Annotated in this window: 48 protein-coding genes (2 of these 48 cut by a window edge); 21 read left to right on the top strand and 27 right to left on the bottom strand. The window is 72.9% G+C overall.

All coding sequences use genetic code 11. The features are described 5' to 3' along the window. Nucleotides 1–369, top strand: the 3' portion of a protein-coding gene (locus ACI1MP_RS27875) for an MBL fold metallo-hydrolase (protein ID WP_100586950.1). Its footprint begins 276 nt before the window's first position; only the last 369 of its 645 coding nucleotides appear in the window; its start codon lies off the left edge, out of view; its stop codon occupies nt 367–369. A 7-nt stretch (nt 370–376) separates the two neighbouring features. Here ACI1MP_RS27875 and ACI1MP_RS27880 read toward each other — a convergent pair whose 3' ends face one another. Continuing rightward, complete coding sequence (locus tag ACI1MP_RS27880; protein ID WP_404869720.1) at nt 377–1,255, bottom strand: alkaline phosphatase family protein; 879 nt, start codon at nt 1,253–1,255, stop codon at nt 377–379. 206 nt (nt 1,256–1,461) lie between these two features. Between ACI1MP_RS27880 and coaE the strand changes: the two genes are divergently transcribed. Both coaE and ACI1MP_RS27890 read left to right on the top strand, forming a co-directional pair. Beyond that, a complete protein-coding gene (gene coaE / locus ACI1MP_RS27885) occupies nt 1,462–2,058 on the top strand; it encodes a dephospho-CoA kinase (protein WP_380339944.1) in 597 nt (198 codons plus the stop codon). A gap of 113 nt (nt 2,059–2,171) precedes the next feature. Further along, nucleotides 2,172–4,250, top strand: coding sequence for an MMPL family transporter (locus ACI1MP_RS27890; RefSeq protein WP_404869721.1), 2,079 nt, complete (start codon nt 2,172–2,174; stop codon nt 4,248–4,250). A 54-nt stretch (nt 4,251–4,304) separates the two neighbouring features. On the opposite strand, the gene ACI1MP_RS27895 is transcribed toward ACI1MP_RS27890, so the two are convergent. The 3 genes from ACI1MP_RS27895 to soxR form a co-directional block, all read right to left on the bottom strand. After that, nucleotides 4,305–5,135, bottom strand: coding sequence for a sulfurtransferase (locus ACI1MP_RS27895; protein WP_404869722.1), 831 nt, complete (start codon nt 5,133–5,135; stop codon nt 4,305–4,307). A gap of 68 nt (nt 5,136–5,203) precedes the next feature. Next, nucleotides 5,204–6,055, bottom strand: a complete 852-nt coding sequence (locus ACI1MP_RS27900) for an SAM-dependent methyltransferase (RefSeq protein WP_380339926.1) — start codon at nt 6,053–6,055, stop codon at nt 5,204–5,206. Between the two features lie 99 nt (nt 6,056–6,154). After that, entirely contained in the window at nt 6,155–6,646 is a 492-nt protein-coding gene (gene soxR / locus ACI1MP_RS27905) for a redox-sensitive transcriptional activator SoxR (RefSeq protein ID WP_100586940.1), read from the bottom strand. A 65-nt stretch (nt 6,647–6,711) separates the two neighbouring features. Between soxR and ACI1MP_RS27910 the strand changes: the two genes are divergently transcribed. Together ACI1MP_RS27910 and ACI1MP_RS27915 are read left to right on the top strand one after the other, a co-directional pair. Further along, a complete protein-coding gene (locus tag ACI1MP_RS27910) occupies nt 6,712–7,416 on the top strand; it encodes a hypothetical protein (RefSeq protein WP_100586939.1) in 705 nt (234 codons plus the stop codon). A gap of 51 nt (nt 7,417–7,467) precedes the next feature. Next, on the top strand, nt 7,468–8,373 hold the full coding sequence (locus tag ACI1MP_RS27915) for a transketolase family protein (protein ID WP_380339923.1): 906 nt from the start codon (nt 7,468–7,470) through the stop codon (nt 8,371–8,373). Between the two features lie 16 nt (nt 8,374–8,389). On the opposite strand, the gene treZ is transcribed toward ACI1MP_RS27915, so the two are convergent. The 3 genes from treZ to glgX form a co-directional block, all read right to left on the bottom strand. Further along, on the bottom strand, nt 8,390–10,123 hold the full coding sequence (gene treZ / locus ACI1MP_RS27920) for a malto-oligosyltrehalose trehalohydrolase (protein WP_404869723.1): 1,734 nt from the start codon (nt 10,121–10,123) through the stop codon (nt 8,390–8,392). Next, nucleotides 10,123–12,513 carry a malto-oligosyltrehalose synthase gene (gene treY / locus ACI1MP_RS27925; protein ID WP_404869724.1) on the bottom strand — a complete coding sequence of 797 codons (2,391 nt, stop codon included), beginning with the start codon at nt 12,511–12,513 and terminating at the stop codon, nt 10,123–10,125. Before treY ends, treZ begins: the two co-directional genes overlap by 1 nt. Nucleotides 12,514–12,733: 220 nt before the next feature. Then, complete coding sequence (gene glgX, locus ACI1MP_RS27930) at nt 12,734–14,857, bottom strand: glycogen debranching protein GlgX (protein ID WP_100586935.1); 2,124 nt, start codon at nt 14,855–14,857, stop codon at nt 12,734–12,736. 437 nt (nt 14,858–15,294) lie between these two features. Here glgX and ACI1MP_RS27935 point away from each other — a divergent pair, with 437 nt between their 5' ends. After that, on the top strand, nt 15,295–16,545 hold the full coding sequence (locus ACI1MP_RS27935) for an SAV2148 family HEPN domain-containing protein (protein ID WP_404869725.1): 1,251 nt from the start codon (nt 15,295–15,297) through the stop codon (nt 16,543–16,545). Nucleotides 16,546–16,648: 103 nt separating this feature from the next. After that, nucleotides 16,649–17,353: an exonuclease domain-containing protein gene (locus ACI1MP_RS27940; protein WP_380343336.1), complete on the top strand. Its 705-nt coding sequence runs from the start codon at nt 16,649–16,651 to the stop codon at nt 17,351–17,353. 21 nt (nt 17,354–17,374) lie between these two features. On the opposite strand, the gene ACI1MP_RS27945 is transcribed toward ACI1MP_RS27940, so the two are convergent. The 4 genes from ACI1MP_RS27945 to ACI1MP_RS27960 all read right to left on the bottom strand — a co-directional run bounded on the left by ACI1MP_RS27945 (nt 17,375) and on the right by ACI1MP_RS27960 (nt 23,163). Continuing rightward, nucleotides 17,375–18,823: a S1 RNA-binding domain-containing protein gene (locus tag ACI1MP_RS27945; protein ID WP_404869726.1), complete on the bottom strand. Its 1,449-nt coding sequence runs from the start codon at nt 18,821–18,823 to the stop codon at nt 17,375–17,377. A gap of 89 nt (nt 18,824–18,912) precedes the next feature. After that, entirely contained in the window at nt 18,913–19,887 is a 975-nt protein-coding gene (locus ACI1MP_RS27950) for a polysaccharide deacetylase family protein (protein WP_404869727.1), read from the bottom strand. Nucleotides 19,888–20,018: 131 nt separating this feature from the next. Further along, nucleotides 20,019–20,906, bottom strand: a complete 888-nt coding sequence (locus ACI1MP_RS27955) for an aminoglycoside phosphotransferase family protein (protein ID WP_363473482.1) — start codon at nt 20,904–20,906, stop codon at nt 20,019–20,021. Between the two features lie 49 nt (nt 20,907–20,955). Next, a complete protein-coding gene (locus tag ACI1MP_RS27960; RefSeq protein ID WP_404870839.1) occupies nt 20,956–23,163 on the bottom strand; it encodes an MMPL family transporter in 2,208 nt (735 codons plus the stop codon). A gap of 511 nt (nt 23,164–23,674) precedes the next feature. Between ACI1MP_RS27960 and ACI1MP_RS27965 the strand changes: the two genes are divergently transcribed. The 3 genes from ACI1MP_RS27965 to ACI1MP_RS27975 all read left to right on the top strand — a co-directional run bounded on the left by ACI1MP_RS27965 (nt 23,675) and on the right by ACI1MP_RS27975 (nt 28,279). After that, complete coding sequence (locus ACI1MP_RS27965; RefSeq protein WP_404869728.1) at nt 23,675–25,843, top strand: MMPL family transporter; 2,169 nt, start codon at nt 23,675–23,677, stop codon at nt 25,841–25,843. A 311-nt stretch (nt 25,844–26,154) separates the two neighbouring features. Further along, nucleotides 26,155–26,358, top strand: coding sequence for a cold-shock protein (locus ACI1MP_RS27970; RefSeq protein ID WP_043913331.1), 204 nt, complete (start codon nt 26,155–26,157; stop codon nt 26,356–26,358). Nucleotides 26,359–26,533: 175 nt separating this feature from the next. Next, entirely contained in the window at nt 26,534–28,279 is a 1,746-nt protein-coding gene (locus ACI1MP_RS27975; RefSeq protein WP_404869729.1) for a DEAD/DEAH box helicase, read from the top strand. 78 nt (nt 28,280–28,357) lie between these two features. On the opposite strand, the gene ACI1MP_RS27980 is transcribed toward ACI1MP_RS27975, so the two are convergent. Beyond that, nucleotides 28,358–28,807, bottom strand: a complete 450-nt coding sequence (locus tag ACI1MP_RS27980) for a MarR family winged helix-turn-helix transcriptional regulator (RefSeq protein ID WP_100586928.1) — start codon at nt 28,805–28,807, stop codon at nt 28,358–28,360. A 125-nt stretch (nt 28,808–28,932) separates the two neighbouring features. On the opposite strand from ACI1MP_RS27980, the gene ACI1MP_RS27985 reads away from it, so the two are divergent. The 5 genes from ACI1MP_RS27985 to ACI1MP_RS28005 all read left to right on the top strand — a co-directional run bounded on the left by ACI1MP_RS27985 (nt 28,933) and on the right by ACI1MP_RS28005 (nt 31,872). Continuing rightward, nucleotides 28,933–29,439: a hypothetical protein gene (locus ACI1MP_RS27985; protein WP_380343320.1), complete on the top strand. Its 507-nt coding sequence runs from the start codon at nt 28,933–28,935 to the stop codon at nt 29,437–29,439. 128 nt (nt 29,440–29,567) lie between these two features. After that, nucleotides 29,568–29,894, top strand: a complete 327-nt coding sequence (locus ACI1MP_RS27990; protein ID WP_043913321.1) for a type VII secretion target — start codon at nt 29,568–29,570, stop codon at nt 29,892–29,894. Further along, nucleotides 29,891–30,826: a WXG100 family type VII secretion target gene (locus tag ACI1MP_RS27995; protein WP_380343317.1), complete on the top strand. Its 936-nt coding sequence runs from the start codon at nt 29,891–29,893 to the stop codon at nt 30,824–30,826. The genes ACI1MP_RS27990 and ACI1MP_RS27995 overlap by 4 nt, the downstream gene beginning before the upstream one ends. A 25-nt stretch (nt 30,827–30,851) precedes the next feature. Continuing rightward, nucleotides 30,852–31,457 (top strand): hypothetical protein, encoded by a 606-nt coding sequence (locus ACI1MP_RS28000; protein WP_380343315.1) that lies wholly within the window; start codon nt 30,852–30,854, stop codon nt 31,455–31,457. A gap of 94 nt (nt 31,458–31,551) precedes the next feature. Beyond that, a complete protein-coding gene (locus ACI1MP_RS28005) occupies nt 31,552–31,872 on the top strand; it encodes a hypothetical protein (RefSeq protein WP_380343312.1) in 321 nt (106 codons plus the stop codon). 30 nt (nt 31,873–31,902) lie between these two features. On the opposite strand, the gene ACI1MP_RS28010 is transcribed toward ACI1MP_RS28005, so the two are convergent. The 11 genes from ACI1MP_RS28010 to ACI1MP_RS28060 all read right to left on the bottom strand — a co-directional run bounded on the left by ACI1MP_RS28010 (nt 31,903) and on the right by ACI1MP_RS28060 (nt 41,815). Next, nucleotides 31,903–32,688, bottom strand: coding sequence for a sirohydrochlorin chelatase (locus ACI1MP_RS28010; protein ID WP_404870840.1), 786 nt, complete (start codon nt 32,686–32,688; stop codon nt 31,903–31,905). A 188-nt stretch (nt 32,689–32,876) separates the two neighbouring features. Further along, nucleotides 32,877–33,767 carry an ABC transporter permease gene (locus ACI1MP_RS28015; protein WP_380343309.1) on the bottom strand — a complete coding sequence of 297 codons (891 nt, stop codon included), beginning with the start codon at nt 33,765–33,767 and terminating at the stop codon, nt 32,877–32,879. Beyond that, nucleotides 33,754–34,557, bottom strand: coding sequence for an ABC transporter ATP-binding protein (locus tag ACI1MP_RS28020; RefSeq protein ID WP_043913313.1), 804 nt, complete (start codon nt 34,555–34,557; stop codon nt 33,754–33,756). The genes ACI1MP_RS28015 and ACI1MP_RS28020 overlap by 14 nt, the downstream gene beginning before the upstream one ends. Nucleotides 34,558–34,696: 139 nt before the next feature. Next, nucleotides 34,697–35,839 carry an aliphatic sulfonate ABC transporter substrate-binding protein gene (locus ACI1MP_RS28025; RefSeq protein WP_380343306.1) on the bottom strand — a complete coding sequence of 381 codons (1,143 nt, stop codon included), beginning with the start codon at nt 35,837–35,839 and terminating at the stop codon, nt 34,697–34,699. 227 nt (nt 35,840–36,066) lie between these two features. After that, the gene (locus ACI1MP_RS28030) at nt 36,067–37,404 is read right to left on the bottom strand and encodes a sulfate adenylyltransferase subunit 1 (RefSeq protein ID WP_100586921.1); all 1,338 of its coding nucleotides are present in this window, start codon (nt 37,402–37,404) and stop codon (nt 36,067–36,069) included. A gap of 2 nt (nt 37,405–37,406) precedes the next feature. Further along, nucleotides 37,407–38,336, bottom strand: coding sequence for a sulfate adenylyltransferase subunit CysD (cysD, locus tag ACI1MP_RS28035; RefSeq protein ID WP_380343344.1), 930 nt, complete (start codon nt 38,334–38,336; stop codon nt 37,407–37,409). Nucleotides 38,337–38,341: 5 nt separating this feature from the next. Next, the gene (gene cysC, locus ACI1MP_RS28040; RefSeq protein WP_100587068.1) at nt 38,342–38,908 is read right to left on the bottom strand and encodes an adenylyl-sulfate kinase; all 567 of its coding nucleotides are present in this window, start codon (nt 38,906–38,908) and stop codon (nt 38,342–38,344) included. A 54-nt stretch (nt 38,909–38,962) separates the two neighbouring features. Beyond that, the gene (locus ACI1MP_RS28045) at nt 38,963–39,661 is read right to left on the bottom strand and encodes a phosphoadenylyl-sulfate reductase (protein WP_404869730.1); all 699 of its coding nucleotides are present in this window, start codon (nt 39,659–39,661) and stop codon (nt 38,963–38,965) included. Then, nucleotides 39,645–39,821: a hypothetical protein gene (locus tag ACI1MP_RS28050; protein ID WP_189271285.1), complete on the bottom strand. Its 177-nt coding sequence runs from the start codon at nt 39,819–39,821 to the stop codon at nt 39,645–39,647. Before ACI1MP_RS28050 ends, ACI1MP_RS28045 begins: the two co-directional genes overlap by 17 nt. Beyond that, the gene (locus ACI1MP_RS28055) at nt 39,818–41,542 is read right to left on the bottom strand and encodes a nitrite/sulfite reductase (protein ID WP_380343301.1); all 1,725 of its coding nucleotides are present in this window, start codon (nt 41,540–41,542) and stop codon (nt 39,818–39,820) included. Before ACI1MP_RS28055 ends, ACI1MP_RS28050 begins: the two co-directional genes overlap by 4 nt. Nucleotides 41,543–41,731: 189 nt before the next feature. Then, entirely contained in the window at nt 41,732–41,815 is an 84-nt protein-coding gene (locus tag ACI1MP_RS28060) for a putative leader peptide (RefSeq protein ID WP_318264789.1), read from the bottom strand. A 172-nt stretch (nt 41,816–41,987) separates the two neighbouring features. Between ACI1MP_RS28060 and ACI1MP_RS28065 the strand changes: the two genes are divergently transcribed. Next, complete coding sequence (locus tag ACI1MP_RS28065; RefSeq protein WP_404869731.1) at nt 41,988–43,193, top strand: YihY/virulence factor BrkB family protein; 1,206 nt, start codon at nt 41,988–41,990, stop codon at nt 43,191–43,193. Between the two features lie 58 nt (nt 43,194–43,251). On the opposite strand, the gene ACI1MP_RS28070 is transcribed toward ACI1MP_RS28065, so the two are convergent. Continuing rightward, nucleotides 43,252–43,605, bottom strand: a complete 354-nt coding sequence (locus tag ACI1MP_RS28070; RefSeq protein WP_380343295.1) for a hypothetical protein — start codon at nt 43,603–43,605, stop codon at nt 43,252–43,254. Continuing rightward, a complete protein-coding gene (locus ACI1MP_RS28075; protein ID WP_404869732.1) occupies nt 43,596–44,852 on the bottom strand; it encodes a hypothetical protein in 1,257 nt (418 codons plus the stop codon). Before ACI1MP_RS28075 ends, ACI1MP_RS28070 begins: the two co-directional genes overlap by 10 nt. Before the next feature lie 467 nt (nt 44,853–45,319). Between ACI1MP_RS28075 and rsgA the strand changes: the two genes are divergently transcribed. From rsgA to ACI1MP_RS28090, 3 genes are all read left to right on the top strand, one after another. Beyond that, nucleotides 45,320–46,402, top strand: a complete 1,083-nt coding sequence (rsgA, locus tag ACI1MP_RS28080) for a ribosome small subunit-dependent GTPase A (RefSeq protein WP_404869733.1) — start codon at nt 45,320–45,322, stop codon at nt 46,400–46,402. An 82-nt stretch (nt 46,403–46,484) separates the two neighbouring features. Next, nucleotides 46,485–48,083 (top strand): DNA-3-methyladenine glycosylase 2 family protein, encoded by a 1,599-nt coding sequence (locus ACI1MP_RS28085; protein ID WP_404869734.1) that lies wholly within the window; start codon nt 46,485–46,487, stop codon nt 48,081–48,083. Then, nucleotides 48,080–48,595, top strand: coding sequence for a methylated-DNA--[protein]-cysteine S-methyltransferase (locus ACI1MP_RS28090; protein WP_404869735.1), 516 nt, complete (start codon nt 48,080–48,082; stop codon nt 48,593–48,595). The genes ACI1MP_RS28085 and ACI1MP_RS28090 overlap by 4 nt, the downstream gene beginning before the upstream one ends. Before the next feature lie 7 nt (nt 48,596–48,602). On the opposite strand, the gene ACI1MP_RS28095 is transcribed toward ACI1MP_RS28090, so the two are convergent. Next, nucleotides 48,603–50,552, bottom strand: coding sequence for an NB-ARC domain-containing protein (locus ACI1MP_RS28095; RefSeq protein WP_404869736.1), 1,950 nt, complete (start codon nt 50,550–50,552; stop codon nt 48,603–48,605). 435 nt (nt 50,553–50,987) lie between these two features. Between ACI1MP_RS28095 and ACI1MP_RS28100 the strand changes: the two genes are divergently transcribed. Continuing rightward, nucleotides 50,988–54,161, top strand: coding sequence for an AfsR/SARP family transcriptional regulator (locus tag ACI1MP_RS28100; protein WP_404869737.1), 3,174 nt, complete (start codon nt 50,988–50,990; stop codon nt 54,159–54,161). A gap of 797 nt (nt 54,162–54,958) precedes the next feature. On the opposite strand, the gene ACI1MP_RS28105 is transcribed toward ACI1MP_RS28100, so the two are convergent. Then, nucleotides 54,959–55,456, bottom strand: a complete 498-nt coding sequence (locus ACI1MP_RS28105; protein ID WP_404869738.1) for a MarR family winged helix-turn-helix transcriptional regulator — start codon at nt 55,454–55,456, stop codon at nt 54,959–54,961. Between the two features lie 144 nt (nt 55,457–55,600). On the opposite strand from ACI1MP_RS28105, the gene ACI1MP_RS28110 reads away from it, so the two are divergent. Further along, nucleotides 55,601–56,893, top strand: the 5' portion of a protein-coding gene (locus ACI1MP_RS28110) for an MFS transporter (RefSeq protein WP_404869739.1). Its footprint extends 156 nt past the window's final position; only the first 1,293 of its 1,449 coding nucleotides appear in the window; it begins with the start codon at nt 55,601–55,603; the stop codon falls past the right edge of the window.

Here is a 56,893-nt window from a genome sequence, read left to right on the forward strand (position 1 = left end):
GAGCTGGACGGGCTGCCGGTGACGGTCCACGGCGAGTGGCACGCGGAGATCCACCCGGACATCGAGCGGATCCCGAACATCGGGTTCCTGCTCGGCGGCCGGGTGTTCCACCCGGGCGACGCGCTGACCGTCCCGCCGGACACCGTCGACACGCTGCTGCTGCCGCTCGGCGCGCCCTGGCTGCGGGTCGGCGAACTGGTCGACTACCTGCGCGACGCCCGGCCCCGGCAGGCGGTGGCGATCCACGACGAGACGCTCAGCCCGGCCGGCCGGGCCGTGCACGGGCGGCTGCTCGGCCCGCAGGGGCCCGGCACCGGCGGGGTGGCGTACCGGACCCTCGACGTCGGCGAGTCGGTCGAGCTGGTCTGACGGTCGGTCAGAGGGCGGGCGCGGCGGCCGTGAACGGGCGGCCGTCGAGCGTCCAGTGCGGGTCGGGGACGATCTCCAGCGCCGCGTACACGTGCGCCGCGACGTCGGTGTGGTGCAGCGGGCCGACCGGCGCGCCCGGGGTGATGCCGGGGCCGAACGCGGCGATCCAGGCGGTGCGTTCGAGGTCGCTGCGGCCGCCGTGGCCGCCCGCGTCGACGTGGCCGTGGTCGGTGACGACGATGACCGTCCACTCCTCGGCGGCGTACGTGGACCGTTCGCGCAGCGCGGCCAGCAGGCGGCCGAGGCGGGCGTCGGCGGTCTCGATGGAGCGGCGGTAGTCCTCGCCGCAGCCGCGGAAGTGCGCCGTCTCGTCGACCGCGCCGAGGTAGACGAAGGACGCCTGCGGGTCGTCGTCGGACCGGGCGAGCACGTACTCGGCCTCGGCGGTGACCCGCTCGTCGCAGACCTCCCACGCCTCCGGGGTGTCCTCCAGCGGGGCGATGTACGAGAGCCGGCCGGGCGCGTTGAACAGCGGGCCGCCGTCGCGGGCCAGGAACAGCGGCTCCCAGCCGCCGACCGCGAAGGTCCGGCGGCGGTGGGCCTTGGCCAGCCGGGTGGTGAAGTCCGGGAACACGTCGAGCCGGTGGCCGCCCAGGTGGTTGCCGAGCACGCCGTGCTTGGCGACGCCGACGCCGGTGGCGATGGTCGCCCAGCACGGGCCGGACATCGTCGGGGTGGCGTCGTCCACCTCGACGGGGCTGAGGAAGCCGGCGGCGGCGACCGCGTCCAGGTGCGGGGTGTGCAGCTCGGGCAGCAGGTCGAGACGGACGCCGTCGATGCCGACGACCAGGACCCGGCGCGGGCCGGCGGGCCAGATGCTGGACACGGATGGTGCTCCGATCGTTCGAGGGTGATGCAGGTGTTCGAGCTGTTCGGCACCTTAGCGGCCCGCGCGGGCCCGTAGAGCTGTACGGACAACTTTTTCCGGACGTCCCTTGGGCGAGGGCCCGGAGAGTTCCTTCGGAGTTCGCCCGGTGTTCGTCCCGCCTGGGCCGCCGCGGGCGCCGCGGTACGGGCCGGTAACCTGGCGGCATGCTGAGGATCGGACTGACGGGCGGCATCGGCGCGGGCAAGAGCGAGGTCTCCCGCCAACTGGCCGCGCTGGGCGCGGTGATCGTCGACTCGGACCTGATCGCCCGTGAGGTGGTCGCCCCCGGGACGCCCGGACTGGCCGCGGTGGTCGCCGAGTTCGGCCCCGAGGTGCTGCTGCCCGACGGCGCGCTCGACCGTCCTGCGCTCGGCCGGATCGTCTTCGGCGACCCGGCCCGCCTCGCCGCGCTCAACGCCATCGTGCACCCGCTGGTGCGGGCCCGGTCCGCCGAACTGGAGGCCGCCGCCGGCCCGGACGCGATCGTCGTGCACGACGTCCCGCTGCTCGCCGAGAACGGTCTCGCCCCGCTGTACGACCTGGTCGTGGTCATCGACGTCCCCGACGCCGAACGCCTGCGCCGCCTGACGGCGCTGCGCGGCATGCCCGAGGACGAGGCCCGCGCCCGGATGGCCGCCCAGGCCACCCGCGAGGACCGCCTCGCCGTCGCCGACCTGGTCCTCGACAACAGCGGTGACCTCGACGCTCTCACCGCCCGCGTCCGGGAACTCTGGCGGCAACTGGAGCAGCGCAGCGCCTGACCTGCGCCGATCGGGTCGCGGCGCGCGCGGACCGGCGGGCCCGGCCCGATGCTGGGACGAGGAGGGCGCGGCGGACGGCCCCGCCCGGGGTCGTCGACTGGGGGCCGGTCGCGATGAGTTCCGGCAGAAGATGGTCCGCGCTGCCGTGCGGGCGGCGCCGCAAGTGGGTGGTGCTGGCGCTGTGGCTGGTGCTGCTGCTGGCCGCCGCGTCGACGGCCGGGAAGCTGATGGGCGCCGAGGACAACCAGGCGTCCAGCTGGCTGCCCGCGAACGCCGAGTCGACCCGGGTGCAGGAGGCGCAGCGCCGGTTCCAGCCGGTGGACACCGCCGAGGCCGTGGCGGTGTACCAGCGGCCGGGCGGCGTCACCGCCGAGGACCGGGCCGCGGCGGCCCGCGACGCCGAGAGCTTCGCCGGCGCGCCGCACGTGGTCGGACCGGTGGTCGGGCCGACCGTCTCGGCGGACGGGCAGGCGATGCAGACCGTGGTGTCCGTCGAGGTCGGCACCAGTGGGTGGAACAACCTCAAGCCCGCCGTCGACAGCATGCGCGCCACCGCCGCGGCCGACGCGCCGCCCGGGCTGGTCACGCACGTCACCGGCCCCGGCGGGATCGCCGCCGACCAGGCGAAGGCGTTCTCGGGCATCGACAGCACGCTGCTGTTCGCGACCGTCGGCGTGGTGGTCGTCCTACTGCTGCTCACCTACCGCAGCCCCGTGCTGTGGCTGCTGCCACTGCTGTCCGCCGGGGCGGCGCTGACGGTGGCCGAGGCCGTCATCTACCTGCTGGCGAAGCACACCGGACTGACCGTCAACGCGCAGAGCGCCGGCATCCTGATCGTGCTGGTGCTCGGCGCGGGCACCGACTACGCGCTGCTGCTGACCGCCCGCTACCGGGAGGAACTGCGACGCCACCAGGACCGGCACGAGGCGATGGCCGCCGCCCTGCACCGGGCCGGGCCGGCCGTCCTGGCCAGTTCGGCGACGGTCGTCGCGTCGATGCTGTGCCTGCTGGTCGCCGAGATGAACTCCACCCGCGGCCTCGGCCCGGTCTGCGCGATCGGCGTGGTCGTCGCCCTGCTCGCGATGCTCACCCTGCTGCCCGCGCTGCTGGTGACCGTCGGACGCTGGGTGTTCTGGCCGGTCCGCCCGGGCTACGGCACGCCCGAGCCGACGAAGACCGGGCGCTGGGCGCGGATCGGCGCCTGGATCGCCGACCGCCCCCGCAAGGTGTGGATCGGTACCGCGCTCGCCCTGGCCGCCTGCACCGCCGGGCTGGTATCGCTCGACGCGACCGGCCTGAGCGCCGCCGGATCGTTCACCGGCACCCCCGACTCCGTCACCGGCCAGCAAGTGCTGGCCGCGCACTTCCCCGGCGGGACGGGCGCGCCGCTGTCGGTGATCAGCAACGCCGGCCCGCCGCTGGACGCCGTCCGGCAGGCCGCCGCGAGCACCCCCGGCATCGCCGGGATCGGCCCCGCCGAGGTGCGCGGCGGCGAGGCCTTCTTCCCGGCGACCCTCGCCGACGCCCCCGACAGCGCCGCCGCCCGCGCCACCGTCGACCGGGTCCGGACGGCCGTGCACGCCGTGCCCGGGGCGAACGCCCAGGTCGGTGGCCCCACCGCGGTCGTCCTCGACGCCGGACGGGCCGCCGCCCGCGACAACCGGGTGATCATCCCGCTGGTCCTGGCCGTGGTGCTGCTGATCCTCGCCGCCCTGCTGCGCGCCGTGGTCGCGCCGCTGGTGCTGATCGCCACCGTGGTCCTCTCGTACGCGGCGGCGCTCGGCATCAGCGCCTTCTTCTTCGCGCACGTCTTCCACTTCGAGGCCCAGGACCCGGCGTTCCCGCTCTTCGTCTTCGTCTTCCTGGTCGCCCTCGGCATCGACTACAACATCTTCCTGATGACCCGTGTCCGCGAGGAGTCCGCCCACCTCGGCACCCGCCGCGGCGCCGTCGCCGGCCTCGCCGCCACCGGCGGCGTCATCACCTCCGCCGGCCTGATCCTCGCCGCCACCTTCGCCGTCCTCGGCACCCTCCCCCTGGTCGCCTTCGCCGAAATCGGCTTCGCCGTCGCCCTCGGCGTCCTCCTCGACACCCTGGTCGTCCGCTCCGTCCTGGTCACCGCCCTCACCGCCGACCTCACCCACCACATCTGGTGGCCGGGACGGCTGTCCAGGGCGGCGGAGGCCGACTGAGGTGTGCCGCAGTGCTGCGGGTGGTCACCGACCGGGGCGAAGTGGCGGTGGACCTCAGGTCCCCGTGGCGACCGGCAGGGCGGTTTCCGGGCGGCCCCAGTCGGACCAGGAGCCGTCGTAGACGGTGGGGGTGGGGTGGGCGGTGAGGTGGGCGGCGAAGGCGAGGATGCAGGCGGTGACGCCGGAGCCGCAGGTGGTGATGAGGTGGGGGCGGTGGGTGGTGGCGGTGGTGAGGCGGGTGCGGAGGGCGGGGAGGGGGAGGTAGCGGCCGTCGGGGGTGAGCAGGTCGGTGAAGGGGAGGCTGGTGGAGCCGGGGAGGTGGCCGCGGCGCAGGTGGGGGCGGGGTTCGGGGGCGTCGCCGGTGAAGCGGTCGTGGGAGCGGGCGTCCAGGACGGCGGTGGCGGGGTCGGTGAGGGCGGCGGCGACGGTGGCGCGGTCGACCAGCAGGCCGGGGCGCGGGCGGGCGGTGAAGTCGCCGGGGGAGTGCGGGAGTTGATGGGCGGTGACGGGGTGGCCGGCGGCCTGCCAGGCGGGGAGTCCGCCGTCCAGGACGGCGGCGCGGTCGAAGCCCATGGCGCGCAGCATCCACCAGGCGCGCGGGCTGGAGTAGATGCCCGCGCCGTCGTAGACGACCACGGTGGAGCGGTCGTGGACGCCGAGGGCGCGCAGTTCGCGCTGGAAGTCGGTGGCTGACGGCATGGTGTGCGGGAGTTCGGACGACGGGTCGGACAGCGGTCCGTCGAGGTCGAACGGGCGGGCGCCGGGGATGCGGTGGGCGGCGTGGCGGTGGGCGCCGACGCTCGCGTCGAGGACGACCAGGTCGGGCCGGTCGAGGCGGGCGGCCAGCCAGGCGGCGTCGACCAGGGGCGGCGGCAGTGCGGTCATGGCGGGGGCTCCGTCGGTGAGGGGAGCCTCATGATCGCACCGCCGCCGCCCGGCGGTTGAGGGCGGCGTCAGGGCTTGCGGGCGACGCCGGCCCAGATGGCAACCTGGCCGTCGGTGTCCTGCGGGGCCTGGTCGGGGCGCCACTGCGGGGCGGTGACCAGGCCGGGTTCGAGCAGTTCCAGGCCGTCGAAGAAGCGCAGCACCTGTTCGCGGCTGCGCATGGTGAGCTGCGCGGTCGCGGAGCGGTAGACCGCGGGGCCCTTCGAGGCCTCGGCCGGGTCGACGAAGTCGGCAGTGCCGTGCGAGAGCGCGAGGTAGCTGCCGGAGGGCAGGGCGTCGACCAGGGTACGGACGATCCCGTACGGGTCGTCGGCGTCGTCGATGAAGTGCAGGATCGCGAACAGCATCACGGCGACCGGCTTGCCGAGGTCGAGCAGTTCGCGGACGGCGGGGTCGGTGAGGATCGCCCCGGGGTCGCGCAGGTCGGCCTGCAGGACGCTGACGCTGCCCAGTTGCGCGCCGGCCAGCAGGGCCCGGCCGTGCACCAGCACGATCGGGTCGTTGTCCAGGTAGGCGACCTTGGCGGTGGGGGCGACGGCCTGGGCGATCTCGTGGGTGTTGCCCGCGGAGGGGATGCCGGTGCCGATGTCGAGGAACTGGCGGATGCCCTGCTCGGCGGCGAGGGTGCGGACCGCGCGCTGGAGGAAGGCGCGGTTGGCGAGGGCGCTGATCCGCACCAGCGGGCTGAGCGCGAGCACCTGTTCGGCGGCGGCCCGGTCGGCGGGGAAGTTGTCCTTGCCGCCGAGGTAGTAGTCGTACATTCGGGCCGGGTGCGGGATCTCCGGGCGCAGCTCGGCGGACGGCGGCGGACTCTGCTCGCCGGACATCCAGTCGAGCGAGATCTCCTGATGATCGGTCATATCCGGCCCCCCGTCGGTGGAACACGCTTTCGGGGGCAGCATAGACGGCCGGGAAACCGGTTCGACGACGGATGGCCGAAACCGGTCCCTCCGGCCAGGTTAGCGGTCCGGTCCGACAGCGGGTTCGGGCCCGTCGTCCGGGTCGCGGGTGAGCAGGTAGCGGGCGCCGGGGCCGGCGGCGGCGGCCCGGTCGTCGGCGTTGTACAGCAGGCAGCGGCTCAAGGAGAGGCAGCCGCAGCCGATGCAGCCCGTCAACTTGGCCTTCATCAGCTGGAGTTCGGCGATCTGCCGGTCGATCCGGTGCTGCCAGGCGCCGGCCACGGTGTGCCAGTCGCGGGGCGTGGGCGCGCGGTCCACGGGCAGTCGGGCGAGCGCGGTGCGGACCTCCTCCAGCGAGAGTCCGACCTGCTGGGCGGCCCGGACGAAGGCGATCCGGCGCAGCGCCGCGCGCGGGTAGCGGCGCTGGTTGCCGGTGGTGCGTTCGGCGTGGATCAGGCCGAGGCTCTCGTAGTAGCGCAGTGCGGAGGTGGCGAGGCCGCTGCGCTCGGCGAGCTGGCCGATGGTGAGGCGGTCGTGCCGGGTGGGCGTCATGGCCCGGAACACTACCGGCGCACGGCCTTGACCTGAAGCGCACTTGAAGTTGGATCCTCGTTGGCATGACGAGCGAAGCAACGCGCACTCCCGGCGGTTTCGACGAACTGCCCCACCTGATCTCGCTGATGACCGGCGACGAGAAGCACTCGCCGGCCGCGAACTCCACCCTGGACGCGCTGTGGGTGCTGTACGACCGGGTGCTCAAGGTCGGCCCGGCCACCGTGGACGCGCCCGACCGGGACCGTTTCCTGCTGTCCAAGGGCCACGGCCCGATGGCGTACTACGCGGTGCTGGCCGCGAAGGGCTTCTTCCCGGTGGAGCTGCTGCCGAGCTTCGGGTCGTACGACTCGCCGCTCGGCCACCACCCGGACCGGCTGCTGGTGCCCGGCGCGGAGATCGGCTCCGGGTCGCTGGGGCACGGGCTGCCGCTGGCCGTGGGCACCGCGCTGGGCCTGCGGGCGCAGGGCCTGGACGCCCCGGCGGTGTGGGTGCTGATCGGGGACGCCGAGTTCGACGAGGGCAGCAACCACGAGGCGGTGGCGTTCGCCGGGGCGTACGGCCTGGAGCGGCTGCACGCCGTGGTGATCGACAACTCCTCGGCCACCCACGGCTGGAACGGCGGCATCGCGGCCCGGTTCGCGGGCGAGGGCTGGTCGACGGCCACCGTGGACGGCCGCGACCACGACGAGCTGTACCGGGCGTACACCGCCCCGCACCCCGGCCGCCCGCACGTGGTGGTGGCCCGCACCGAGCCCAAGTTCGGCTGAGCACCGCAAGAGCAGCTGCCCGAGAACGACCGAGAGCGGAGACCGCAGACCATGACCACCCAGGAGTTCACCATGCGCGACCAGTTCGCGCTGACCACCGCCGAGCTGCTCGACCAGGACCCGCGCACCGCCCTGGTGCTGGCCGACATCGGCGCCGCCCAGTTCCCCGAGGCGGCCCGCGCCCACCCCGACCGGGTGGTGAACGTCGGCATCCGCGAGCAGCTGCTGATCGGCGTCGCCGGCGGCCTGGCGCTGACCGGGATGCGGCCGATCGCGCACACCTTCGCCAGCTTCCTGATCGAGCGGCCCTTCGAGCAGGTGAAGCTGGACCTGAACCACCAGGGCGTCGGCGCGGTGCTGGTGAGCGCGGCCGGCTCCTACGACTGGCCGGCCGGCGGGCGCACCCACATGGCGCCCGGCGACGTCGCCCTGCTGGACACCCTCCCCGACTGGCACGTGCACGTCCCCGGCCACCCCGCCGAGGCCGACCTGCTGCTGCGCCACGCCGTCGCGGCGGGCGACAGCCTGCAGTACGTGCGGCTGTCCGCCCAGCAGAACCGCGAGGCCCGGCCGATCGTCCCGGGCCGGTTCCTGACGGTCCGTGAGGGCGCCCGGGGCGTGGTGCTGGCGGTCGGCCCGATGCTGGACGCGGTGCTGGAGGCCACCGAGACGCTGGACGTGACGGTGCTGTACGCGGCCACCGTGCGGCCGTTCGACGCGGCGGGCCTGCGGGCGGCGATCGGCGGCCGGGCCGACGTGGTGCTGGTCGAGCCGTACCTGGCCGGCACCTCGGAGCGCGAGGCGCACCGGGCGCTGGAGCAACTGCCGCACCGCGTCCTCGGGTTGGGCGTGCCGGTGGCCGAGCACCGGCACTACGGGTCGCTGCCCGAGCACCTGGCGGCGTACGGCCTGGACGCGGCCCACCTGCACGCCCGGATCGCCGCCTTCCTGTGGTGAGCCCGGCCCGGGTGAGTCAGGCCGTGCGCAGCACCGCCACCGCGTCCGGCCCGAGCAGCACCGCACCGTTCGCCCCGGCCTTCACCTCGCCGAACGAGGCCTCCAGGGCGGCGAGTTCGCCCTCCAGCGGGACGGCGGCGGGCTGCTCGCCGCCGAGCCTGGCCAGCACCCGGTAGCGGCCCCGGTGCACGGCCAGCCAGCCCTCCGCCGCATCGTGCCGCACCCGCACCGCCGCCAGGTCGCCGGCCGCCAGCTCGGGCGCGGCGCGCCGCAGCCGGATCAACTCCCGGTGCCAGGCGAGAAGTTCGGCGTGCGGGGCGCGGCCCGGCTCGGACCAGTCCAGAGTGGAGGCGCGGACGGTGGCCGCGTCCTGCGGATCGGGGACGTCCTCGGCGCGCCAGCCGTGCTCGGCGAACTCCCGACGCCGGCCCTGCCGGACGGCCTCGGCGAGCTGCGGGTCGGTGTGGTCGGTGAAGTACTGCCAGGGGGTGGACGCCCCCCACTCCTCGCCCATGAACAGCATCGGCGTGAAGGGCGAGGTGAGCACGAGGGCCGCCGCGGCGGCCAGCCGGCCGGGCGGCAGCGACGCCGACAACCGGTCGCCGGTGGCCCGGTTCCCGATCTGGTCGTGGGTCTGCGCGTAGCCCAGCAGCCGGTGCCCGTAGGCCGACGGGAACGGGCGGCCGTGCGAGCGGCCCCGGAACGAGGACCGGCTGCCGTCGTGGAAGAAGCCGCGGGTGAGGGTCTTGGCGAGCGCCGCCCACGGGTCGGCCGCGAAGTCCGCGTAGTAGCCCTGGCTCTCGCCGGTCAGCAGCGCGTGCAGCGCGTGGTGGAAGTCGTCGCTCCACTGCGCGGTCAGCCCCAGCCCGCCGGCCTGCCGGGGCGCGGTGGTCCGCGGATCGTTCAGGTCCGACTCGGCGACCAGGAACAGCGGGCGGCCGGTGGCCTCCGCCAACTCCTCGACGGCGGCCGCGAGTTCCTCCAGGAACGGCAGCGCCCGGTCGTCCGCCAGCGCGTGCACCGCGTCCAGCCGCAGCCCGTCGATCCGGTAGTCGCGCAGCCAGGCCAGCGCGCTGCCGATCAGGTACGCCCGGACCTCGTCCGAGCCCGGCGCGTCCAGGTTCACCGCCGCGCCCCACGGTGTCCGGTGCCGGTCGGTGAAGTACGGGCCGAACCGGGGCAGGTAATTGCCGGACGGGCCGAGGTGGTTGTGCACCACGTCGAGGATCACGCCGAGGCCGCGCAGGTGCGCCGCGTCCACGAAGCGCTTCAGCCCGTCCGGGCCGCCGTACGGCTCGTGGACCGCCCACGGCGACACCCCGTCGTATCCCCAGCCGTGCCGGCCCGGGAACGGGCAGACGGGCATCAACTCGACGAAGTCCACGCCGAGTTCGACCAGGTGGTCGAGGCGGGCGGCGGCCCCGTCGAAGGTGCCCTCGGCGGTGAAGGTGCCCACGTGCAGCTCGTACACCACCGCGCCCGGCAGCGGGCGGCCCCGCCAGGCCGTCCCCGACCAGTCGAACGCGGCGTGGTCGACGGGGCGGCTCAGCCCGTCCGGGCCGGACGGCTGGCGGGGCGAGCGCGGATCGGGCAGCGCCGGGCCGCCGTTCAGCCGGAAGCCGTAGTCGCCGTCCGGGCCGTCCCCGTGCCACCAGCCCGGCTGCGCCGGGTCGCGCTCCAGCAGGTACGGGATCGCCCCGACCTCCACCTCGACCACCCTGGCCTCCGGCGCCCACACCCGGTACCGCATCACGCCCCCTTCACCAGCAGCGCCACCGGCACCTGCTGGAACAGATACGCCAGTTCGACCGCCCCGCCGGTGAAGCGACGGCCCGTCAACCGGTCCGTCCAGCGGCCCGGCGGCAGCTCCAGCAGGGTGCCGCGCCAGCCGCCCGACCGGAGCAGCCCGTACGGCAGCCGGGTCGCCGCCCCCACCACCTGCCGGCCGCGGGCGAACGCCACCAGGTGCTCGGCCGCCGGGCCGATCCCCGTCAGCGGGCGGTAGGCGCCCAGCGGGCCCTCGCGGCGCAGGTGCAGGGCGGTGGTGGTCAGGTGCAGCTTCTCCCGGGCCAGGTCGCCGGGGCGCGGCGCGGCCGCGTCGGTCAGCCGCACCGCCAGCGCGTCCAGGTCCACCGGGGCCCGGTTGTCCGGGTCGACCAGCGTGTACAGCGGCTCCTCGCCGCCCTGGAACACGTCCGGCACGCCCGGCGCCAGCAGGTGCAGCAGCGCTGCCGACAGCGAGTTCACCCGGGCGAACGGCTCCAGCATGCCGACGAACCCGGCGATCCGCGGGCACAGCCCCGGATTGGCCAGCGCGTCCCGCACGTACTGGGCGAGCCGCTGCTCGAACACCTCGTCCGGCGCCGTCCACGAGGTGCGGCGCTTCGCCTCCCGCACCGACTTCAGCACCACGCCCAGCAGCCGCTCCTCGGTCAGCGGCCACGCCGCCAGCAGGGTCTGCCACAGCAGCCACGCCGAGGCCCGGTCCGGGCACGGCCCGGCCGCCACCGTCCACGCCGCGCACTCCGCCGCCCACGCCTCCGGCAGCTCCGCCAGCACCGCGAGCCGGGCCCGGGCGTCCGCGCTGCGCTTGGTGTCGTGCGTGGACAGCGCCGTCATCGCGTGCGGCCAGTGCTGCTCCTGCTGCTCGCACCAGCGGTGGAAGTCCGCCGGGGCGACGCCCGGGTGCTCCGGCAGGCCGCCGACCTCGTTCAGCGACAGCAGCGCGTTGAACCGGTAGAACGCGGTGTCCTCCACGCCCTTGGCCGCCACCGCGGAGGCGGTCTGGCCGAAGCGGTGGCAGAACTCGTCCTTCGCGGGGGAGCGGCCCAGCGCGCCGAGCGCGAGGCGGCGCACCAGCAGCTCGGTGTCCGACGCGCCCTCGGGCGGGGCGAGCGCCTCGGCGGCCTCGGCCGGGGCCGGCTCGCCCGGCACCACGTACGGGCGGTACACCGGGTACTCGGTGAGCAGGCCCTCCAGCGCCCGGCGCACCGCCAGCGGCGAGTGGTCGGCCAGCTCCGGGCCGTCCGCGCAGATCCGCTCCACCAGGCGCACCAGCCGGTCGGTCTCCGCGGACAGCGCGCCGTCCGGCGACACCATCTCGGCCCGGCCGATCAGCGCCGACGCCGCCGCGTCCGCCCGGTCGCCGACGTCGCGCCGGTAGGCGATCGTCAGCCGTTCCGCGCCCAGGTGGTCGGTCAGCACGCCGTCGATCCGGCGCAGCGCGTCGTAGCCGGTGGTGCCCGCGCACGGCCAGTCGGCGGGCAGCCGCTCCTCGCCGGTGAGGATCTTCTCCACCACCGTGTACGCGCCGCCGGTGGCCTCCGCGAGGCGCCGCAGGTAGCCGCGGGGGTCGGCCAGCCCGTCGGGGTGGTCGATCCGGAAGCCGTCCAGGACGCCCTCGCGGTGCAGCCGCAGCAGCACCGCGTGCGTCGCCTCGAACACCTCCGGGACTTCCATCCGCACCGCGATCAGCTCGTTCACGGTGAAGAACCGCCGGTAGTTGATCTGCTCGTCGGCCAGCTTCCACCAGGCGAGGCGGTACCACTGGCGGTCCAGCAGCTCCGGCAGCGGCAGGTGCGCGGTGCCGGGGCGCAGCGGGAACTCGTGCTCGTGGTAGCGCAGCACCTCGCCGTCCACCGTCAGCGCGCCGAGCTCCGCGCCGAGGCGGCCGCCGAGCAGCGGCAGCAGCAGGCGGCCGCGCCCGGGGGCGTCGACCGGGCCCGACTGGGCCGTCCAGTCGATGTCGAACCAGGCGGCGAACGGGTCGTCGGGGCCGTTCGCCAGCACCTGCCACAGCGGCCGGTTCAGCTGCTCCGGCACCGGCAGCGCCATGTGGTTGGGCACCACGTCCGCGATCAGGCCGAGGCCGTGCCGCCGCGCCTGCGCCGAGAGCTCGCGCAGCGCCTGCTCGCCGCCCAGCTGCTCCGCGACCCGGCCGTGGTCGACCGTGTCGTAGCCGTGCGTGGAGCCCGGCACCGCCTCCAGCAGCGGCGACAGGTGCAGGTGCGAGACGCCGAGCGCCGCCAGGTACGGCACCGCCCGGCGGGCGTCGTGCAGGGTGAACTCCGGCTGCAACTGGAGCCGGTAGGTGGCCGTCGGGAAGCGGGCCGTCGAAGGGCGCGCGGCGACTGACGTCATAGCCGCATCCCTACCCGGACCGCCCCGTGCCTACCGCCCATTGCCCCGAACGGGGTGCCAGGGCCTGTCTTCGAACCCCCGCCTGCCCCACGCCCCCTGGCACGCACTCTCGCCGCACCGGGCGAAAGACCGAGTACACCCAGTACGAGGCCTTCCACCCGGCACGCCGAGAGCACGCACCGGACGCCGCGGGGCTGCGGCGCGGGTTCGAAGACAGGCCCTAGGCCGGTCGCTGCAGCACCAGCAAGGAGCGGTCCGGCAGGTGCAGGGTGTCGCCGGCCTTGGCGCGCGGGCCGGTGCCGGGCGCGGGGAGGGCGGGCAGCGAGGTGTCGACGACGATCTGCCAGGCCTCGCCGTGGCCGGCCGGGACGGTGAAGGCGATCGGCTCCGAGTGGGCGTTGAACATCAGCAGGAACGAATCGTCGACGATCTTGCCGCCGCGCCGGTCCGGCTCGGAGATGGCGTTGCCGTTCAGGAAGACCGTCAGCGACTTCGCGTACGAGGTCGACCAGTCCGGATCGGTCATCTCCTCGCCGCCCGGGGTGAACCAGGCGATGTCGGTCAGCGCGTCGTGGGTGCCGGAGACCGGGCGGCCGTGGAAGAACCGGCGGCGGCGGAAGACCGGGTGGTCGCGGCGCAGCCAGATCATGCCCTGGGTGAACTCCAGCAGCCGGCTGTCCGCCGGCTCGCCCTCCCGGCTCGGCCAGGCCACCCAGGTCAGCCCGGAGTCCTGGCAGTAGGCGTTGTTGTTGCCGTGCTGGGTGCGGCCCAGCTCGTCGCCGTGGGAGAGCATCGGCACGCCCTGGGAGAGCATCAGGGTGGCGATGAAGTTGCGCTGCTGGCGGGCTCGCAGCTCCAGCACGCCCGGGTCGGTGGTGTCGCCCTCCGCGCCGCAGTTCCACGAGCGGTTGAAGGACTCGCCGTCCCGGTTGTCCTCCCGGTTGGCCTCGTTGTGCTTGTCGTTGTACGACACCAGGTCGCGCAGCGTGAAGCCGTCGTGGCAGGTGACGAAGTTGATCGAGGCGATCGGGCGGCGGCCGTCGTCCTGGTACAGGTCGGAGGAGCCGGTCAGCCGGGAGCCGAACTCGGCCAGGGTCGCGGGCTCGCCGCGCCAGAAGTCGCGGACGGTGTCGCGGTACTTGCCGTTCCACTCGGTCCACAGCGGCGGGAAGTTGCCGACCTGGTAGCCGCCCTCGCCGAGGTCCCACGGCTCGGCGATCAGCTTGGCCTGCGAGACCACCGGGTCCTGCTGGACCAGGTCGAAGAACGAGGACAGCCGGTCCACCTCGTGGAACTGCCGGGCCAGCGTCGCCGCCAGGTCGAAGCGGAACCCGTCCACGTGCATCTCGGTGACCCAGTAGCGCAGCGAATCCATGATCATCTGGAGCACGTGCGGGGAGCGCATCAGCAGCGAGTTGCCGGTGCCGGTAGTGTCCTCGTAGAACCGCTGGTCCTTCGCCAGCCGGTAGTACGAGGCGTTGTCCAGGCCGCGGAAGGACAGCGTCGGCCCGAGGTGGCTGCCCTCCGCGGTGTGGTTGTACACCACGTCGAGGATCACCTCGATGCCCGCCGCGTGCAGCGCCTTCACCATCGACTTGAACTCCTGCACCTGGTGCCCGCGGTCGCCCGTCGAGGAGTACGAGGAGTGCGGGGCGAAGAAGCCGATCGTGTTGTAGCCCCAGTAGTTGGACAGCCCCAGGTCCCGCAGCCGGTGGTCGCGGACGAACTGGTGCACCGGCATCAGCTCGATCGCCGTCACGCCCAGCTTCGCCAGGTGCTCGATCACCGCCGGGTGCGCCAGGCCCGCGTAGGTGCCGCGGATCTCCTCCGGGATGCCCGGGTGCCGCCTGGTCAGGCCCTTGACGTGCGCCTCGTACACCACGGTGCGGTGGTAGTCGGTGCGCGGCGGCCGGTCGGTGCCCCAGTCGAAGTACGGGTTGATCACCACCGAGTGCATGGTGTGCGGCGCCGAATCCAGGTCGTTGCGGCGCTCGGGCGCGCCGAAGTGGTAGCCGTACACCGACTCGTCCCAGTCGATGTGGCCGCTCATCGCCTTCGCGTACGGGTCCAGCAGCAGCTTCGACGCGTTGTGCCGCAGACCCAGCCCGGGCTGGAACGGGCCGTGCACCCGGAACCCGTAGCGCTGGCCCGGCTGGACGCCCGGCAGGTACGCGTGCCGCACGAAGGCGTCGGTCTCGCGCAGTTCGACCGCCGTCTCCGAGCCGTCCTCGGCGATCAGGCAGAGCTCGATCCGGTCCGCGCTCTCGGAGAACACCGCGAAGTTGGTGCCCGCGCCGTCGTAGGTGGCGCCGAGCGGGTAGGGCTGCCCCGGCCAGACCTGCATGTGTCCTCAACTTCCCCGTGCCAGACGCCAATCGGCGCTCCCACGGGTGGTCACCCGGTGGAGCGCCCGAGCATGTGCGGGCGTCAGTGGCGCGACGGGCGTGACGCACCGCACATCCGCATACTCCTCGCCGGACGGCCGAACCCGGCGTCCATCCGCCTCCATTCGCCCGTTGTTCGCCCGGACGGGTGTCCCGGCTTCCGGGCCGGACAGCCCGCCGTGGCCGGGCCGTGACGGACCGTCGGCCGCCGCGGTGCGCGCCGCGGTGCGTGCTGTCAAGAGGGCTGTGTCGCGGCCACCGAGGGCGATACCCTTGATCGTCCGGACCGCGAGAACCCCGGGCCCGTGTGCGGCCGGCGACCAGGGGCCGTCATGGTGGACCGAGTCAGCGGACAGCCCGTCAGTCGGCGGGCGGCGGGCGAGAGGTGAGGTGGCGGATGGCGTTCCCCGCCGACGGCGACGGACCCGACCCGCGGGCCGGCGGCAGCGAGGCCCCGACGCTGGTCGTCCGCACCGGCGGCCGCGGATCGCTGCCCGCGCAGGGCGGCCCCGTCGAGGGCGCGCCGCCCGCCTGGGCCGCCGACCAGTGGGAGGACGCCTACCGCCGGGTCCGGCTGGCCGGCCGCGCCTACGTCTGGCTCAACCTGGTCGAACAGCGGATGCGCGCCCTGGTCCACGAAGTGCTGCGCCCCGTCTACGCGCCCGTGCACGGCGAGGAGTGGGTCACCGCCGCCGCCGGACCGGTCGGCGAGGAGTGGGTGCACCGGGCCGCCGCCGTCCGCGAGGTCTCCCGCCGCAAGGGCTACCTGCTCGACCCCGTCGACGACGACCCGCTGGTCTTCCTCACCCTGCCGCAGCTGCGCGAACTCATGGTCCAGCACTGGCCGTGCTTCGAACCCCACCTGGTGGACCGCCGCGAGGTCGAGCTCGCCCTCGACGAACTCGAGGTCGCCCGGCACGTGGTCTCCCGCAACCGGGCGCTCACCCAGACCGTCCTCGACCAGACCGAACGGGCCGCCGCCCGCCTGCTCGCCGTGCTCGACGGCACGCTCGGCGGGGTGCCCGCCGACGTCGTCGAGGAACTCGTCGCCGGCCGCTACTCCGACGTGGTCGCCGTCCACCCCGACCGGGTCCGCCTGCAGCGCGACCTGCCCGTCGAGGACCTGCTCGACGGCGCCCGGCGGCTCGACGCGGTCGGCATCGGCCTCGGCATGCTCTGCCAGAACTACACCGGCAAGCGACTGGTGCGGCTCGCCACCGACGGCTGCCGGGTGCGGCTACTCTTCCTCAACCCGGCGAGCAGCGCGGTGCGCCGCCGCGAACGCGAACTCGGCATCGGACGTGGCGAGTTGGGCCGATCGGTGGAGATGAACATCATGCACGTGCGCCGGGTGAGGGCCCGGCTGCGCGACCCCGGCAGCTTCGAGATCCGGGTGTTCGACGAACTGCCCCGGTTCACCGCCTACCTGGTCGAGGGCCCGCGGACCACCGGCGTGGGCGGACGCCGGCGCTCCACCGACCTCGGCGTCGTCCAGCCCTACCTGCGCCGGGCCCGCGGCATCGAATCGCCCGCCCTGGTGCTGCGCGGCGGCGCCGGACAGGAGGCCGGCGGCACCGAACCCGGCCTGCTGGAGGTCTACCGGGAGGAGTTCGAGGACCTCTGGGGAGACTCCCGCGCGGTGTCCTGACCAGCAGGATCGCGCCCCGTGGAGCGGACGCGCCGTCGGCGCTGTCACAGCGGCAGGCGATGATGGTCCGCGTCTTGGCAGTGCCGACGGAAGGACACACCCCATGACCTGGTGGAAGGGGCCGCTCACCGGTTTCGACCTGGAGACCACCGGCACCGACCCGGAGGAGTCCCGGATCGTCACCGCCGCCGTGGTCGACACCCTCGGCGGCCGTGTCGAAGGGGCCACCAACTGGCTGATCGACCCCGGCGTCCCGATACCCGCCGAGGCCACCGCCATCCACGGCATCACCGATACCGAGGCCCGCACCCACGGCCGGGCGGCCGCCGAAGCCGTCGAGGAGATCGCCCGCGCCCTGCACCAGCGGCTCGCCGCCGGCCGGCCCGTGGTCGCCTTCAACGCCCCCTACGACCTGTCGCTGCTCGACGCCGAACTGCGCCGCCACGGCCGCCCCACCCTCGCCGACCGCCTCGGCGGGCCGGTCACCCCCGTGGTCGACGCCATGGTGGTCGACCGCGCCCTCGACAAGTACCGCAAGGGCTCCCGCACCCTGCAGCGGGTCTGCGAGGTCTACGGGGTCGAACTCCACGACGCCCACGAGGCCGGCAGCGACGCGCTCGCCGCCGTCCGGGTCGCCGTCGCCCTCGGCCACCGCTACCCCCAGGCCGGCGACCTGCCGCTGGACGAACTCCACCGGCGGCAGATCGACTGGTACCGCACCTGGGCCACCGACCTGCAGGCCTGGCTGCGCCGCAAGGACCCGGCCGCCACGGTCGACCCGCGCTGGCCGCTCAAGGCGGCGTCCTGAGGACGGTTTCGCGGCTGCCGATCAGTCGAGCGCCCGGCGGCGGGACAACACGAACCGCTGCCGGGCCAGGTCGACCTCGGTGATCCGCACGGTCAGCGGGTCGCCGACCTGAACGGCCTCCCCGGCCGACTCGGCCGTGGGGACCAGCCCTTCGAGACCGTCCGGCCGGTCCTCGATCCGGACGAAGACGCCGAACGGCACCACCTTCGTCACCACGCCGTCCACCAACTCTCCGACGCGATCGGCCAGTTGCGTGAGCGGATTGTCCTGAAGGGCCTTCAGTGACAGATACAGTTCCTCGCGCACCAGGTCGGCGCCGAGCACCGCGGCCGTGACCTGCCGGCCCACCGCGACGACGGCCGACGGGTCGCAGATCCACCGCCAGGACAGCTCCGGCTGTCGGATCCGGGCGGTGAAGCCATCGACGTCCACGAAGGTGACGGTGTCGGCGATCCCGGTGACCGTGCCGGTGACGGCCTGCCCCGGGCGCAGCGCGTTCAGGAACGCCCAAGTCCGGTCGCACGGCGACCAGATGGTGCGCCAACGGGCCCGCAGGACGCCGTCCGGGTCGGGCAGCACCGCGGCGGACAGCGGCCGGTGCTCGTCGACCGTGGTCGGCAGCGCGGCGGCGGCCCGTGCGCCCGCCGCCAGGGCCGCCAACTCCTCGCGCTGCTCCCCGTCCACACGGACGCCGGTGATCGTGCCCGCAGCGTCCGCGCGGACGAACTCCACCTGGCCGTCCTCGGGGACCGAGGCCAGCACGGCCGCCACGTCGGTGGACAGCGGCGGCCAGACCGTCAGCATCGCGCGCGGCGCGAGCCCCGCGCGCACCGCGTCGACGGTGTCGGGTGTCAGGCGGTGCCAACGGGAGACGTTCTGGATGGGCGACTCCTCCAGGACACCGGCCTGCCCCGAGGCGACCAACCAGTGCACCCGCGCCCAGAACTCCCCGTCGGCGGGCCGCTGCGGGCCGTCCGGCTCCTCGGGCTCCTCCGAGTAGGGCGACTCCGGAATCGGCTCCGGGAACAGGCCGAGCCGGCGGGCGCGGGCCGCGGCGCGCTCGCACGGCCGGTCGGTGCCGATGTACATGTACTGGTCGTAGCCGATGTGCACGAAGAACTCGTCGCCGGCCTCCAGCAGGCACCAGCCCTCGTCGCCGCGGAGCATCATCCGCACCAGCTCCAGCGCGACCTCCAGCGGGACCTCCGCGCCGTCGTGGAAGTCCCACATGCTCGGGAACAGGTCCTCCAGGCGCATCCCGTCCTCGTCGGGTTCGAGCAGGAACGCCCCCGGGTCGCGGACGGACAGCCGGTCGACGCAGCACTCCTCGGCGAACGCGACCACGGCCTGCAGGTAGGCCGCCTCGATCGGCCCGCGGTCGCTGTCGACGTCGTCGTCGGCCAGGTAGTGGCCGCGCTCGTCGCGGTTGGCGGGGTCGTACTTGGTGACGCGGTGCACGAACTTCGGCACGCTGCTCCCGGGTCGGTCGGCGGGCGGTGGCCCGCGCGACCTCGGCGGCGTCCCGACAGGCCGTCAGGACGCCACGGCCGAACGGCCGGTCAGGACTGCGGGAAGTCGAAAGTGTAGCCCTGCGCCACCATCCACGGCAGCAGCTGCTTCAGCGCCGCCACGGTCTGGCTGCGGTCGCCGCCGCCGTCGTGCATCAGCACCACGCTGCCCGGGCGGAGGTTCTGCTCCACGGTGTTGACGATCGACTGCACGCCCGGGCGGGACCAGTCGCGCGGGTCGACCGACCAGCCGAGGGACTTCATGCCCTGGTCGGCGCCGATCTTCTCGTTCTCGGCCGTGAAGTCGCCGCCCGGGGCGCGCCACCAGGTGATCTGCGCGTTGCCGCCCGCGGCGTTCTCGATCTGCGTCTTGGCGTCGGCGATCTCCGCCACCTGCTGCTGGTGCGACTGGGTGTGCATCGGCTGCGGGTGGTCGACGGTGTGGTCGCACAGGCGGTGGCCCTCGGCGACGATCCGCTTGACCGCCGCCGGGTTCGCCTTCGCGTTGTCGCCGATCTCGCAGAACGTCGCCTTCGCGTCGTACTTCGCCAGCAGGTCCAGCACCTGGCCGGTGGCCGGGCCCGGGCCGTCGTCGAAGGTCAGCGCCACGGTCCTGCCGCTCGAGGCGGTGTGCGCCAGCACGTGCGTCGCCGGGGCGGGGGTGTGCTGCCCGCCGGCCGGCCTCGAGGCGCCGGAGCCCGGTGCGGACGGGGTGGTGGCGCCGGTCGCCGGCGCGGACGGCGTGGTGGTCGCTGCTGTCGACCCGGCGCCGCTCGGAGTCCGGCTCGGCGAGTCGAACGGGGACGAGGAGACCCCGCTCGGGGTCGGCCGGGCCGCGATCGAGGAGCTCCCGCTCCCGCTCGGCGTCGTGCTCGCGCTCGGCGTCGCCGAGGGCTGCGCGGCGTCCCCCGCCGCGAGGGGGGAGCCGTGCGCACCGCACGCCGCCAGCAGGGCCGGGGCGAGCAGTGCGGCGGACACGCCGAGGAGAAGAGGACGACGACGGGCGGATATGCGGGACTTCACCATGGAACGACTCCTGACGTCGTACCGCGGCCGCCGATGCGGCGGGGCGTCTGGTGGGATACGACGCCGGGCACGAACGAGGTGGTTCCGTCCGGGTGTGCGCTGCGCCACAGGGCGGGCACCGAACGGAGCGGTCAGAACGCGAACCAGCGTACTGCCGCCTCGCCGTCACGCAGCGAGTCGACGCGGCGACGGAACTCGGCCCGGGCGGACGGGTTTCCGGCCGTCTGCTGGGCCACCCAGGCGGCGCTCGCGGTCTCCCGCGCGCCGCGCAGCACCGCGAATCCCGGCCACTCCCGGACGTCCCACCCGTAGGCCGTGTTGAACGCCGCGACCTCCTCGGCCGGTACGCCGTACCGGTCCTGACTGAGCGCCAGCACCACCAGGTCGTGCTCGCGCAGGTCCGAGGCCATGTACTCCAGGTCGAGCAGCACCGGGCCGGCGGGGGTGATGTGCACGTTGCGGGGCAGGGCGTCGCCGTGGATCGGGCCGAACGGGAGATAAGGGGTCAATTCGGAAATAGCGGTGACAAAGGTCTCTTTCCGGTCACGGAGGAAGGCGGCGTCCGCCGGATCGATGTGACCCTCCGCGGTCGCCAGCCAGCTGTCCACCGGGGCGAGCAGGTCGCGCCGACCGAGCGGCGCCGGCGGCGCGGGCTCCGCGGGCAGGGCGTGCAGGGCGCGCAGCAGCGGGGCGAGGTCGGCGGGGCGGGCCGGGCGGACGGCGGGCTCCAGCCGGTGCCACAGCGTGACGGGGTGCTCCTGGGCGAGGTGCACGACGGGGTCGGCCGGGCGGACCACCGGCACGCCCGCGCCGTCCAGCCAACCGGCCAGCGCGAGTTCGCGGGCGGCGCGGTCGGCCGAGCCGGGGGTGCGGCCGACCTTGGCGACCAGGCCGAGCTCTGGCAGGTCGAAGACGGCGTTCTGGCCGAGCGAGATGAGCGTGGCCCCGGCCGGGTCGATGCCGGCCGGGGCGCACGCCTGCTGCAGGAGGGCCTGGGCCCCCGATTCGTCGAAGATCACCTGCTCATTGTCGGCGAACCGGGGGCGTTCCAGGAGGGAGGGGGTGGGGTCAGCCGACCAGCTCGTGCTCGTCGCGGCCGCGGTGGGCGCCGGTGCCGGCCGGGGCGGCGGCGGGCGTCTCGCCCTCCAGCCGGGGCAGCCAGTGCAGCCAGCGCGGCAGGTACCAGTTCCGGTCGCCGAGCAGGGACATCACGGCGGGGAGCAGGACGGCGCGGATCACCGTGGCGTCGATCAGGACGGCGACGGCGAGGCCGACGCCCATCTGCTTCATCACCTGCATGGAGAGCGTCCCGAAGACCGCGAACACTCCGACCATGATCACGGCGGCGCTGGTGACCACACCGGCGGTGGTGCGGATGCCGTGGGCGACGGCCGCGCCGGTGGGCAGGCCGCGGTCGTACGCCTCCTTGATCCGGGAGACCACGAAGACGTGGTAGTCCATCGACAGGCCGAACAGGATCACGAACAGGAACAGCGGGATCCAGCTCTCCACCGCGCCGACGCCGTCGGTGCCGATCAGCGAGGCGCCGATGCCGTGCTGGAAGACCAGCGTCAGCACGCCGTAGGCGGCGCCGACCGAGAGCAGGTTGAGCAGCACGGCGGTGACGGCGATGGACAGCGAGCGGAACGAGCAGAGCATCAGCAGGAAGGCGAAGGCGACCACGAACCCGAAGACCGGGAGCATCGAGCCGGACATCTGCTTGTTGAAGTCGACCGAGCCGGCGGTGCTGCCGGTGACCGGGGCCTCGGCGCCGGCGATCCTCCCGACCGTGGCGGGCACGACCTGCTCGCGCAGCACCTTCAGCGCCTCGGCGGAGGCGGTGTCGTTGCCGGTGCCGTAGAGCGGGATGTCGACCGTGGCGACGTTCTGCGCGGCGTGCACCGTCAGGCTGGTGGGGCCGTGCATCCTGCCGGTGGCGAGGGCCTCGGACTGGAGGTCCGCGAGCGCCTGCGTCATCTCGGGCGAGGAGATGTCCTTCGCCCTGACCACCACGGTGGCGGGGGAGGGGCTGCCGGGGAAGGCGTCCTGGATCCGCTGCGAGACGGCCACCAGGGTGTTGTCCTTGGGCAGCTGCTGCTGGAACGTCAGGTTGGCGGTGTGCATGGTGAGCATCGGCGCGGCGATCGCCAGCAGGGCGGCGGTGGCCAGGCCGGCGGCGGCCAGCGGGTGGCGCAGCACCGGGGTGAGCACCGCGTTCCAGAACCGGCTGCCCTCGTTGGCGCCGCGGCGCAGGCGGTGCAGGAACGGGATCCGGCCCTTCTCCACCCGGTCTCCGAGCAGCGACAGCAGGGCGGGCAGCACCGTCAGCGAGCCGAGCACGGCGGTGATCACGACCAGGATGGTGGCGAAGGACATCGCCTTGAAGGTGGCGATGCCGGTGAGGAACATGCCGGCCATCGCGACCACGACCGTGATGCCGGAGACCAGCACGGCGCGGCCGCTGGTGGCGGCGGCGATCCGCAGCGCCGTCTCGGCGTCGTGCCCGGCGGCGCGCTCCTCGCGCTCGCGGCGCAGGTAGAACAGGCAGTAGTCGACGCCGACGGCGAGGCCGACCAGCAGCATCACCGAGGAGGCGTCGTTGCTGGTGTGCAGCAGGCCGGAGGAGAGCGCGACCAGGCCGGAGGCGGCGACGAAGGCGGTGAGCGCCAGCACCACCGGGAGGACCGCGGCCACCAGCGCGCCGAAGGCGACCAGCAGGATGCCGAGGGCGAGCGGCACGGCCGTCCACTCGGCGCGGGCGAAGTCGTCGCTGAACTGCTCGTTGAACCACTTGCCGGCGCTGGCCTCGCCGAACTCCTCGACCAGCAGCTCGGGGTGCTGCTTCTGCACGGCCGTCACCGCGTCCATCACCGCGGGCACGTTGGCCACGGCCGTCTCGCGGTCCTCCCCCTTGACCGTGAACTGGATCAGCGCAGAGTGCTTGTCGCCGGAGACCGCGCCTGTCTCGTACGGGCTGTGCAGCTCGCCGGCCTTGCCGGTGGCCCGGACGGCGGCGCCGACCTGCTCGACGACGGCCTTGAACGACGGGTCGTCGGCCGTCAGCGTGCGGCTCTGCACCAGGACGGTCTCGCCGGCCGGGGACTTGATGCCCGCGTCGTCCAGGATCTTGGCGGCCTGTGCGACCTGGCCCGGCATCTGCTCGGCGTCGGTGACCTTGGTGGCGCCGTGCACGCCGCCGAGGTAGGCGGCGAGGACGACGAAGAGCAGCCACCCGAAGACCGCGGTCTTTCTGTGGCGGGCGCTCCAGGCGCCCATCGTGGCGGCGATTCCATGCTTCACGGTAGGTGTTCCCCCAGGGGTGTCGGGCGGGTGCGGGCCGCCCGGGTCGATGGACCGACGGGCTGCATCCGGCGGCACAACAGACGCTATGAGCTGGGAATCTGACGAACCATCCGGCTAGTCACCGACTTTTCCCTGGTCCTTTCCTCAGGGGTGAATGGGGGGTTAGCCCTACCCCCGGGCTCGGGTTCTCCTCCTTGAGGGCAGCCGGACGTCCACCCTGAGGGGGAGCGATCTCCACCCCGGGCACGAGGTGGGAAGGGCCCCGGCCGGGTGACGATGGATCAGGGCCGGCTCCGTGGCCGCCCTAGGGGGCACAGACGAAACCCACTTGCCGGGCGGCAAGCAAGGTCCCGTAGGATGCTCACTACATACTTACCTGCCGACCGGCTAGGCCCTGCCGAGGGTTTCGCGTGCCGGTCCTGCCGTTGCCCGGTACCCCGTCCCCCGGCTGCGGTGAACCATGCCCAGGGGAGGCATTTCCAGCATGTTCCACCGACTTGGACACTTCGTCGTCAAGCGGGCCTGGTGGGTGATCATCGCGTGGGTCATCGGCTCCATAGCCCTGATCTCCCTCGCTCCGAAGATGAGCGCCTCGACCGACGAGTCAGAGTTCCTGCCGAAGCACTACGAGTCCATCCGGGCCGCCGTGGTCCAGCAGGACAAGTTCCCGGCCGAGTTCACCCCCAGCGCGATCCTGATGTTCGAGCGCACGGACGGCGGCGCGCTCACCGACGCCGACAAGGCCGACATCGCCAAGATCACCAAGGGCCTCACCGACAAGCACATCCCGCTGGTCGAGCAGGTCATCCCCCCGATGGAGGGGCGGACGATCTCGCAGGACGGTCACTACGCGATGGGCATGGTCTCCATCGACAAGACCAAGATGCAGACCGACGAGTACCTGACGGCCGCCAAGGACGTGCGCGACGAGGGCAAGGAACTGGCCAAGGGCACCGCGCTGAAGTACCAGGTCGGCGGCCAGGCCGCGATGGGGCTGGACCAGAAGGAGTCCTCCAGCGCCACCGACGCGATCACCATGGTCGCCACCGTGGTCCTGATCGTGGTCATCGTCGGCGTGATCTTCCGCGGCATCCTGGTCGGCTGGCTGCCGGTGCTGCTGTCGATGTTCCCGATGATCGCGGCCTCCGGCCTGATCGCCTTCGTCACCAAGCTGTTCGACCTGAAGTCCTCGCCGATCGCCTCCGCGATCGACATCGTGGTGATCCTCGGCGTCGGCACCGACTACTTCCTGTTCCTGATGTTCCGCTACCGCGAGCGCCTGCGGGCCGGCGACGACCGCAAGAGCGCCGTGGCCAACGGCGTCGGCCGGGTCGGTGAGGCGATCGCCTCGGCGGCCGGCGCGGTCACCGTCGCCTTCGCGGTGCTGCTGCTCTCCGAGCTCGGCATGTTCACCGCGCTCGGCCCGGCGCTGGCGATCTCCGTCGTCGTCACCGCGCTCGCCTCGCTCACCCTGACCCCGGCGCTGCTCGCCGTCATCCCCGCCAAGGCCACCTTCTGGCCCGGCCGCAAGTGGATGCAGGAGCCGGAGGGCGCCCGCTTCCACAAGCTCGGCCGCGCGGTCGGCCGTCGCCCCGGTCTGATCGCGCTGGTCTCCGGCGGCCTGCTGGTGGTCCTGTCGCTGGCCGGCCTCGGCTACCAGGGCACCTTCGACATGGCGAAGAGCATGATGCCGAAGGACAAGGAGTCCATGGTCGTCATGGACGCCATCGGCAAGGGCTTCTCGGCCGGTGCGGCCGACCCCACGCACGTCTTCCTGACCACCGGCACCAAGGCCGGCGGCAAGCTCGACCCGAACGCCCTGGGCGGCTTCGGCGCCAAGCTGGGCCAGGTCCCCGGCGTCGCCACCGTCCAGCCCGAGCCCAAGCTCAGCGAGGACGGCACCACCGCCGACTTCGTCGTGATGCTCAAGGACTCCGCGGCCAGCAACGCGGCGATCGACACCGTCACCGAGGTGCGCACGGCCGCCCACGCGGCCGCGCCCGCCGGCTCCGAGGCACTGGTCAGCGGCACCTCGTCGGTGTACAAGGACATCAACCTGGCGATGGCGCACGACTACAAGCTGGTCTTCCCGGTGGCGGGTGTGCTGATCCTGCTGATCCTGGGCCTCCAGCTGCGCAGCGTGGTCGCGCCCTGGTACCTGATGGCCTCGGTCGGCCTCGGCTTCGCGGCCACGCTGGGCGCCACCACGGTGGCCTTCCTCAAGCTCGGCTCCGAGTCCGGCCTGATGTTCATGCTGCCGATCTTCATCTACCTGTTCGTGGTGGCGATCGGCACCGACTACAACATCCTGATCATCGCCCGGCTCCGCGAGGAGGCCCGCGAGGGCCGCAGCCCCCGCGAGGCGGCCAAGGAGGCGGTCCGGCACGCCGGTCCGACCGTCGCCGCGGCCGGCTTCATCCTGGCGGCGTCCTTCGCGACCTTCATGCTGGCCGGCAACGTGCTCTTCGCCGAGCTGGGCTTCGCGCTGGCCATCGGCATCGTGCTGGCGGCCTTCGTGATGGCGATGTTCTTCACTCCGGCGATCACCGCGCTGCTCGGCAAGAAGGCCTGGTGGCCCGGTCACGGCGCGATGCCCGAGCCCGGCCACGAGCCGGTCGGCGAGTACGAGCCGCAGCCCGTCGGCAGGGCCTGAACGGCCGCCCGCGGGTAGCCGCGGGCAGCACCGAGTGAGAGGGGCATGCGGTCCGGCCGGACCGCATGCCCCTTCGGCGTCGCGGCGAAACACGGTGTGACCAGCGGAACTTTTCCCGCCGTTGACGAGGGTGGCCGTGCTATTGTCGAAGCAGTTGCAGTATTGGTTCCCATGAACGTGTGTGTGCGCCTGCTGGTTCCAACCGACAGGCGCATTTGTTTTGTCCGGTGTTTAGTCTCCGGATGGGGATCGCGGCTACGTGGGGCGCACGAGGTGTGTGTCCCAATGCCCCAGTGAAAGTGGAGACGGTTATGGCTACCGGCACCGTGAAGTGGTTCAACAGCGAAAAGGGCTACGGCTTCATCGAGCAGGACGGCGGCGGCGCTGACGTCTTCGCTCACTACTCGAACATCCAGTCCCAGGGCTTCCGTGAGCTCGTCGAGGGCCAGAAGGTCGAGTTCGACGTGACCCAGGGCCAGAAGGGCCCGCAGGCGGAGAACATCCGCACCATCTGAGTCCCGGCCTACGCCGACTCAGTTGTCGCAGGCGAGGGCCCGTACCTCCTCAGGTACGGGCCCTCGTCCATGCCGCCCGACGGCCGGGGCGGCCCCTCCTCCTCCTCGTCGGCCGACATCCCGCCGCCGCGCGTCCCGCGCGTCGGCCGACGGCCCTCCAGGAAGAGGAACACGCATGCCCGAGCAGTCCCGTCCGCAGTCCGGCCCGCAGTCCGCTCCGCGTGGTGACAAGCCGCGCACCCGCAGCGGGAAGCCGCGCACCGGCGCCGCCCGCGGCGAGGGCCGCGTCGGCGCGCCGCGCACCGGTGGTTCGCCCCGTGGCGGCGAGCAGGCCCGTACCGAGCGCCCGCGCCGGCCGCGTCGGGGCGCCGCCCCGGTGGCGGCGCCCGCCGAAGACTTCACGCCCGTGCAGGGCACCCCGTCGCGTCCGCCGGCCGCGAGCTTCGCCGAGCTGAACCTCTCCGCCGGACTGCTTAAGGAACTGGGCGCGCAGGGCGTCACCGAGCCGTTCCCGATCCAGGCCGCCACCCTGCCGGACGCGCTGGCCGGACGCGACGTCCTCGGCCGCGGCCGCACCGGCTCCGGCAAGACCCTGGCGTTCGGCCTGCCGCTGCTGGTCCGCACCGCCGGCAAGCGGGCGACCGCCCGCCACCCGCTGGGCCTGGTGCTGGTGCCCACCCGCGAGCTCGCCCAGCAGGTCACCGAGGCGCTCGCCCCCTACGCCGGGGTGCTCGGCCTGCGGATCACCACCGTGGTCGGCGGCATGTCGATCACCCGCCAGTCCAACCAGGTCCGCCGCGGCACCGAGGTGCTGGTGGCCACCCCCGGCCGACTGGACGACCTGATCCAGCGCGGCGACGTGCGACTCGACGACGTGGCGATCACCGTCCTCGACGAGGCCGACCAGATGGCCGACATGGGCTTCCTGCCGCAGGTCGTCAAGCTGCTGGAGCAGGTCGCCGAGGGCGGGCAGCGGATGCTGTTCTCCGCCACCCTGGACCGCAACGTGGACCGCCTGGTCAACCGCTTCCTCAGCGACCCGGTCACCCATTCGGTGGACCCGTCGGCCGGTGCGGTCACCACCATGGACCACCACCTGCTCCAGCTCGACCCCGCCGACAAGGCCGAGACCACCGCCCGGATCGCCGCCCGCGAGGGCCGGGTGATCATGTTCGTGCACACCAAGCACGGCGCGGACCGGCTCGCCAAGCAGCTGCGCGCCCACGGCGTGGTCGCCGCCGCACTGCACGGCGGCAAGTCGCAGCCGCAGCGCAACCGGGTCCTCGACCAGTTCCGCGACGGCCAGGTCACCGCGCTGATCGCCACCAACGTCGCCGCCCGCGGCATCCACATCGACGGCCTCGACCTGGTCGTCAACGTCGACCCGCCGATCGACCACAAGGACTACCTGCACCGCGGCGGCCGCACTGCGCGGGCCGGCGAGTCCGGCACCGTTGTCACCCTGGTGCTGCCCGAGCAGCGCCGCGAGGTCAACCGCCTGATGAGCATCGCCGGCATCCGGCCCACCATCACCAAGGTCCGCCCCGAGGACGGCGAGCTGAAGCGCATCACCGGCGCGCGGACGCCGTCCGGCGTGGCGGTCCTGCTCCCGGTTCCGGCGACGGCGATCGTCGCGGCCGCGCCCGAGCAGGCCGAGAACCGCGGCCGCGGGCGCGGCGGGGCGAAGCCGGCGGACGGCGAGGCGCGACGACGCCCGGCGAAGCGTTCCGGCGGGCTGCCCAAGGACGTCGACATGAGCGGCAACCCGCGCCGCCCCCGGCCCAAGCAGCGCCCGGGCGGCGGGAGTTCGCAGATGGCGGCGGGCTTCATCGGCAAGTCGTCGGGGCGGGCGAAGCCGGGCTCCGGGACGAAGAGCGGCTCCAACTACGGGACGGGGCGGCAGCGGCGCCAGGCCGACTAGTCGGGCGCGAAACCGGGGACGCGTGGGGGTACCTCCCAGCCCGGGAGGTACCCCACGCGTCCCCGTTCTCGCTCTCGGTCAGCGCGTCGGCTGTGTCGCGCGGACGGTGGCGACCAGCGGGGCCAGTTCCGGGCGCTGTTCTGCGGTGGTGAGGGCCTCGGCGAGGGCCTCGTCGTTGGTGGGGCGGGCCTTGGCGAGCAGGTCGAGGCCGGCCGGGGTGACGTTGGTGTAGATGCCGCGCCGGTCGGTGGGGCAGAGGTAGCGGGCGAGCAGGCCGCGGTCCTCCAGCCGGGTGACCAGGCGGGTGGTGGCGCTCTGGCTGAGCACGACCGCGTCCGCGAGCTGGTTCATCCGGAAATGGCCGCCGTCGCCGTCGTGCTGCTCGCTGAGGACGTCGAGGACGGAGAACTCACGGACGCTGAGCTCGTGTTCGGCCTGCAGAGCACGTTCGAGGTGGGCCTCGATCCGACCGTGCAGAGCGGTCAGGGCGCACCAGCCGTGCGCCAGGGCAGGATCCGGGCGGGTCATCGGCCGCGCTCCCTTCCGAGTGGTTTCACTTCGTACAAGCTTAGTCGAGATGTGCAAATTCCCGCGCCTGCAAGTATCGGGTGGTCGTGCGCGGGAGGTCCGGGCGGAACGCGAGGAGACGGTCGATGGAGCAGCACGCGCGCCTGGACGCGCAGGAGGCGGCGCTGGACGCCCTGCTGGAGGCTCTCGACATGTCGGCGGAGGTGCCGCAGGACGACCGGGTGGCGCGCCTCGCCGAGCGGGCCCCGGGCTATGCGCAGTACCACCGGATCGGTCACAAGCGGCAGGCCGCGTACCGGCGGCTGACGGCGGACCGGGCGGCCGCGCACCACGCGTACCCGCTGGTGCTGGCCGCGCTGCTGACCGACGACGACCCGTCCTCGCCGCGCTGGTTCGCGCAGGTGCTGCTGACGGCGGGCGGCCGGCGGAGGCTGCAGGAGGAGCTGGTGGCGGCGGTGGCGGCCGACGACCCGCTGCGGCAGGTGTGCGCGGTGGGTGCGTGGCGGTGGGCGGACGCCGCGGACGGACCGCTCGCCGAGCGCTTTCCGGCGGCCCGTCGGGAGGCGGCGGCGCGCTGCGTCGACCCGTGGGCGCGCGAACGGCTGGCCGAGCGGCCGACCGGGCGTCAATAAACCGCAGCGGGCTACCTCTTGAGGGCGACGCCGTGTTAGCTTCTTTGCCAATTCATGGTCCTCGCATGGGGTGGCCTATGCCGTCGCCCGCGTCGCGGACCCTGACAACGGGGAAGAGGTACGCCGACATGGCGGGGGAGTTCACGGTCGACCCGGACGCGCTGCGCCGGTTCGCCCGCACCAGTGCCGAACGGGCCGAGCGGCTGCGGGCGATCCGCGCCGAACTCGGCGGACACCAGCTGTCGCCGTCCGCCTTCGGGAAGCTCCCGGAGTCCGACGAGACCGGCCGCGACTACGTGGAGCGCTCCGAGGCGGCGATCGACAACGCCGGGGCCGCCGCCGACACCATGGACCGGATCGCCGAGTACGCCGACGGCATGGCCGGCGCGTACGAGCGCACCGACGAGGGCATCGGGCGGACCATGCAGGCGATCGCCGGAGGGCTGGGCGGATGAGCGGCCCCATCGCGGGCGCCGTCGACGCCTACACGAAGATCAACGACTGGATGACCCCGCTGGGCAGCGTGATCGACGAGATCATGCGTCCCCTCGTGGAGCCGCTCGCCGAGCCGCTGGAGTTCGTCACCGGCGACCCGGAGGGCCTGGAGGCCGCCGCCCAGCTGTGGCAGAAGCAGGCCGAGCAGCTGCGCGAAGTGATCGCCGACCAGCGCCGCGACCGGGCCGCCCTCGCGGGCGAGTGGCAGGGCGCGGCGTCCGAGGCGTTCCAGCGTGAACTCGCCGAGTACGAGCAGGCGCTGGAGGACGAGGCGGAGGACATGGCGGGCACCGCCGAACTCCTCACCGAAGCCGCCGCCGAGGCCCGGATGGCGCAGGACCTGGTCGAGACGATCATCCGCGAGCTCATCGAGTGGGCGATCATCACGCTCGCCGCGTCGCTCGCCTTCAGCGTGATCACCGCCGGCATCTCGCTGGCCGCCGAAGCCGCCGCGGCCGCGGCCGAAGGCGCCATCGCCAGTGCCCGGATAGCCAACCTGGTGCGCAAGCTCGCCAGCGCGCTGAAGAAGATCGCCGACGCGATGAAGGCCCTCAAGGCGGTCTCCAAGCGCCCGCACCTCAACCCCAAGAAGCCCTGGACCTGGAACAAGCCGCTGGACGTCGAGGCGTACCTGGCCAAGACCGCCGTCAAGACGGTCGGCAAGGCCGGCCTGCACGGCATCGGCCTGACCGGGAACCCGGCCGGCGAGGCGCTCCAGCAGATCACCCAGAGCGGCGCCGGGATCCTCGCCGACGAGGCCGACGACCGGATCGGCGGCAACCACGGCCCCAGCACCGGCCTGCGCCGGCGCACCGGCATCGCCCAGCCCGCCCAGGCGCCCGAACTCAGCCCCGAGGAACGCCGCCGGCGCTTCGAGGACGCCTTCGGCTGAGCCGACCACCTCAAGGAGAACCCACGTGCTCGACCGGGACCGCCAGTTCGCCGCCCCGTTCCTCGCCGCCGACGAGCGGCTGCTCGGCGCTGCGCCCGTCTCGCTGGCGCCCGGCATCCCGCGCCCGCCGGAGGAGTTGCTGACGCCGCGTCGGCCCGGCGAGCTGGAACAGAAGCTGGCCGGGCCGTTCAGCCTGCTGCGGCGCGCGTACGCGGTGGTCAACCCGGTGTCGGCGGGCGTCGGCGCCGTCGAGGACCGGATGATGGACGCCGTGCCGGACTCCGTCTGGCACGGCAAGGGCATGGCCGGGGACTGGCACACCACCGCCGGCCGCCTCGTCGTCCGCCTCCACGAGGACGGCGCGAACGGCAGCGCCCTGCTCGCCCTCACCGACCGCCGCCTGCTCCTGCTCGCCGACCGCGCCAAACTCTGGCAGCTCACCGAACAGCACGCCCTCCAGTTCGAACTCCCCCGCCACGAGGTCGCCGCCGCCCACCGCAACGCGAAGGGCGTCACCCAGCGCGGCCGCCTCGACCTGCACTTCCGCGACGGCTCGTGGGTCGGCGTCACCACGCCACTGCCGTCGGCGGCCGACGAGCTGGCGGCCGCGTTCCAGGCGTTCGGCTCCTGAGGGCCGGGGCCGGGAGGGTGACGCCGACCGTGTGCGACGTGACATCGACTGTCGGCCGGGAGGGGAGCCGATCCCACTGGTCGGGCGAGAGGCGATGAGCGCTGCCCGTGAGGCGGCCCTGGTGTTGGCGGCGAGAGTCGACTGGGACGGTGACGCCGGCGAGGACCGGGTGAGCCTCCTGGTGCGGGGCGTCCCGGTCCTGATGATTTCCGCGAAGGTTCCGTTGGCCGTTTCGCTGGAGGGATCGTGCTGGGAGCCGGTGGGGATCGAGGTCGTTTCCGTCCCCTCGTTCGAGGCTCCGCTGCTGCGCTGTGAATTCGCGGTCCTGAGCGAGGTGTTGGGCGACGGCCGAGCGGCGCTCGCGCTGGACGCCGATCGATTCTCGGCGAACGACCTCTGGTTCGCCACTGTTTGAGGCTGAATCAGATGCTGGTGATCTGATCCGTCAGGCGGTGCGGGCCGCCGAGGTCGCGATCGCCGCCTCGGCGTGGCGGGCGAGGACGAGCCGGGCGAGTTCGGGCGCGGCGCCGAGGGTGGGCGCGAGGTGGTCGGCGCCGGAGGCGGTGGCTGCCGTGGCGATGCGGTCCGGGAGGAGTCCCGGGGCGAGGAGGTACGGGGCGACGGCGGTGGCGCGGACGGCCGGGTCGGCGCGGAGGGCGGTGAGGGCGTCCGCGACGGTGGGGGCGGTGGCGGAGGCGTAGGCGGCCTTGACGGCGGCCCAGCCGCGGGTGCGCTGCCAAGTGGCCGCCACCGCACGGGTGGTGGCGTTCGCGGCCGGGTCGGAGGAGCCTGCGGCGGCGAGGACGACGCCGGTGCGGGCACGGACGGCCGGGTCGGTGACGTCGAGTCCGGTCTCGGCGAGGCGCCGGTCGAGGGCGTCGAGCAGCAGCGGGGACGGCCCGAGGACGTCGGCGACCGGGATGGCGGAGCCGGCGGCGCGGAGGGCGGCCGGGATGTCGTGCTTGGCGTGGAAGGCGCGGTTGAGGAGGAGCGGGACCGCGATGGCATCGGTGAGGCGGGGGGCGACCTGGGCGATGCGAGGTGCGCAGTGGTCCAAGTAGGCCGTGGTGACGGCGAGTTCGGGGCGCAGCGCGCGGACGGCGTCCGCGAGGGCCTCGACGGTGGCGGCGTGGCGGGGGTCGCGGGAGCCGTGGGCGAGAAGGAGAAGCGGTGCGGCGGCAGCGGGGCGCGAGCGGTGGGTGGGGGTGGGCGCGGTGCCCGGCTGCGGCAGGTCGTCTTCCGCTGCGCGCAGTTCCCCGCGCCCCTGACGGGGCGCGGAGTTGCTGTGCGTCAGGTTGCTTCGCTCCTGGCGGGGCGCCGCGGCCGCAGGTGTCAGGGGGCTGCGCTCCTGACGGGGTGTGGACCGCGTCAGGGCGCTGCGCTCCTGGTGGGTGGGTGCGGTGCGGGGAGGCATCGGTTTCAGCGGGTGGTGACGAGGAGGCCGCGGCTGCGCAGGACGCGGCGCTCCAGCGGGGAGAAGAACAGCAGGTCAATGGCGACGCCGACGGTGAGGATGAGGAGGATGCCGAGGAGGACGCCGGACATGTTGGTGAACTCGCGCTGGTTCTCCAGGTAGCGGCCCAGGCCGAGGCCCAAGTCCGGTGAGGACGCGATGAGTTCGGCGGCCATCAGGGAGCGCCAGGAGAACGCCCAGCCCTGCTTGAGGCCGGCGAGGTAGCCGGGGAGGGCTGCGGGGAGCAGGATGTGGCGCGCCCCGCGGAGCCCGGTGGCGCCGAGCGTCTGGCCGGCCCGGAGGAAGAGCGGGGGGACCTGGTCGACGCCGGCGATGAGGCCGTTGGCGATCGAGGGGACGGCGCCGAGGAGGATCACCGCGTACATCGCCGAGTTGTTGATGCCGAGCCAGATGACGGCGGCGGGGACCCAGGCGACCGAGGGGAGGGACTGGAGGCCGGAGAGGACCGGGCCGAGGGCGGCGCGGACCGGCTTGACCTGGGCGACCAGCAGGCCGATGGGGGTGCCGATCACGACGGACAGCAGGAAGCCGGACAGGCCGCGCCAGACGCTGGTCCAGATGATGGAGAACAGCGTGCCCGCGTACCAGAGTTCGGTGAGCGAGTCCCAGACGTCGGCGGGGCTGGGGAGCTTGTCGGGGGTGGTGAGTTCGAGGGTGTAGGCGAGCTGCCAGACGGCGAGGACGAGGACCACGCCGAGGACGGGCGGGAGGACCGAGCGGCGAAGGACCGTGGTGAGCGGGGTGCGCTGGGCCTGGACGGTTTCGAGTGCGTCGAGGCCGGCTTCGACGCCGGCGGAGTCGTCCGCCGCGGTGGGCAGGGTCTCAGTGCTGGACATGGCGGCGGATCTCCCCACGCAGTTCTTCGGTGATCTCGATGGACAGATTCGCGGCCCCGGCGGATTCGATGCGGCGCGGCCGCGGCAGGTCGACGTGCCACTCGCGGGCGATCCGGCCGGGGCGGGAGGAGAGCAGGACGACGCGCTGGGCGAGGCAGACGGCTTCGCGGACGTTGTGGGTGACGAACAGGACCGTGAGTTGCCGCTCGGCCCAGATGCGGGTGATCTCGTCGTGCAGGACGTCCCGGGTGATGGCGTCGAGGGCGGCGAACGGCTCGTCCATCAACAGGACCTGGGAGCCCTGGGCGAGCGAGCGGGCGAGTGCGACGCGCTGGCGCATGCCGCCGGAGAGTTCGTGGACGCGCTTCTTGTAGGAGCCGGTGAGGCGGACCAGTTCGAGCAGGCGCTCGGCCTCGGTCTGCCGGTCGGCCTTGGCGACGCCGGCCAGGCGGAGGGCGAGTTCGATGTTCTTGCCCGCGGTGAGCCAGGGGAAGAGGGCGTGGTCCTGGAACATCAGGGCGGGGCGGCCGCCGGGGACCTCGATGGTGCCGGAGGTGGGCCGGTCGAGGCCGGCGACCAGGTTGAGCAGGGTGGACTTGCCGCAGCCGGAGGCGCCGAGCAGGGTGACGAACTCGCCGGGGGCGACGTCCAGGCTGATGTCGTCGAGGACCGGGGCGGCGGTGCCGGGTCGGCCGAAGGTCTTGTGCACGTGCGAGAGCCGGACGGCGAAGTCGCCGACCGGGTGGCCCGCGCCGGGGGCGTCGGGCGAGGTGGTCAGTGCCGTGGTCACGGGCACCTCCTGCGGGTCTGGTCTGGTCCGGGCAGGGCGGGAAGCGGCAGGATCGGTGTGGTCCGGGGTCCGCCCCGTGCCCGCCCGCTGAGTGGGCATCGATGGGCGGGAACGAGGCGGAACCCGGGGCCTGGAGGGGCTACTTGGCGCCGAGGCCGGCGTCGGCGACCTCGGGCCGGCCGGCGGCCTTCAGCACCTTGTTGAGCGGGGTCAGGTCGTAGATCCCGGCCAGGTTCGGCTTCTTCAGCAGGCCGGCGGTGACGGCGTGGTCGGCTTCGGCCTGCAGGGTGTTGGCCAGCGGGTCGTCGATGAAGTCGATGTCCTGCCAGGCCGGGTCGAGGACGGCGGCGTCCAGCGCGTTGCCGGCGTCGGCCTTGATCTGCTCGTTCGCGACGGCCTTGGCCTGGTCGGAGTTGGCCTTGATCCAGGCGTTGGTCTTCACCGAGCCGCGCAGGACGGCCTCCACCACGTCGGGGTGCTCGGCGAGGAACTTCTGCGACACGATGATGTTGGTGATGACGAACTTCTTGTCCGGCCAGACGTCCTTCTCGTTGAGCAGGACCTTCGCGCCGAGGGTGACCAGCTTGGAGGCGGTCGGCTCGGGCACCCAGGCGCCGTCGATGGAGCCGGACTTGTAGGCGTCGGGGGTGACCTTGTTGTCGCTGCGGATCACCTTGACGTCGCCGTCGCCGGTGTTCGGGTCGACCTTCAAGCCCTTGCCCGCAAGGTAGTTGAGCAGCGCGACGTCCTGGGTGTTGCCGATCTGCGGGGTGGCGAGCCGCTTGCCCTTGAGCTCGTCGACCGAGCCGATCTTCGCCGGGTTGACCACCAGCTTCACGCCGCCGGAGGCCGAACCGCCCACGATCTTCAGGGACTTGCCGCCGGTCTGGGTGAAGCCGTTGATCGCGGGGGAGGGGCCGATCCAGCCGATGTCGATCGAGCCGGCGTTCAGCGCCTCGATCTCCGCGGGGCCGGCGTTGAACACCTGGGTCTTGATCCGGGTGCCGCCGAGCTCCTGCTGGAGGATGCCCTGCTTGAGGCCGACCAGGGCGGTGCCGTGGGTCAGGTTGGCGAAGTAGCCGATCTTCACGGTGTCGGCGGAGAGCTTCGCGCCGGACGCGGCCGGGGCGGCCGAGGACTTGTCCTCGCTCTTGGAGCCGTAGCCGCAGGCGGAGAGCAGTCCGGCCGCGGTGAGGACGGCGACGGTCGCCACGGCGGCCCGTCTGATCCGTCCGGCGGCGGGGCGGGCGTGGCTATGGGTGGGCAGGGCGCTGGAAGCCATGAAAGGTGTCCCGTTCGTGGAGAAGGATGAGGTCGTGCCTGACCGGGGCCGGGCCGCCCCGCCGTACCCGCTGTGGACAGGTGCGGCGGGCCGGGCCCGGTGACAGGGGCTCAGTCAGCGCCCCTGTCCGCCCCCACATCGCGTCAGGCCGCCCTGGCCGCTGCCGAGGACGCCGCTGCCGATGCGGCCGCCTTCCTTGTCCATGCCCGAGAACGCCTCGCTGGGCATCAGACCCAGTCCTCCTCAATGGAAGCGTCGGTGGTGCTGACGATGGTGTCGAACGCCTCGCCCGCCATGCCGGCGGTGAGCGTGGTCCCGTCGGCCGGGTCGATCAGGATGAACGAGCCGGTCCGGCGGTTGTCGTGGTACGTGTCGAGGGCCAGCGGCTCGGCGGTGCGCAGCACCACGTGGCCGATGTCGTTGACGTTCAACCCCTCGGCGCCGGAGCGCTGTTCGAGGGTATCGATGTCGATCCGGTAGGAGATCTCCTTGACGAGCGCGCGCACGGTGCGGGTGGTGTGCTTGAGCAGCACCCGCGCGCCGACGTTCAGCGGACGCTCGTTCAGGTGGCAGACGGTCGCCTCGATGTCCTTGGTGGGCGTGGCCGCGGGCCCGGCGGCGATCAGGTCGCCGCGCGAGATGTCGATGTCGTCGGTCAGGCGGACCGTCACCGACTGCGGGGCCCACGCGAGTTCGGTCGGGACGCCGAGCGCGTCGATCGCCGCGACGGTGCTGGTGTGGCCCGAGGGCAGCACCGTCACCGGGTCGCCGACCCGCAGCACGCCGGAGGCCAACTGCCCGGCGTAGCCGCGGTAGTCGTGGAACTCCTCGCTCTGCGGCCGGATCACGTACTGCACCGGGAACCGGGCCGGCTCGACGCCCGGGTCGGAGCCGACCGGGACGGTCTCCAGGTGCTCCAGCAGGGTCGGGCCGCCGTACCAGTCCATGTTCCCGGACGGCTCGACCACGTTGTCCCCGGCGAGCGCCGAGATCGGCACCGCCACCACGTCCTTGACGCCCAGCGAGGCGGCGTACGCGGTGAACTCCTCGGCTATCCGCGCGAAGACCGGCTCCGCGTACTCGACCAGGTCCATCTTGTTGACGGCCAGGACGACGTGCGGGACGCGCAGCAGGGCGGCGACCGCGGCGTGCCGGCGGGTCTGCTCGACCACGCCGTTGCGGGCGTCGACCAGCACCACGGCGAGTTCGGCGGTGGAGGCGCCGGTCACCATGTTGCGGGTGTACTGCACGTGGCCGGGGGTGTCGGCGAGGATGAACCGGCGGCGGGCGGTGGCGAAGTAGCGGTAGGCCACGTCGATGGTGATGCCCTGCTCGCGCTCGGCCCGCAGACCGTCGGTGAGCAGCGCCAGGTCGGGCGCGTCCTGACCGCGGCGGCGCGAGGCGTGCTCGACGGCCTCCAGCTGGTCGGCCAGCACCGACTTGGAGTCGTGCAGCAGCCGGCCCACCAGGGTGGACTTGCCGTCGTCGACGCTTCCGGCGGTGGCGAAACGCAACAGCGAGGTGGCGGTGCCGGTCTGGGAGATGTCGGCCTGGGTGGTGCTCATCTCTAGAAGTACCCCTCGCGCTTGCGGTCTTCCATCGCGGCCTCGGACAGCTTGTCGTCGGCCCGCGTGGCGCCTCGTTCGGTGAGGCGGCTGGCGGCGATCTCGGCGATCACGGCCTCGATGGTGTCGGCGTCGGAGTCGACCGCGCCGGTGCAGGACATGTCGCCGACCGTGCGGTACCGCACCAGACGGTTCTCGACGGTCTCGTGCTCCTTCGGGCCGCCCCACTCGCCGGCGGTCAGCCACATGCCGTCGCGGCGGAACACGTCGCGGTGGTGGGCGTAGTAGATCTCGGGGAGGGCGATCTCCTCCCGCTCGATGTACTGCCACACGTCCAGCTCGGTCCAGTTGGACAGCGGGAAGACCCGGACGTGCTCGCCGACGGCGTGCCGGCCGTTGTACAGCGACCACAGCTCGGGGCGCTGGCGGCGCGGGTCCCAGGCGCCGAACTCGTCGCGCAGCGAGAACACCCGCTCCTTCGCGCGGGCCTTCTCCTCGTCCCGGCGGCCGCCGCCGAAGACCGCGTCGAACTTGCCCGACCCGATGGCGTCCAGCAGCGGCACGGTCTGCAGCGGGTTGCGGGTGCCGTCGGGGCGCTCGCGCAGCACGCCGCGGTCGATGAAGTCCTGGACGGAGGCGACGTGCAGCCGCAGGCCGTGCTGCGCCACCGTGCGGTCGCGGTACTCGATGACCTCGGGGAAGTTGTGGCCGGTGTCCACGTGGAGCAGGGCGAACGGCACCGGCGCGGGCGCGAACGCCTTCAGCGCCAGGTGCAGCATGACGATGGAGTCCTTGCCGCCGGAGAACAGGATCACCGGCCGTTCGAACTCGCCCGCCACCTCGCGGAAGATGTGCACCGACTCGGCCTCCAGCGCGTCCAGGTGGGACAGCGCGAAGGGGTTGTCGTCGGTGCGGACCGGGCTGTCGGTCACCGTGGTCACGCGAGGCCCCTCTCGATCAGGAAGGCGTGCAGTTCGGCGGCGGACTCGGCCACCGCCCGCCCCTGCGTCTGCAGCCGCAACTCCGGCTTCTCCGGCGCCTCGTACGGGTCGTCGACGCCGGTCAGACCGGAGATCTCGCCGGCCGCCTGCTTGGCGTACAGGCCCTTCACGTCCCGCTCCGAGCAGAGCTCGACCGGGGTGGCGACGTGGATCTCCAGGAACTCGGTGCCGTTGGCGGCGTGCCGCTCGCGCACCGCGGCGCGGGAGTCCGCGAACGGGGCGATCACCGGCGCGAGCACCTTGACGCCGTTGGCGGCGAGCTTCTCGGCGACGAAGCCGATCCGGGTGACGTTGGTGTGCCGGTCCTCACGGGAGAACCCGAGGCCCTTGGAGAGGAACTCGCGGATCTCGTCACCGTCCAGCACCTCGACCCGGTGGCCCTCGGCGCGCAGCCGCTCGGCCAGCGCGAACGCCAGCGTGGTCTTGCCGGCGCTGGGCAGGCCGGTCAGCCACACGGTGGCGCCGCGCTCGCGGCCCGCTGCCTGCGTGTCGGCGGTGGTCACGGTGGTCACGGTGGTAACTCCTGACGGTCGGTGACGGTAAGTCGGTGGCGTTGCTCAGAGATGGATGCCGCACTCGGTCTTGCCCGAGCCCGCCCAGCGGCCGGCCCGGCCCTGCTCGCCCTCGCCGGGCTTGGCCGTGCAGGACAGCGGCGAGCAGCCGATCGAGGTGTAGCCCTCCCAGAGCAATGGGTTCATCAGTACCCCGTTGGTCTGCGCGTACGCATCGACGTCGTCCTGCGTCCAGCGGGCGATCGGGGAGAGCTTCACCTTGCGGCGCTTGGCGTCCCAGGCCACCACCGGGGTGTTCGCCCGGGACGGCGACTCGTCGCGGCGCAGCCCCGTGGCCCAGGCGTCGTAGCCGGCCAGGCCCCGGTTCAGCGGCTCGACCTTGCGCAGCGCGCAGCACAGGTCCGGGTCGCGGTCGTGCAACTGCGGCCCGTGCTGGGCGTCCTGCTCGGCCACGGTGAGCTTCGGGGTCAGCGTGACCACGTTGACCGGCATGGTCGCGGCGACCGCGTCCCGGGTGCCGATGGTCTCCGCGAAGTGGTAGCCGGTGTCCAGGAACACCACGTCCACGCCGGGCAGCACGGTCGACGCCAGGTGGGCGACCACCGCGTCCTCCATCGAGGAGGTGACGCAGAACCGCTTGCCGAAGGTGTCGGCCGCCCACTGCAGGATCTCCTGCGCGGACGCCTCCTCCAGCTCCCGGCCGGCCTTGAGCGCGACCGCCTCGTAGTCAGTCGTGGTCGCCATGCCCGGTCCCCCCGTCGGAAGTCGCCAGCAGCCCGAGGAACTTCAGCTGGAAGCCCCGACGGCAGGCCCGGCACTCCCAGGAGCCGTGGCCGCTCTCGGACGGGCGCAGGTCCTCGTCCCCGCAGTACGGGCAGTAGAACGGTGCAGCGCGCTCGCTCACGACAGCTGCTCCTCGGTGGCCCGCAGCGCCCACTGCGCGAAGCGCTCGTCGTCCTGCCGGTCCGCCTGGTAGCGGGTCAGCAGGCGCTCGACGTAGTCGGGCAGTTCGGCGCTGGTGACCTTCAGACCGCGGATCTTGCGGCCGAACGCGGCGTTCTCGAAGCCCAGCGAGCCGCCCAGGTGGACCTGGAAGCCCTCGACCTGCTGCCCGTTCTCGTCCGTGACCAGCTGGCCCTTGAGACCGATGTCGGCGGTCTGGATGCGGGCGCAGGCGTTCGGGCAGCCGTTGATGTTGATGCTCAGCGGCTCGTCGAACTCCGGCAGGCGGCGCTCCAGTTCCTCGATCAGGGTGCGGCCGCGGTCCTTGGTGTCGACGATCGCGAGCTTGCAGTACTCGATGCCGGTGCAGGCCAGCGTGCCGCGCCGGAACGTGGACGGGTTGACCCGCAGGTCGAGCGCCTCCAGGCCGGCCACCAGCGAGTCGATCCGGTCCTGCTCGACGTCCAGCACGATCAGCTTCTGCTCGACGGTGGTGGCCACCCGGCCCGAGCCGTGCTCGGCGGCCAGGTCGGCGACCTGCTGGATCAGCTTGCCGTTCAACCGGCCGACCTTCGGCGCGAAGCCGACGTAGAACCGGCCGTCGTTCTGCGGGTGGACGCCCACGTGGTCGCGCCAGCGGCCGGCCGGCTGCTCCGGGCCCGGGCCGTCGGTCAGTTCGCGCTTCAGGTACTCGTCCTGGAGGACCTGCCGGAACTTGGCCGGCCCCCAGTCGGCGACCAGGAACTTCAAACGGGCCCGGTTGCGCAGGCGGCGGTAGCCGTAGTCGCGGAAGATGCCGATCACGCCGGCCCAGACGTCCGGGACGTCGGCCAGCGGCACCCAGGCGCCGAGCCGGACGCCCAGCTTCGGGTTGGTGGACAGGCCGCCGCCGACCCACAGGTCGAAGCCCGGGCCGTGCTCGGGGTGGACCACGCCGACGAACGCGATGTCGTTGATCTCATGGACCACGTCCAGCAGCGGGGAGCCGGAGATCGCGGTCTTGAACTTGCGCGGCAGGTTGGAGTACTCGGGGTTGCCGATGTACTTGCGGTTGATCTCGTCGATCGCCCAGCTGCCGTCGATGATCTCGTCGGCGGCGATGCCCGCCACCGGCGAGCCGATCACCACGCGCGGGCAGTCGCCGCAGGCCTCGGTGGTGGACAGGCCGACGGACTCCAGCTTCTCCCAGATCGCCGGGACGTCCTCGATCCGCACCCAGTGGAACTGGACGTTCTGGCGGTCCGTCACATCGGCGGTGCCGCGGGCGTACTGCTCCGACGCCTCGCCGATGGCGCGCAGTTGAGCGACCGTCAGCTGACCGCCGTCGATGCGGACCCGGAGCATGAAGTACTCGTCCTCGAGCTCGTGCGGCTCCAGGATCGCGGTGCGGCCGCCGTCGATGCCCTGGCGGCGCTGGGTGTACAGACCCCACCACCGCATCCGGCCGCGGAGGTCCGCAGGATCGATCGACTGGAAGCCCGACTTGGAGTAGATCGTCTCAATACGTGTCCGTACATTGAGACCGTCGTCGTCCTTCTTGAACTGCTCGTTCGCGTTCAGCGGGGTGTAGTGCCCCATCGCCCACTGGCCCTCGCCGCGGTGACGGGTCACCTTACGGGCAGCGGGGCGGGCCGCGTCGGCGGCGCCGGCCTGGGGCTCGTCCGGCTCGGGAGTGCGGGCCATGATGTCAGTCCTTTGAGCGGCGTGGCAGGAGCGGGAAGACTGCTGATCCCGGGCGCGCACCGCTCCCACCTGCGGATATCAACAGGCGGTGGGTGGGGTGACGCTGGGCCGGGGAGGGTGGAGCGCGCATCCGCGACGGCGGGGATGGGCGAGCAGGGCGCCGATGCGGAGGCGGCGTGCGAGTGGGGCTCAGGTCACTGGACAGATGGCGCTGGACACGCGAAGGAGGTCGACGTGGAGTCGGCCAACTAGGGTGGTTCCGGCGCTAGACATGGCAAGAGATTCGCACGGCGAGCGACTCGCGGTCCACTATCGTCCGAATCCTGGACTCTTACGTTTCGCATGCTGGGACGACAGGGAGAGTGCTGCCGCTCCGCACCCTGCGGCCCGTCAGTTCCCGGCGGCGGCGCACCGGCCCACGAGTACGGGCCGATACCGTAGGGGCGTGCAAGCAGCAGGCAGTACTCCGCATCCACCCGGGGGGACCGGGGCGACCGGCGACCGGCCCTCCCGCCACCGCGGCGGACGCCGCCGCGCCGCCAAGCGAACCACCTGGTACCGCACCCTGTGGGCACTGGTGAAGGACACCACCAACACCTGCGTCGAGTACCGGGTCACCGGCCTCGCGGCCGAGGCGGCCTTCTTCACCCTGCTCTCCATCCCGCCGCTGCTGCTCTGCCTGGCCGGCACCCTCGGCTACCTCGACGACATCCTCGGCGCCGGCACCATCGTGCGGCTGGAGGCGGACATCGTCTCAGCAGCTGGGACGGTGCTCTCACCGAGCTCCATCGACCAGATCGTCCAACCACTGCTCACCAGCGTCTTCGACAACGCCCGCCCCGACCTGATCTCGATCGGTTTCCTGCTCTCGCTCTGGTCCGGCTCCCGGGCGCTGTACATCTTCATAGACACCATCACCGTGATGTACGGCCTCGACGGCAAACGCGGCCTGGTCAAGACCCGGCTGATGTCGCTCGGCCTCTACCTCGGCGCGCTGGTGATCGGCTCGCTGGTGCTGCCGCTGCTGGTGGTCGGGCCCGGACTGCTGATCAACACCTTCCAGGCCTGGGCCGGAGTGATCAACTCCCTCTACTGGCCCGCCGCGATCCTGCTGCTGGTGGTCTTCCTCACCACCCTCTACCACGTGGCCGTCCCGGTCAGCACGCCCTGGCGCGAGGACATCCCCGGCGCCCTCGTCGCCCTGCTGGTCCTGGTGGTGTGCAGCGTCGCCCTGCGCGTCTACCTGGTCTCCTCCGTCGAGGGCCACTCGGTGTACGGCTCGCTCGCCGCACCTGTCGCCGTGCTGCTGTGGATCTTCGTGGTGGCGCTCGCCGTCCTGATCGGCGCCGCGATGAACGCCGCCATAGACCGCCGCTGGCCCGCCGTCGAGACCGCCGACGCCCGCGCCGAGGTCGAACGCCTCACCGAGGACGCCGCCGTCCAGCGCGGCCGCGAGGCCGCCGCCCGCCGAGCCGCCGAACGCGCCGAACGCACCCGCCAGTTCGGCCTCGCCGAAGGCCACGACGACGACCTCTTAGACGAGGACGACGACGAGCCGGTACCGAGCGAGTACCCCGAACGCTGGGCCGGCTTCCTCCCGCACGACGACGTCCGCCGCCGACTCGGCAAGGTCCGGCGCGGCCGCAAGTAGCCTCGCCGGCCATGGAGCCCCGCCCCGGATCGTGTCCGGAGCGGGGCTCCTGTCCGTCTCACCGGCGAATCGCACCGCCCGTGGCGAGCAGCGCGTGCACCAGCGAACCGGCCAGCGCCGCCGCGTCCGGGGCCCGGTCCTCCCCGTGGACGGCCGGCTCCTCCCATCGGACGGTCAGCGCGCCGCCGCGGAATCGGACGTGCACCGACCCGTCCTCGCCCGGCACCGCGAGCACCGCGCAGCCCGGGTGACGCCGCCACACCTGCTCCGCCGTCTCCGGGGACCCGCCGTGCAGCACGTCCGCCAGGCGTCGGACCCGGGCCGGCTCGTCGACCCCGGCCGCCACGTGCCGGTCGTACCGGGGCCCGGCGCCGGGCGGGCCGGGTACTTGTACCGTCACGGTCACTGCCAACGGGTGCCTCCGGTCAGCGGGGTGGGCAACGGCAACGGCGGCTCGGTGGCCGGGTAGGCCGGCTCGCCCAGGTTCAGCAGCCGGTAAAGCAGGCGGCGGATCCGCGGCAGGAACTCGCCCGGCTCCGAGGAGATCCGGGCGCCGATCTCCGCGTACGCCTCCGGCCGGTACACCCGGTCCGCGTACGCGAGCTGGCCGGCCAACGGGCGGGCCGGGTCCAACGCCGGAGCGGTCAGCGCCAGTTGCATGCCCGGCGAGCGCGGATTGACGTCCTGGTGCGGGAACCGGGCGAGCAGGATCCGGGCCCCGGTGAGGGTCGCGTACAGCGTCACCGAGCCGTGGTCGCCGATCACGTAGTCCGCCGCGACCAGCATCGGACGCCAGTCCACCTCCTGCGTCACCAGCGACACCGACCCGCCGGACACCCCGTCCACCCACCGGCGGACCTGCCAACGGCCGTGCCCCGCCGACACGTTCGGGTGCAGCACCAGCGCGGTGCGGAACTTGCCGGCCGGCAGTTCGCGGACCAGCCGCGGCAGCAGCGCGTCCAGCCGGCCGAACACCGAGTTCGGTCCCCAGGTCGAGCAGAGCAGCACCAACTGCTCCCCCTCCGCCAGCCCGAGCGCCGCCCGGTACTCGGCCCGCCGCGGCAGCGCCGCCGTGATCCGGTCGTGGTCGCCGTCGCCGACCACCTCCGCCACCGGCAGCACCTCCGGACAGGTCCGCTCCAACTCCGTCAGGTCGTCCCGGTGCGCCAGCGCGTACGCCGCCGCGTTCGGCCGGCCCTCCCACAGCAGGTAGTCCCGGCCCAGGCCGGCCACCTGCCGCTCCTGCGGCGCCTGTTGCGTCTGTTGTGCGTGCTGTGCCCGGCCGGGGTCGGCGGCCTGCTCGCGGACGCCGGTGACCGAGCCCACCGGCGGCAGCGAACGGGTCAGCTTCAGGTGCCCCGTTCCGTGCGGCAACCGCACCAGCGGGCCGCGCAATTGCTCGATGCCGCGCGAGCCGGCCGCCAGCACCAGGTCGAACTCGGTCCGCACGGCCTGTTCCCACGGCACCACCGTGCCGCCGAGACCCATCAGGAACGCGGCCACCCCGTCGTTGAACGCGTGCGGTGCGACGGTGAAGACCACCTGCACCCGCAGATCCGATCCCAGCAGCTCGCAGAGTTCGCGCAGCCGCCGGCCGTACACCTCGGTGTGCACCACTGCCAGCACCCGCTTGCAGTCGGGCAGAGTCGCCCACGACACGAGGCATCCCCCCTTAGTCCTTCCCGGCCTCCCACCGGACGGCGGTGCCCCGTGCACCGCCGCAAGGAAGGAATGTCCGCGGGCGGTGGCGGGACGGCTGGAGAACCCTTGCGGATCCTTGCGGAACCCTTGCGTCAACTTCTGGGCGGTCGGGGTGTGTTGGCGTCCGCCGGTGGGGCGTTCCGGCATCCGTCGAAGGGTGGCGGAAATTCGGTGGCGGCCGGGGCGGGTGGGTACTAACGTGGCGTACGCCGATCGAGGGCGCCCCGGAGTGGGGTGCGCGAGGCGCGTCGCAGCAGAGGAGGTGAGGACCGTGAGGCCTGTTCTTGCAGGTGTTGTTCCCCGCGTTCAGAAGACCACCGAGTCCTGTACCCCCAGGTCCGCGGCCGACCTCGAACCGGTGTCACCCATACGCTGACACTGCCGTCGTCCGGCCGGGGCCGCGTGTTCCCCGAAGGGTTCACCCCGTGCTTTCCGCCACTTCCGCTGCCCACCCGCTCTCCGGCCTCGGCTGGGACGAGGATCGGGCCGCCGACTTCCACCCGCTCGCCGAGGCAGGCTTGCTCGCCGGGCGGATCACCCGAATCGACCGGGGCCGCTGCGACGTGCTGCTCGTCGATCCCGAGACCGGCGAGCCGACCACACTGCGCGCCGACACCCGGCCCGTCACCGGCGCCGACACCATCCACAACCCGTGCACGGGCGACTGGGTGGCCGTCGACCCGGCCGCCCGGTTACTGCCCGCCCTCACCGCCGTGCTGTCCCGCACCACCGCGATCATCCGCAAAGGCGCCCACAAGCGCTCCGAAGGTCAGGTGCTGGCCGCCAACATCGACACCGTCCTGATCGCCGTCTCACTCGCCGCGGAACCCGACCTGGGCCGGATCGAGCGCCTGCTCGCCCTCGCCTGGGAATCCGGGGCCGACCCGCTGATCGTCCTCACCAAGTCCGATTTGGTGCACGACGGCGAATTCGTCCGGGCGGACGTGGAGGCGGTCGCCCCCGGGGTCACCGTGTTGACGGTCAGCGCCGAGACCGGAGCGGGCATGGACGCCCTGCGCGCCCTCACCACCGGCTCCTGCGCCCTGATCGGCCAGTCCGGCGCCGGCAAGTCCACCCTCACCAACGCCCTCGCGGGCACCGACACCATGACGGTCCAGCAGGTCCGCAGCGTCGACGAGAAGGGCCGCCACACCACCACCACCCGGGAGCTCGTCCCGCTCCCCGGCGGCGGCGCCATCATCGACACCCCCGGCCTCCGCGGCGTCGGCCTGTTCGGCGGCGAGGGCATCGACCTCGCCTTCGCCGACATCGACGCCCTCGCAGCCGGCTGCCGATACGACGACTGCTCCCACCGCACCGAACCCGCCTGCGCCGTCCGCAAGGCCCTCACCGACGGCACCCTCCCCGAGCGCCGCTGGGAGTCCTACCTCAAGCTCCAGCGCGAGAACGCCTTCATCGCCTCCCGCACCGACGCCCGCCTCCGCGCCGAACGCGCCCGCCACCACAAGTCCCGCACCAAGGCGGCCCGCACCTCGTACCGGCCCTGACACCCGACTGCCGCCCGCCTCGGGTGACTCCGGGGCGGGCGGAGGCAGTGCCGACCGCCCGGCTCAGGACCGTAGTACGGCGATGTCCGATTCCCGCCAGTCGTGGCCCCGGCGATGGCGCAGACTGGATGGTGTGATCGACGACGAGAACAGGTACCGAGCCGTGCACAGCCGGGACGCCCGCTTCGACGGGGTGTTCTTCACGGCCGTCCGCACCACCGGCATCTACTGCCGTCCGAGCTGCCCGGCCACCACCCCCAAGCGCAGCAACTGCTCGTTCTTCCCGACCGCGGCCGCCGCCCAGGGCGCCGGCTACCGGGCCTGCCGGCGCTGCCGGCCCGACTCGGTGCCGGGCTCGCCCGAGTGGAACCACCGTGCCGACCTGGTCGGCCGGGCCGTCCGGCTGATCGGCGACGGCGTGGTGGACCGCGAGGGCGTCGCGGGCCTGGCCGACCGGCTCGGCTACAGCGCCCGCCAGCTCCAGCGCCAGCTGATCGCCGAACTCGGCGCCGGCCCGCTCGCACTGGCCCGCGCGCAGCGCGCCCAGACCGCCCGGCTGCTCCTGCAGACCACCCAACTCCCGGTCACCGAAGTGGCGTTCGCGGCGGGCTTCGCCTCGGTGCGGCAGTTCAACGACACCATCCGCGAGGTCTACGACCGCACCCCCAGCACGCTGCGCACCGAGCACGGCGGCCACCGCCGCTCCCCCGTCGCGGCCGGCTCGCTCGCCCTGCGGCTCGCCTACCGGGGCGCCGTCGACACCGATCACCTGCTGGACTTCCTCGCGCTGCGAGCCGTCCCGGGCGTCGAGGAGGTCGTCCCCGGCCCGTACCCCGGCACCCGCACCTACCGGCGCACCCTGACCCTGCCGTACGGGCACGGCATCGCCGAGGTCGACGGCCTCGCCCCGGACGACCCGCGGACCCGCGGCTGGCTGGACTGCCGGCTCACCCTCAGCGACCTGCGCGACCTCACCACGGCCGTGCACCGGCTGCGCGCCCTGTTCGACCTGGACGCCGACCCGGACGCGGTCGACGGCCGGCTCGCCACCGATCCGCTGCTCGCCCCGCTCGCCGCCGCCCGGCCCGGACTGCGTTCCCCCGGCCACGTCGACCCGCACGAGCTCGCCGTCCGCGCCGTCCTCGGGCAGCAGATCACCGTCGCCGCGGCCCGCACCCTGGCCGGCCGGCTCGCCGAGACGTACGGCACTCCGCTGCCCGCCGCCGACGGCGGCCTGCGCCTGCTGTTCCCGACCGCCGCCGCCCTCGCGGCCGCCGATCCCGAGCACCTGAAGATGCCGCAGTCCCGCCGCCGCGCGCTGCTCGGCATGTGCGCCGCCCTCGCCGAAGGCACCGTCCGGCTCGATCCGGGCGTGGACCGCGAGCAGGCCGCCGCCGACCTGCTCGCCCTGCCGGGCATCGGCCCGTGGACGGTCGGCTACCTGCGGATGCGCGCCCTCGCCGATCCGGACGTCTTCCTGCCCACCGACATCGGCGTCCGCGACGGCCTGCGCTCCCTCGGCGAGAGCGGCGACCCGCGCAGCGCCGCCGAGCGCTCCGCCGCCTGGGCGCCCTGGCGCTCCTACGCCCTGCACCACCTGTGGTCGGCCGCCGGGGCCCACCACGCCAACCGCGCCGCCAAGGCCCGGACCACCCGCGACACCCGCAAGGAACCGGCATGACCACTGTGTTCACCACCATGGACAGCCCGCTCGGCACCCTGCTGCTCAGCGGCACCCTCGACGAGGAGCACGGCTTCGCCCTGGCCGCCGTCACCGCCCCGGGCCAGAAGGGCGCGCTCGCCGAGCCCGCCGCCGACTGGCAGCCCGACGCGGAGGCGCTCGCCCCCGCCGTCGAACAGCTCACCGCGTACTTCGCCGGCGAGCGCACCACCTTCGACCTGCCGCTCGCCCCCGTCGGCACCGAGTTCCGCCAACGGATCTGGGACGCCCTCGACGACATCCCCTACGGCACCACCACCACCTACGGCCAACTCACCGACGCCGCAGGCCAGTCCCCCCGAGCCGTCCGCGCCGTCGGCGGCGCCGTCGGAGCCAACCCCCTCCTCATCATCCGCCCCTGCCACCGCGTCATGGGCGCCAACGGCAACCTCACCGGCTTCGCCGCCGGCATCGACGCCAAGCGCTGGCTCCTCGCCCACGAGAGCAGCGAGGATTCGGGGCAGCTGTTCTGACGCCGCATCAGCCCGTCGGCAGCTCCTCGATCCGCCGGGCGAGTCGGGCTGCGTCCGGCGCGGCGATGCCCAGGTACAGCTCCCGCGAGGCGATGAAGAGATCCCGGGCTGCATCGAAGTCGCCTTGTGCAAGGGCGAGTTCGCCGGCCCATTCGTCGGTCCGGGCTTGCCAGTGCATCGAGCCCGCAGCGACGAACCGGGTCCGGGAAGCCGCCAGATCGGCCCGGGCCCGGTCGTACCGCCCGGCCAGCAGATGGGCCCTGGCCCGGGTCGCCTGCGCCCGGGCCGCCTCGTACAGGTCGTCGACGGCCGTCAAGTCCTCAATGGCCATCGACAGTTGGTGCACCGCCTCCGCCTCGTCCGCAACGTCCACCGCGACTTCGCCGAGCGCGACCCGGATCAGGCCGACGCCCCGCCGGTAGCCGAGCGCCTCCCGCAGCACCAGCGCCTGCTCGAACCGGCCCCGCGCCAAGTCGGGTTCACCGAGAATGCGGTGAGCGTGCCCGAGCCCCGTCAGCGCCTGCGCCTCGGCCTTCCGGTCCCCGTTCCCCCGGGCCACCACGAGTGCGTCCGCGTACCACTGGGCGGACTCCCGGACCCGACCGGCGCCGCGCAGCCCCTGCCCGCCAGAGGTCAGCATCCACTGCTCGGCGATCCGGTCCCCGACCTTCCGGGCGGCGTCCAATCCCAGGGCGTGGGCCTCCAACTGGAGCGCCTGCGACCGGAGGCGGATGAACATCGGCTGCATCGCGTCGGCCAACTGCCACACCAGGGTGTACCGGTGACTCCGGGAGGCATCCCTGAGTACGGCGGAAAGCTGCTCGCGTTCCCGGTCGAACCAGCCGAGCGCCTCCGCCTCCTCGGTGAACTCCGGGGCGTGCAGGGGAGCTTGGAGGTAGTCCCGGGCGAGGAAGCGATGGCTCGGCATGATCAGCGCCTCGGCCGCAGTCGCCGCCGCCAGGTAGTGCTCGCCGACCCGGCGCACCGCAGCCTCGCGCCGCTCGACCAGGTCCTCGGCCTGCCCGCGTTCCCGGGCGTGGAGCCGGACCAGGTCGTGGAACCGGTACCGGCCGTCGCCCAGTTCCTCCAACAGGTGCACCTCGCCGAGATCGTCCAGCAGCAGGTCCGCCTCCGCCAGCGGCAGCTCGGCCGCCGCTCCGGCGATCTCCAGGGTGTACTCCCGGACCGGGAGCGACCCGAGCAATCGGTACAACTCGGCGGCAGTCGGCTCCAGCAGACGGTACGAGGCATCGAGAACGCGGTGCACCGATCGCTCGCGGTCCAGGCGCAGCGCAGTCAACCGGTCCCTCTCCGGCCGGAGCGCGTCGGCCGTGGCGGACAGCGGTTGTCTCGGACGTGCCGCCATGCGGGCGCCTGCCACGCAGATCGCCAACGGGAGGCCCGCGCACCGGTCCACCACTTGGTCGGCGGCCAGCTGTTCGGCGGCGATCCGGTCGGGGCCGACCCACCTGGAGAGGATCGCGGCGGCGGCAGCCGCGTCCACCAGTCCGACGGGGAGCAGCTCGGCGCCGTCCATCGCGAGTCCGGTGAGACGGGTGCGGCTGGTGACGACGGTCACCGCCTGTTCGGAGCTCGGCAGCAATGGTCTGACCTGAGCAGCGGTGGCAGCGTTGTCGAGCAGGACCGCGATGCGGAGCTGTGCGGTGGCCGACCGCCAGAATGCGCTGGCCTCGGCGAGGTCTGCGGGCACTGCGGTGTGGCCGAGTGCGCGGAGGAACTGGCCGAGTGCCTCGCCGGGATCCGCGGGATCCTCGACGGTGTGGCCCCGCAGATCGACGTAGAACGTTCCGTCCGGGAACCGTTGGGCGTGAGAGCGCAGCCAGTTGACAGCCAGCGCACTCTTGCCGACCCCCGCCGGGCCGTTGAGGACCAGTACGAGCCCGGTCGCCCCCCGCCGACTGCCGCCGGCTTCCAGTAGTTCGTCGAGTCCGGCCAACTCCCGCTGCCGCCCTGGGAGGTGCGTGGGGGCGGGTGGAAGCTGATGAGGCACTGGAAGCTGCGCCGGAGCGTGAACTTGAACGTGCACGCCCCCTTGAATGGAGCCTGCCTGAAGCGCGACTCCATTGATCATCGCGTGCCCTTCGATGCTGTTGCGACTTCCTCCACCGTGCTGAGCTGGGGAGTTCGACGAGGCGTCCGATCCGTGAGCCAACTCTGCTTCTCCTCAGGCCGGTTGGGGTGTGCTGGGACATGACGTGGGATCGGGCCGTTGTGGGGCATCGGACGCAAATACCACATCAGTTTCAAAGCGGCTACGGCTATTTGGAAACCCGCAGATCAGGAACCAGGCGGTGGTATAGCAGGCCTTTCCTGCTCATGCCATGCTCGCCTCCTGCGCGTCCGGAGAACAGACGACGGGAGGCATTTGTCCATGCACATCCATCTTCTGGGGACTGTCGGGCTGGCTGTCGAGGGGGCGCCGTTCCCCGTCCGCTCGCACAAAATGCGAACCCTCCTGGCCTGTCTGGCCCTGGATCTCGGACGGCCGCTCAGCCCGTCCGTCCTCGCCGACCGCATCTGGGACGGCGAACCGCCGGCCACCGCCACTGCCACCCTTCAGAGTCACGTCTCCAGGCTCAGGAGTGCGCTCCGGGAAACGGATTCCAAGGCCGCGCGCGGACTGTCCCAGCCCATCGAGATCGCCTTCCACTCCGGTACGTACGTGCTGCGCGCGGGAGCGGAGCAGGTGGACTGGCATCACTTCCGTCGACTGGCGGACCGGGCCGCCACCTTGGCCGAGGCCGGTGACGACAGGCGCGCGCTGACCCTCCTGCGGGAGGCCGAGGACGTGTGGCAGGGTGATCCACTTGCGGGCCTGCCCGGGGAATGGGCACGGTCCGCCCGCATCCTGATGGCCGACCGGAAGTTGGCCGCGGAGCTCACGCGTGCCGAGATCGAGCTCCGCCTGGGTCGCTTCACCGATGTGGTGCCGGAACTGATCGCCCTCGCTGCGGATCATCCGTGGAACGAGCGAATCTCCGTCCTCCTGATGACCGCGCTGTACGGCTGCGACCGGACGGCGGAGGCGCTCAGCGTCTACCGCGAGATCAGCCAGCGGCTGTACGACGACCTGGGAACCAGGCCGGGAGAAGCACTGGACGAGATCTACCAGCGGATCCTGCGGCGCGTACCTGCCTCCGACCTGGTGCGCCGCCCCGTGGCGGCCCGCGGGCCGACTGGTCATGGCATCGCCCGACCGCCGTCCACCCTGCGCGCAGAGCCGGAACTGGTGGGGCGGGAGAAGGAACTGGAGCAGATCCTGGCGATCGCCCGGAACGTCGACCGGGTCGGCTCCCGCTCGACCGCCCTTCCGGTGGTCGCGATCTCCGGGCTGGCGGGAGCCGGCAAGACCGGCTTGGCACTGGCTGCGGCGCACCGCCTGCGCGAGGACTTCCCGGACGGCCAGGTGTTCGTACCGCTTGGCGCCCACGCCGGCAGCAGACCCCTGCCGAGCCCGGAGGCGGCCGCCACGGAACTGCTCCGCCAGTTCGGGGTGCCGGCCCCGCAGATCCCTCTCGACTCGGAAGAACTGCTGGCAGGCTGCCGCGAGTTGTTGACGGGACGGCGAGCCCTGGTGGTGCTCGACGATGCCGCCGGACCGGCCCAGGTCCGGCCGCTGCTGCCGACCGCACCGGCGTCCTTCGTCCTGGTCACCAGTCGGCATCGGATGGCTGAGCTCCGTTCGGCGTGGACGATGACCGTCGGCGAGCTCGCCCCGCGGCCCGCAGGGGAGATGTTCCGGAAACTGGCGGGCGGCAGCCGAGTCTCGGCACCGGAGCAGGCCGCCGGGATCGCGGAAGTGGCTCGGCTGTGCGGTGGACATGCGCTCGCTCTCGATCTGGCGGCCAGCCGCTTCCGGGCCCATCCGACGTGGACTCTTGAACACCTCATTCAGCGACTGTCCCGGGCCGACGGGCGAATTGGCGAGCTGCACGACGCCCTCGACAGCCTGGAGGGGGCCTTCACCATGTCGTACCAAGCCCTGCAGGCTGATCACCAGACGGCCTTCCGCAGGCTGTGCCTGCATCCGGGCGACGAGTTCGGCACCTGCCAGGCGGCGGCCTTGATCGGTTGCCCGCCGGCCGAGGTCGAACGAGTGCTGGACGCGCTCCTGAACGTTCATCTGATCACGGAAATCGCGCCCGAAAGATTCGGATTACCGGACCTTGTAGGTGAGTTCGGACGAGTCGTCGCGAATCGTACAGACATGTCGGGCGAGCAGTCCGAGGCGCTCGGAAGACTCGCCGCGTTCGCCGCTTCCGCCGCGCGCGGGGTCGATCAAGTGGTCTGGCCCCACCGCTTCCGGCTGCCCCCACCGTCCGACTTTCTTGATCGCGGCACGGGTGATCATTCCGGCCACCCGGACTGGAGGGACGAGGCGGCGGCGACGAAATGGCTGAGCGCAGAGATCCCCGGATTGATCGCCATGGAACGGCAGTTGAGGGCAGATGGCGCCGATGCCGAGGCCTCCTGGCTTTCCCATCTGCTCGCCCCCCACCTGGAGGGCGCCGGCCTGTGGCGTGAAGCCCATCAGATGCACAGCGCGGCGGCGGCGTTCGAGCGGCGAGTCGGCCACCGGCAACGTGAGGCGCACGTCCTGGTGGCGTTGGCTCGGATCGAACTCCGCTTCGCCCGCTATCCGGCGGCAGCCAGGTGTGCGGAACGCGCGGTCACCCTGGCAGGCACCCTCGGTGACATGCTCGTTCGCGCCGACGCGTTCGAGCGGCTGGCCGAAGTGCACTGCCAGCAGGGCGATCTCACCACCGCGCTGGAGGTCCAGCGGGAGGTGCTCGCCGTGCGCCGCTCGATCGGCGACCAGTGGCCGCTGGCGCGGAGTCTCAACAATCTGGCGATTTTCCACACCCTGCTCGGCGACCACCCGTCGGCCATGCGGGCCCTCCGGGAAGCGCTTCCGGTGTTTCGGAAACTGAAGGATTCGAGAAGCGCTGTCCAGCTCCTGAACAATTTGGGTGGCCTGCAATTGAGCAGCGGGGACAGGGCTGCCGCGAGAGTTTCGTTCGAGACGCTGATGGATCTCGACATGGGGTATCTCTCCACCGCCGATCTCGCCGCCGTTCGACTCAATCTTGCCCTGACCCTCGACATTCCCAAGGAATCGCGTCGCGCGGCCGACCTCCTGGACTCCGCCGCGCATTCCTTCGTCCTTCTCGGCGACGCCCGCCACGAAATCGACGCACGAACCGAGCTGGGAAGGGTCAGGTTCCTCTGCGGCGACCTCGCGGAGGCGGCCGAGCAGTATTCCAGCGCGCTCGATCTGGCGGTGCGGATTGGGGCTGTCCGGGAGGAGGTGGCTGCACTGAGGGCGCTGGGTCAGGTCGAGGAAGTCATGGGTACCACCGCTCACGGCCGATGCCACCTGGAGCAGTCGATCGAACGGGCCCGTCTGGCGGCGATCCGGGAGGAGGAGGCGCTCGGATGGGAGGCGCTGGCTGAGTCGTTCGCCCGGCAGGGCGAGGAGAGTCGGGCGGAGAAAGCCCTTCGGAGGGCTGCGGAAATCCTTGCGGGGCCAATTCCGTCAAAATAGGAAGGCAACCGAAACCGATCGGTCCGAGTGTCATGTCACGGGCACACCGTTCAAGCCCTTCGCTCGAATGGCCCGGAGAGTCATGCCATCCCCATCGAGTTGATGGAATAGCCGCCGAGGGGTTAGGTTGTTCGAAACGAACCCCCTTGCGCAGCAAGGGTATTGAACCCTGTCCGGGCGGAAATGGCTATGTCACGTATGTCTTTGCGCGCCTCGAGCGACGCTCCCCTGTCTCGACTTTCGCCCAATGGGCGCGGGTTGCGAGCTCTGTTGTACGCAGTGGCGGCATTGGCATTGGGATGGATACCGATTTTTATGCTGGTCGCCACGGTCCCCCCGGGGGCCGGCGGCGCGGCCTAGCGGCAGGAGTGCTCCGAAGCCGGCGCCGCCGGGCGTGACGAGGTCCGGTCCCCGAGTGGGACCGGACCTCGTGCGTTTCGGCGGCGCCGGTGAGCAGCGGAGACGGCCGGTCGGCGAACGGGGTCGGCCGGGCGGCGCCGCGTCGGGGAGCGGCCGGATCCAGGGGGGCGTCGGCGACGGCGAGTGAACGGCCCCGGGTTGCGACGGAGGGCGAACGGCACCATGGCCCCCGTCATTGAGCGCCGGGTGCGATTCGTCCAACTCGGACCCTCGGCGCAGTCGGACAGCTTGAGCGAGATCGCGATCGGCGCCGCGGAGCCGGGGCGGGCGCCGACGTGCGGCCCGGTCGATCGATGAACAGCCCGACCGCCACGCGGTGCAGCCTCGGTCGGGGCGGACGTGGTCGGTGACGGGGCGGGTGGATCTCCGGTGCAGCGTCAGCGGGCCGGGTCGGTGCCCGCCAGGGCGTGGGCGAGGTGGTCGAGGCCGGGGAGGGCGTGCATGACGGCTTCGCGGTCGGTGGGGGTGAGGCCCGCGAGGGCGGCGGCGAGGCGGCGTTCGTGGGCGCTCTGCCAGTCGCGGAGCTGTTGGTGACCGGCCTCGGTGAGGGCGATCCGGGCGGTGCGGCGGTCGCCCGGGTCGGGTTGGCGGTCGACCAGCCCGGCGTCTAGGAGCTTGGAGATCAGGCCGCTGACGGTGTTGGGCGCCAGCCGTTGCCGGGCGGCGAGTTCGCCGACCCGCATGGGGGCGACGGCGAGGGTCTGGAGGAGCTCGACCTGGGCCATCGGCAGGGCCTCCCAGGGGAACTCGGACCGGATCGAGCTGCGCAGCGCACGGCGCAGCCGGGTGATCACGTCGGTGAGCTGCTGGGCCCCGGCGAGTGCGTCGGTGTCCGGTGCGAGGGGGCCGGGCGCGGGCTGGGGCTGCGAGGACATGGCGGACAGCGTAGCGCCAGGTGGTGTCGGTGCTGTCCGCCGTCCGTTCGGTGACCAGCGGGAACGGTTGTCGGCCGCAACCAGATGGCTCGGCTCCGGAAAGAGTCCTTGAGCGATTATGTCTGCGGCCGATATATTCGGACCATGGCCGAACCCGCCCTCGCCCCACGGCTGCTCGACACCCTGCAGGACGCCCTGCAGCGCGCCGAACGCCCGCGCCCGCGCGCCGTCGCGCGCTGGCGGCACGCGCACTGGCTGGCCGTCGGCACGGTCTGCCTGGGCGCGTTCCTCGGCCAGCTGACCGCGAGCGTCACCTCGCTGGTGTTCCCCGCGCTGGAGCAGCGGTTCGACGCGGGCTTCGCCGCCGTCGAGTGGGTGTCGCTGTCGTACCTGCTGGTGCTGGTCGCCCTGCTCGCCCCGGTCGGGCGGCTGTCCGACCTGGTCGGCCGCAAGACCATGTACCTGGGCGGCTTCGCGGTGTTCGCGGCCGCGTCGCTCGGCGCCGGACTGGCCGGCAGCCTGGCCGTGCTGGTCGCCTGCCGCGCGGTGCAGGCGGTCGGCGGCGCGATGATGCAGGCCAACAGCGTGGCGCTGGTCGCCCGGGGGGTACCCGAACGGGCGATGCGCACGGCGCTCGGCATCCAGGCCGCCGCCCAGGCCCTCGGCCTCGCCCTCGGCCCGACCCTCGGCGGCCTGCTGGTCACCCACGCCTCCTGGCGCTGGGCGTTCTGGGTCAACGTCCCGATCGGCGTGCTCGGCATCCTGGCGGGCTGGTTCCTGCTGCCGCGCACCTTCCCCGACGGCCGCCGCCCGGCCCGCCCGGCCCGTTCGAAGGACGCCGGCGGACGCTTCGACCTGGCGGGACTGCTGCTGCTGGCCGGCGCGTCCACCGCGCTGCTGCTGGCGCTGTCCGCCGCGTCCGGGCTGCCGCTGCCCGGGTGGGCGGTGGCCGCGCTGGCGGTGCTCGCGGTCCTCGCCGCGGCCGGGCTGGTCCGGCAGGAGCGGCGCGCGGACCGGCCGATCGTCCCGCCCGGGCTGGTGAACACCCCCGGCATCCGGGCCGGGCTGGTGGTGGCGCTGATCGGCTACCTGCTGCTGTTCTGCCCGCTGGTGCTGGAGCCGGTGGTGCTGGCCGGCCGCGGCGTGCCCGCCGCCACCGCCGGCGTGGTGATCACCGCGCTGCCCGCGGCGTTCGCGCTGGCCGCCACGGTCGGCGGCGGGCTGCTGCCGCGCGGCTGGAGCGACGCGGTGCGCTGCCGGGCCGGCGCGCTGCTCGCCGCGGCCGGACTGCTGGTGCTCGCCGTGCTGCCCGCGCCCGGCGCCGGCGCGGCGGTGGGGCCGCTGCTGGCGGCCGGCTACGGGCTCGGGCTGCTGCTGCCCGCCAACAACGCCCTGGTGATGCGGGCGATACCCGCGCAGAGTTCGGCCGTCGGCGGC

The sequence above is a fragment of the Kitasatospora griseola genome, assembly GCF_044999035.1.
In the GTDB taxonomy this organism is placed as follows: domain Bacteria; phylum Actinomycetota; class Actinomycetes; order Streptomycetales; family Streptomycetaceae; genus Kitasatospora; species Kitasatospora griseola.

Excerpts from the sequence above, each read along its gene's own strand:
- coaE (WP_380339944.1), top strand. The coding sequence starts at position 1,462 with ATGCTGAGGATCGGACTGACGGGCGGCATCGGCGCGGGCAAGAGCGAG.
- ACI1MP_RS27890 (WP_404869721.1), top strand. The coding sequence starts at position 2,172 with ATGAGTTCCGGCAGAAGATGGTCCGCGCTGCCGTGCGGGCGGCGCCGC.
- ACI1MP_RS27895 (WP_404869722.1), bottom strand. The coding sequence starts at position 5,135 with ATGACCGCACTGCCGCCGCCCCTGGTCGACGCCGCCTGGCTGGCCGCC.
- ACI1MP_RS27900 (WP_380339926.1), bottom strand. The coding sequence starts at position 6,055 with ATGACCGATCATCAGGAGATCTCGCTCGACTGGATGTCCGGCGAGCAG.
- soxR (WP_100586940.1), bottom strand. The coding sequence starts at position 6,646 with ATGACGCCCACCCGGCACGACCGCCTCACCATCGGCCAGCTCGCCGAG.
- ACI1MP_RS27910 (WP_100586939.1), top strand. The coding sequence starts at position 6,712 with ATGACGAGCGAAGCAACGCGCACTCCCGGCGGTTTCGACGAACTGCCC.
- ACI1MP_RS27915 (WP_380339923.1), top strand. The coding sequence starts at position 7,468 with ATGACCACCCAGGAGTTCACCATGCGCGACCAGTTCGCGCTGACCACC.
- treZ (WP_404869723.1), bottom strand. The coding sequence starts at position 10,123 with ATGCGGTACCGGGTGTGGGCGCCGGAGGCCAGGGTGGTCGAGGTGGAG.
- treY (WP_404869724.1), bottom strand. The coding sequence starts at position 12,513 with ATGACGTCAGTCGCCGCGCGCCCTTCGACGGCCCGCTTCCCGACGGCC.
- glgX (WP_100586935.1), bottom strand. The coding sequence starts at position 14,857 with ATGCAGGTCTGGCCGGGGCAGCCCTACCCGCTCGGCGCCACCTACGAC.
- ACI1MP_RS27935 (WP_404869725.1), top strand. The coding sequence starts at position 15,295 with ATGGCGTTCCCCGCCGACGGCGACGGACCCGACCCGCGGGCCGGCGGC.
- ACI1MP_RS27940 (WP_380343336.1), top strand. The coding sequence starts at position 16,649 with ATGACCTGGTGGAAGGGGCCGCTCACCGGTTTCGACCTGGAGACCACC.
- ACI1MP_RS27950 (WP_404869727.1), bottom strand. The coding sequence starts at position 19,887 with ATGGTGAAGTCCCGCATATCCGCCCGTCGTCGTCCTCTTCTCCTCGGC.
- ACI1MP_RS27960 (WP_404870839.1), bottom strand. The coding sequence starts at position 23,163 with ATGGGCGCCTGGAGCGCCCGCCACAGAAAGACCGCGGTCTTCGGGTGG.
- ACI1MP_RS27965 (WP_404869728.1), top strand. The coding sequence starts at position 23,675 with ATGTTCCACCGACTTGGACACTTCGTCGTCAAGCGGGCCTGGTGGGTG.
- ACI1MP_RS27970 (WP_043913331.1), top strand. The coding sequence starts at position 26,155 with ATGGCTACCGGCACCGTGAAGTGGTTCAACAGCGAAAAGGGCTACGGC.
- ACI1MP_RS27975 (WP_404869729.1), top strand. The coding sequence starts at position 26,534 with ATGCCCGAGCAGTCCCGTCCGCAGTCCGGCCCGCAGTCCGCTCCGCGT.
- ACI1MP_RS27980 (WP_100586928.1), bottom strand. The coding sequence starts at position 28,807 with ATGACCCGCCCGGATCCTGCCCTGGCGCACGGCTGGTGCGCCCTGACC.
- ACI1MP_RS27985 (WP_380343320.1), top strand. The coding sequence starts at position 28,933 with ATGGAGCAGCACGCGCGCCTGGACGCGCAGGAGGCGGCGCTGGACGCC.
- ACI1MP_RS27990 (WP_043913321.1), top strand. The coding sequence starts at position 29,568 with ATGGCGGGGGAGTTCACGGTCGACCCGGACGCGCTGCGCCGGTTCGCC.
- ACI1MP_RS27995 (WP_380343317.1), top strand. The coding sequence starts at position 29,891 with ATGAGCGGCCCCATCGCGGGCGCCGTCGACGCCTACACGAAGATCAAC.
- ACI1MP_RS28005 (WP_380343312.1), top strand. The coding sequence starts at position 31,552 with ATGAGCGCTGCCCGTGAGGCGGCCCTGGTGTTGGCGGCGAGAGTCGAC.
- ACI1MP_RS28015 (WP_380343309.1), bottom strand. The coding sequence starts at position 33,767 with ATGTCCAGCACTGAGACCCTGCCCACCGCGGCGGACGACTCCGCCGGC.
- ACI1MP_RS28025 (WP_380343306.1), bottom strand. The coding sequence starts at position 35,839 with ATGGCTTCCAGCGCCCTGCCCACCCATAGCCACGCCCGCCCCGCCGCC.
- ACI1MP_RS28030 (WP_100586921.1), bottom strand. The coding sequence starts at position 37,404 with ATGAGCACCACCCAGGCCGACATCTCCCAGACCGGCACCGCCACCTCG.
- ACI1MP_RS28045 (WP_404869730.1), bottom strand. The coding sequence starts at position 39,661 with ATGGCGACCACGACTGACTACGAGGCGGTCGCGCTCAAGGCCGGCCGG.
- ACI1MP_RS28055 (WP_380343301.1), bottom strand. The coding sequence starts at position 41,542 with ATGGCCCGCACTCCCGAGCCGGACGAGCCCCAGGCCGGCGCCGCCGAC.
- ACI1MP_RS28060 (WP_318264789.1), bottom strand. The coding sequence starts at position 41,815 with ATGTCTAGCGCCGGAACCACCCTAGTTGGCCGACTCCACGTCGACCTC.
- ACI1MP_RS28085 (WP_404869734.1), top strand. The coding sequence starts at position 46,485 with ATGTCCGATTCCCGCCAGTCGTGGCCCCGGCGATGGCGCAGACTGGAT.
- ACI1MP_RS28090 (WP_404869735.1), top strand. The coding sequence starts at position 48,080 with ATGACCACTGTGTTCACCACCATGGACAGCCCGCTCGGCACCCTGCTG.
- ACI1MP_RS28100 (WP_404869737.1), top strand. The coding sequence starts at position 50,988 with ATGCACATCCATCTTCTGGGGACTGTCGGGCTGGCTGTCGAGGGGGCG.
- ACI1MP_RS28105 (WP_404869738.1), bottom strand. The coding sequence starts at position 55,456 with ATGTCCTCGCAGCCCCAGCCCGCGCCCGGCCCCCTCGCACCGGACACC.